General features: G+C 42.1%; 45 protein-coding genes and 3 pseudogenes. 22 read left to right on the top strand and 26 right to left on the bottom strand.

From position 1 onward, the window contains the following. Nucleotides 1-12: 12 nt before the first annotated feature. Both V7K41_RS06560 and V7K41_RS06555 read left to right on the top strand, forming a co-directional pair. The gene (locus V7K41_RS06560) at nt 13-1050 is read left to right on the top strand and encodes a threonine aldolase family protein (RefSeq protein ID WP_334846595.1); all 1038 of its coding nucleotides are present in this window, start codon (nt 13-15) and stop codon (nt 1048-1050) included. Nucleotides 1051-1761: 711 nt separating this feature from the next. Then, the gene (locus V7K41_RS06555) at nt 1762-3987 is read left to right on the top strand and encodes an ATP-binding protein (RefSeq protein ID WP_334846593.1); all 2226 of its coding nucleotides are present in this window, start codon (nt 1762-1764) and stop codon (nt 3985-3987) included. Nucleotides 3988-4310: 323 nt separating this feature from the next. Here V7K41_RS06555 and V7K41_RS06550 read toward each other — a convergent pair whose 3' ends face one another. The 4 genes from V7K41_RS06550 to V7K41_RS06535 are packed head-to-tail and all read right to left on the bottom strand — an operon-like array spanning nt 4311 to nt 9261. Further along, nucleotides 4311-5039 (bottom strand): hypothetical protein, encoded by a 729-nt coding sequence (locus V7K41_RS06550; RefSeq protein WP_334846591.1) that lies wholly within the window; start codon nt 5037-5039, stop codon nt 4311-4313. Nucleotides 5040-5081: 42 nt separating this feature from the next. Then, a complete protein-coding gene (locus V7K41_RS06545; RefSeq protein ID WP_334846589.1) occupies nt 5082-6569 on the bottom strand; it encodes a nickel/cobalt transporter in 1488 nt (495 codons plus the stop codon). Continuing rightward, nucleotides 6566-7981, bottom strand: coding sequence for a tetratricopeptide repeat protein (locus V7K41_RS06540; RefSeq protein ID WP_334846587.1), 1416 nt, complete (start codon nt 7979-7981; stop codon nt 6566-6568). The genes V7K41_RS06545 and V7K41_RS06540 overlap by 4 nt, the downstream gene beginning before the upstream one ends. Before the next feature lie 5 nt (nt 7982-7986). Beyond that, the gene (locus V7K41_RS06535) at nt 7987-9261 is read right to left on the bottom strand and encodes a DUF4331 domain-containing protein (RefSeq protein WP_334846585.1); all 1275 of its coding nucleotides are present in this window, start codon (nt 9259-9261) and stop codon (nt 7987-7989) included. Nucleotides 9262-9853: 592 nt separating this feature from the next. Here V7K41_RS06535 and recJ point away from each other — a divergent pair. After that, nucleotides 9854-12256 carry a single-stranded-DNA-specific exonuclease RecJ gene (gene recJ / locus V7K41_RS06530; protein ID WP_334846583.1) on the top strand — a complete coding sequence of 801 codons (2403 nt, stop codon included), beginning with the start codon at nt 9854-9856 and terminating at the stop codon, nt 12254-12256. Nucleotides 12257-12411: 155 nt separating this feature from the next. Here the strand turns inward: recJ and V7K41_RS06525 are convergent, their stop codons facing one another. The 3 genes from V7K41_RS06525 to V7K41_RS06515 form a co-directional block, all read right to left on the bottom strand. Next, nucleotides 12412-13758 carry an NAD(P)/FAD-dependent oxidoreductase gene (locus tag V7K41_RS06525; RefSeq protein WP_334846581.1) on the bottom strand — a complete coding sequence of 449 codons (1347 nt, stop codon included), beginning with the start codon at nt 13756-13758 and terminating at the stop codon, nt 12412-12414. 338 nt (nt 13759-14096) lie between these two features. Beyond that, entirely contained in the window at nt 14097-14885 is a 789-nt protein-coding gene (locus tag V7K41_RS06520; protein ID WP_334846579.1) for an SDR family oxidoreductase, read from the bottom strand. A gap of 19 nt (nt 14886-14904) precedes the next feature. After that, a complete protein-coding gene (locus V7K41_RS06515; protein WP_334846578.1) occupies nt 14905-15726 on the bottom strand; it encodes an NADPH-dependent oxidoreductase in 822 nt (273 codons plus the stop codon). Between the two features lie 536 nt (nt 15727-16262). On the opposite strand from V7K41_RS06515, the gene V7K41_RS06510 reads away from it, so the two are divergent. Then, nucleotides 16263-17834 (top strand): adenosine deaminase, encoded by a 1572-nt coding sequence (locus V7K41_RS06510; RefSeq protein WP_334846576.1) that lies wholly within the window; start codon nt 16263-16265, stop codon nt 17832-17834. 484 nt (nt 17835-18318) lie between these two features. Here V7K41_RS06510 and V7K41_RS06505 read toward each other — a convergent pair whose 3' ends face one another. The 6 genes from V7K41_RS06505 to fdhD all read right to left on the bottom strand — a co-directional run bounded on the left by V7K41_RS06505 (nt 18319) and on the right by fdhD (nt 25207). Next, complete coding sequence (locus V7K41_RS06505) at nt 18319-19080, bottom strand: class II aldolase/adducin family protein (protein ID WP_334846574.1); 762 nt, start codon at nt 19078-19080, stop codon at nt 18319-18321. Next, nucleotides 19064-19753: a cysteine dioxygenase family protein gene (locus V7K41_RS06500; protein ID WP_334846596.1), complete on the bottom strand. Its 690-nt coding sequence runs from the start codon at nt 19751-19753 to the stop codon at nt 19064-19066. The genes V7K41_RS06505 and V7K41_RS06500 overlap by 17 nt, the downstream gene beginning before the upstream one ends. Nucleotides 19754-19862: 109 nt before the next feature. Further along, on the bottom strand, nt 19863-20012 hold the full coding sequence (locus tag V7K41_RS06495) for an RRXRR domain-containing protein (RefSeq protein ID WP_334846572.1): 150 nt from the start codon (nt 20010-20012) through the stop codon (nt 19863-19865). 854 nt (nt 20013-20866) lie between these two features. Continuing rightward, nucleotides 20867-22570 carry an RluA family pseudouridine synthase gene (locus V7K41_RS06490; RefSeq protein ID WP_334846570.1) on the bottom strand — a complete coding sequence of 568 codons (1704 nt, stop codon included), beginning with the start codon at nt 22568-22570 and terminating at the stop codon, nt 20867-20869. Between the two features lie 125 nt (nt 22571-22695). Beyond that, nucleotides 22696-24012, bottom strand: coding sequence for a hypothetical protein (locus V7K41_RS06485; RefSeq protein ID WP_334846568.1), 1317 nt, complete (start codon nt 24010-24012; stop codon nt 22696-22698). Nucleotides 24013-24379: 367 nt separating this feature from the next. Further along, on the bottom strand, nt 24380-25207 hold the full coding sequence (gene fdhD, locus V7K41_RS06480; protein WP_334846566.1) for a formate dehydrogenase accessory sulfurtransferase FdhD: 828 nt from the start codon (nt 25205-25207) through the stop codon (nt 24380-24382). Nucleotides 25208-25350: 143 nt separating this feature from the next. Here fdhD and V7K41_RS06475 point away from each other — a divergent pair, with 143 nt between their 5' ends. Beyond that, nucleotides 25351-26532, top strand: a complete 1182-nt coding sequence (locus tag V7K41_RS06475) for a serine hydrolase domain-containing protein (RefSeq protein ID WP_334846564.1) — start codon at nt 25351-25353, stop codon at nt 26530-26532. A 192-nt stretch (nt 26533-26724) separates the two neighbouring features. Here V7K41_RS06475 and V7K41_RS06470 read toward each other — a convergent pair whose 3' ends face one another. From V7K41_RS06470 to V7K41_RS06460, 3 genes are read right to left on the bottom strand one after another with little or no spacing between them, the layout of a single operon-like run. Further along, nucleotides 26725-27417, bottom strand: a complete 693-nt coding sequence (locus V7K41_RS06470; protein WP_334846563.1) for a Uma2 family endonuclease — start codon at nt 27415-27417, stop codon at nt 26725-26727. 59 nt (nt 27418-27476) lie between these two features. Next, the gene (locus V7K41_RS06465) at nt 27477-27647 is read right to left on the bottom strand and encodes a hypothetical protein (RefSeq protein WP_334846561.1); all 171 of its coding nucleotides are present in this window, start codon (nt 27645-27647) and stop codon (nt 27477-27479) included. Nucleotides 27648-27672: 25 nt separating this feature from the next. Then, the gene (locus tag V7K41_RS06460) at nt 27673-28392 is read right to left on the bottom strand and encodes a Uma2 family endonuclease (RefSeq protein ID WP_334846559.1); all 720 of its coding nucleotides are present in this window, start codon (nt 28390-28392) and stop codon (nt 27673-27675) included. 361 nt (nt 28393-28753) lie between these two features. Between V7K41_RS06460 and V7K41_RS06455 the strand changes: the two genes are divergently transcribed. Next, nucleotides 28754-29203, top strand: coding sequence for an orange carotenoid protein N-terminal domain-containing protein (locus V7K41_RS06455; protein ID WP_334846558.1), 450 nt, complete (start codon nt 28754-28756; stop codon nt 29201-29203). Between the two features lie 525 nt (nt 29204-29728). On the opposite strand, the gene V7K41_RS06450 is transcribed toward V7K41_RS06455, so the two are convergent. The 5 genes and pseudogenes from V7K41_RS06450 to V7K41_RS06430 all read right to left on the bottom strand — a co-directional run bounded on the left by V7K41_RS06450 (nt 29729) and on the right by V7K41_RS06430 (nt 35354). Next, nucleotides 29729-31960 (bottom strand): FdhF/YdeP family oxidoreductase, encoded by a 2232-nt coding sequence (locus tag V7K41_RS06450; protein ID WP_334846556.1) that lies wholly within the window; start codon nt 31958-31960, stop codon nt 29729-29731. Between the two features lie 1168 nt (nt 31961-33128). Continuing rightward, nucleotides 33129-33434, bottom strand: a complete 306-nt coding sequence (locus V7K41_RS06445) for a hypothetical protein (protein WP_334846554.1) — start codon at nt 33432-33434, stop codon at nt 33129-33131. A 319-nt stretch (nt 33435-33753) separates the two neighbouring features. Then, nucleotides 33754-34197, bottom strand: a pseudogene (locus V7K41_RS06440) (adenylate/guanylate cyclase domain-containing protein); the annotation flags it as partial. Nucleotides 34198-34354: 157 nt separating this feature from the next. Further along, a pseudogene (locus V7K41_RS06435) lies at nt 34355-34594 on the bottom strand (hypothetical protein); the annotation flags it as partial. Nucleotides 34595-34676: 82 nt separating this feature from the next. Further along, on the bottom strand, nt 34677-35354 hold the full coding sequence (locus V7K41_RS06430; RefSeq protein ID WP_334846552.1) for a Mo-dependent nitrogenase C-terminal domain-containing protein: 678 nt from the start codon (nt 35352-35354) through the stop codon (nt 34677-34679). A 504-nt stretch (nt 35355-35858) separates the two neighbouring features. Between V7K41_RS06430 and V7K41_RS06425 the strand changes: the two genes are divergently transcribed. From V7K41_RS06425 to V7K41_RS06400, 6 genes and pseudogenes are all read left to right on the top strand, one after another. Next, nucleotides 35859-36959, top strand: coding sequence for a glutamate--cysteine ligase (locus V7K41_RS06425; RefSeq protein WP_334846550.1), 1101 nt, complete (start codon nt 35859-35861; stop codon nt 36957-36959). Nucleotides 36960-37495: 536 nt separating this feature from the next. Further along, nucleotides 37496-37852: a hypothetical protein gene (locus tag V7K41_RS06420; RefSeq protein WP_334846548.1), complete on the top strand. Its 357-nt coding sequence runs from the start codon at nt 37496-37498 to the stop codon at nt 37850-37852. A 251-nt stretch (nt 37853-38103) separates the two neighbouring features. Further along, nucleotides 38104-38643 (top strand): Dps family protein, encoded by a 540-nt coding sequence (locus tag V7K41_RS06415; protein WP_334846547.1) that lies wholly within the window; start codon nt 38104-38106, stop codon nt 38641-38643. A 345-nt stretch (nt 38644-38988) separates the two neighbouring features. Continuing rightward, nucleotides 38989-39756: pseudogene (locus V7K41_RS06410) on the top strand (ChaB family protein). 531 nt (nt 39757-40287) lie between these two features. Continuing rightward, nucleotides 40288-40521, top strand: a complete 234-nt coding sequence (locus V7K41_RS06405; protein WP_094352841.1) for a hypothetical protein — start codon at nt 40288-40290, stop codon at nt 40519-40521. Further along, complete coding sequence (locus V7K41_RS06400) at nt 40514-40795, top strand: hypothetical protein (RefSeq protein WP_334846546.1); 282 nt, start codon at nt 40514-40516, stop codon at nt 40793-40795. Before V7K41_RS06405 ends, V7K41_RS06400 begins: the two co-directional genes overlap by 8 nt. 151 nt (nt 40796-40946) lie before the next feature. Here the strand turns inward: V7K41_RS06400 and V7K41_RS06395 are convergent, their stop codons facing one another. The 3 genes from V7K41_RS06395 to V7K41_RS06385 all read right to left on the bottom strand — a co-directional run bounded on the left by V7K41_RS06395 (nt 40947) and on the right by V7K41_RS06385 (nt 44152). Continuing rightward, nucleotides 40947-42164 carry a glycosyltransferase family 4 protein gene (locus V7K41_RS06395; RefSeq protein WP_334846545.1) on the bottom strand — a complete coding sequence of 406 codons (1218 nt, stop codon included), beginning with the start codon at nt 42162-42164 and terminating at the stop codon, nt 40947-40949. 501 nt (nt 42165-42665) lie between these two features. Then, on the bottom strand, nt 42666-43298 hold the full coding sequence (locus tag V7K41_RS06390) for a response regulator transcription factor (protein WP_334846544.1): 633 nt from the start codon (nt 43296-43298) through the stop codon (nt 42666-42668). Next, a complete protein-coding gene (locus V7K41_RS06385) occupies nt 43295-44152 on the bottom strand; it encodes a S1C family serine protease (protein WP_334846543.1) in 858 nt (285 codons plus the stop codon). The genes V7K41_RS06390 and V7K41_RS06385 overlap by 4 nt, the downstream gene beginning before the upstream one ends. Before the next feature lie 112 nt (nt 44153-44264). Here V7K41_RS06385 and V7K41_RS06380 point away from each other — a divergent pair, with 112 nt between their 5' ends. Next, nucleotides 44265-44549, top strand: coding sequence for a hypothetical protein (locus V7K41_RS06380; RefSeq protein ID WP_334846541.1), 285 nt, complete (start codon nt 44265-44267; stop codon nt 44547-44549). Between the two features lie 37 nt (nt 44550-44586). On the opposite strand, the gene V7K41_RS06375 is transcribed toward V7K41_RS06380, so the two are convergent. Next, the gene (locus V7K41_RS06375) at nt 44587-45498 is read right to left on the bottom strand and encodes a S1C family serine protease (protein ID WP_334846539.1); all 912 of its coding nucleotides are present in this window, start codon (nt 45496-45498) and stop codon (nt 44587-44589) included. A 508-nt stretch (nt 45499-46006) separates the two neighbouring features. Continuing rightward, nucleotides 46007-47251, bottom strand: a complete 1245-nt coding sequence (locus V7K41_RS06370) for a cytochrome P450 (RefSeq protein ID WP_334846537.1) — start codon at nt 47249-47251, stop codon at nt 46007-46009. A 150-nt stretch (nt 47252-47401) separates the two neighbouring features. On the opposite strand from V7K41_RS06370, the gene V7K41_RS06365 reads away from it, so the two are divergent. The 9 genes from V7K41_RS06365 (at nt 47402) to V7K41_RS06325 (ending at nt 55036) form a co-directional block, all read left to right on the top strand. Beyond that, nucleotides 47402-47584, top strand: a complete 183-nt coding sequence (locus V7K41_RS06365) for a hypothetical protein (protein ID WP_334846536.1) — start codon at nt 47402-47404, stop codon at nt 47582-47584. A 343-nt stretch (nt 47585-47927) separates the two neighbouring features. Further along, nucleotides 47928-48776, top strand: coding sequence for a uroporphyrinogen-III synthase (locus V7K41_RS06360; RefSeq protein WP_334846534.1), 849 nt, complete (start codon nt 47928-47930; stop codon nt 48774-48776). A gap of 109 nt (nt 48777-48885) precedes the next feature. Next, a complete protein-coding gene (locus V7K41_RS06355; RefSeq protein WP_334846532.1) occupies nt 48886-49185 on the top strand; it encodes a 2Fe-2S iron-sulfur cluster-binding protein in 300 nt (99 codons plus the stop codon). A 385-nt stretch (nt 49186-49570) separates the two neighbouring features. After that, nucleotides 49571-50092: an endonuclease domain-containing protein gene (locus tag V7K41_RS06350; protein ID WP_334846530.1), complete on the top strand. Its 522-nt coding sequence runs from the start codon at nt 49571-49573 to the stop codon at nt 50090-50092. 313 nt (nt 50093-50405) lie between these two features. Beyond that, entirely contained in the window at nt 50406-51095 is a 690-nt protein-coding gene (locus tag V7K41_RS06345; RefSeq protein ID WP_334846528.1) for an SDR family NAD(P)-dependent oxidoreductase, read from the top strand. 34 nt (nt 51096-51129) lie between these two features. Then, a complete protein-coding gene (locus tag V7K41_RS06340) occupies nt 51130-51906 on the top strand; it encodes a class I SAM-dependent methyltransferase (RefSeq protein WP_334846526.1) in 777 nt (258 codons plus the stop codon). Nucleotides 51907-51978: 72 nt separating this feature from the next. Then, nucleotides 51979-52677, top strand: coding sequence for a glutathione binding-like protein (locus V7K41_RS06335; RefSeq protein WP_334846524.1), 699 nt, complete (start codon nt 51979-51981; stop codon nt 52675-52677). 168 nt (nt 52678-52845) lie between these two features. Then, complete coding sequence (locus tag V7K41_RS06330; RefSeq protein ID WP_334846522.1) at nt 52846-53412, top strand: GNAT family N-acetyltransferase; 567 nt, start codon at nt 52846-52848, stop codon at nt 53410-53412. 514 nt (nt 53413-53926) lie between these two features. Next, a complete protein-coding gene (locus V7K41_RS06325) occupies nt 53927-55036 on the top strand; it encodes an O-acetylhomoserine aminocarboxypropyltransferase/cysteine synthase family protein (RefSeq protein WP_334846520.1) in 1110 nt (369 codons plus the stop codon). Nucleotides 55037-55093: the final 57 nt, after the last annotated feature.

Below are 55093 nucleotides of genomic sequence, written 5' to 3'. Positions count from 1 at the left end.
AAAATCTAAATTATGAGTAGCCAATTAGAACAGTTTGCAAGTGATAATTCCTCTGGTATTTGTCCTGAAGCACTGGAATATATGATTAGGGCAAATCAAGGTAGTGTTCCAGCTTATGGAAATGATGAATGGACTCAAAAAGCAACAGATTATTTTCGTGAACTCTTTGAAATTGATTGTGAAGTATTTTTTACCTTTAACGGTACGGCCGCAAATTCTTTATCTTTAGCTGCTCTTTGTCAGTCATATCACAGCGTCATTTGCCATGAGACATCTCACATAGAAACGGATGAATGTGGCGCACCTGAATTTGCATCTAATGGCTCGAAACTGCTACTTGCTCAAGGTAAAAATGGAAAATTAACATCAAAAGCTATAGAGGCAATTGTTACTAAACGTACTGATATTCATTATCCAAAACCTAAAGTTATTAGCATTACACAATCAACTGAATTAGGCACTTTATATTCTATTGAAGAACTTTTAAGTATTAAAGAAGTTGCAAACAAATATAACTTAAAGATTCACATGGATGGCGCTCGTTTTGCAAATGCAGTTGCTGCTATGAATAAAAGCCCTGCTGAAATTACTTGGAAAACTGGAGTGGATGTATTGTGCTTTTGTGGTACTAAGAATGGAATGGCATTAGGTGAAGCCATTCTTTTCTTCAATAAAGCGCTAGCAGAGGATTTTGATTATCGATGTAAGCAAGCAGGCCAGCTAGCTTCAAAAATGCGGTTTATTTCTGCTCCCTGGTTGGGTTTATTAGAAACTGGTGCTTGGCTAAAAAATGCCAGACACGCTAATCAATGTGCTGAATACTTAGAAAATCAACTATTAAATATAGAAGGCGTTGACTTGATGTTTCCTAGAGAAGCAAACGCCGTATTTGTAAAATTACCTGAAGAAGTTATTCACAGCTTAAAAGCAAAGAACTGGCAGTTTTATACATTTATTGGTGTGGGAGGAGTACGTTTTATGTGTTCTTGGAACACTACTCAATCAAGGATTGATGAATTAGTTGGTGATATTAAAAACGCAAAAAAGTAAGCGACTTAGCCTACTTGTATCATGTCCGCATAAGTTAGTTATGATTCCCATAGTCATTGCACCCCACCATTAAATCTGACTTTTCACGAGATGTGGAAAAGTCATATCAAATGTTGTTTTGGGATTAGAGAAAAATTCGTAACTGCGTTTGCGATCACAGGACAAGCACAAATTTTTTTCCCACCAGTCCAACAAACAGCTTGGCACTTTTAGCACTGAATTTAAATTACTGTATTGTATATACTGTGTTTTGTCCATAATCCTTTATGAGCAAGCTTTTTGAGACTTAATGGCAAAAGTCAGGTCTAAGAGAAAAAGGTAAGAAATCTATAAAATGTAAAGTATTGTTGCACAAGCGTTTCTTTTAGGTATGACCTTGCCTTTTGCTGGGTTATACCAGTCGCAATTGAGGGAGCCAAACCAATGCTACAAAGAAGGTTATCTAATACTGGTTCGTTAGTAAATAGGTAGGTACAATTAAACCGAACTGTATAAACTTATAGAAAGCACCATAAACGCTTTGAATATAAGCTCTTAAGCAATTTATATCTATTAATATATTTGTATTTTTTTTTAGCGTCCACCTACTTATTACGCCTTTAAGCTTGGATGTAAAATTTATAAATTTTGTCAAAGTAGATTTTATAAATCAACAATATCCTTCATACTTTAAAACAGTAATCCTACGTAAAATTTGAGGAAGGGATGCCAATGACATCTCTATTACAGCGACTAAGTGCAGAACGAAATCGCAGATTTATAGGACGTGGGCGGGAAGTGGAGCTATTTATTGATGCGATCGCATCAACAGAATTACCTTTTCACATTTTGCACGTCTTTGGCCCTGGTGGTGTGGGCAAAACAACCCTCATGCAGCAGTTTTTACGGTTTTGTGAACGGTCAAAAATATCAACTATCTACGTAGAAGGACGTAATATAGAAGCTGCACCAGAATCTTTTCTTAGCACGTTGCGATCGTTGATGGGATTGAATGAATCAGATTCTCCTTTGGATGTGCTAGCCCAAAGACAAGAACGTAATGTAATTTTAATTGATACCTATGAAGCTATTACCCAGCTAGATGAATGGTTCCGGGAAGTATTTTTACCCCATTTGTCTGTTAATACCTTAATTGTGATTGCTGGACGCAATTCCCCCTCATCTGGTTGGTGTAGCGATCCAGGTTGGCAAGCTTTGATGCACACCTTGCCCCTACGCAACCTGACCCCAGAAGAAAGTCAAACTTATCTCACCACACGAGATATTCCCACCACACAACACCAGGCGATTCTAGAATTTACTCACGGACATCCTCTAGCATTATCTTTGGTTGCTGAGGTGTTTGCTCAGGGAAAAGAAATCTCTTTTCAAGTAGAATCTGCTCCCAATGTTGTTAAAACACTGTTGTCAAGATTCATAAAAGAAGTACCAACGCCCGCACACCGGATGGCTTTAGAAGCTTGTGCGACGATCCGGCTGACTACCGAAGCCGCACTAAATCAAATATTGGCTCTGCCTCAAAATACTTTGGCTGGTGAGGCTCACTCTTTAGGGGAAATATTTGATGTTCACGATTTATTTGAGTGGTTGCGCGAATTGTCGTTTATCGAATCAGGACAATTGGGTTTATTTCCCCACGATTTAGCACGCGAAGTTTTAATTGCTGACTTGCGTTGGCGTAATTCGGAATTTTACACGGAATTACACCACCGAGCGCGTCAATATTATACTAAACGACTAGGACAAACCCAAGGGCAAGAAAAGCATCGAGTGCTACTGGATTATATTTTTTTGCATCGGGATAACTCGGCGATTCGATCCTGTTTCACCTGGGGTGAGCAAAGTAGTTTATTGACGGACTCACTACGGGAAACTGACAAAACCGCACTGCTAGGGATGGTGGCAGAATATGAAGGTGAAGAATCAGCAAAAATAGCAGCTCATTGGTTGAAGCGCCAACCGCAGAATGTAATAGTATTTCGTGACTTGCACTCCGAACCTGCGGGATTTGCAATGATGGTGGCATTGCAGACAGCAACTATTGAAGATTTGAGTGCAGATCCGGGCGCTCTTGCATCTTGGCAATATCTCCAAACCCATGCACCATTACGCCCTAGTGAAGGTGCAACTATTTTCCGCTTCTGGATGGCGCGGGACACCTATCAAGCTGTTTCCCCCACCCAAAGTCTAATTTTCATTAATTTTGTGCAGTATTTTCAGAATACACCGGGGTTAGCATACACCTTCCTACCTTGTGCCCAAGCAGATAGTTGGACAGCAATGTTGAACTACTTCGACTTAACACGACTTTCTGAAACTGATTTTACAGTTGGGGGAAGAGACTATGGTGTTTATGGGCATGACTGGCGAATTGTCTCACCTGCCGCATGGAAGGAAATTTTGGCCCGAAAAGAGGTTACAACTGCGGGAGAATCTGTAGATAATACTCCAGTCGGTGAACCTCTGTTAGTTCTTAGTCAGCCAGAATTTATGGAGGCGGTGCAGAATGCGTTACGTAACTTTAGTTGTCCCGATGTATTACAGAATAATCCATTAGTGCGATCGCGAAGCGTACAGGAAGTGATCTCACGCTTAGTGTCAGAACAAGTTGCCACAAAAGCAAGTATGAGCAAGAGTCCAAAGGAGACGCAACTCTTTGAGCAGCTGGATTCTGGGCATCTACGCGATCCCTGGGTTAGGCAAAGCCAACGCGTTAAGGTTTTACAAAATCTGGTGAAACAAGCAGTTGAATCCTTACAATCATCCCCGCGTGATGAAAAACTCTATCGCGCTGTTTATCGAACTTATTTAAACCCCGCCCCCACGCAAGAACAAGCAGCTGAGTTACTAGATTTGCCTTTCAGTACCTATCGCCGTCATCTGAAAGCTGGGATGACAAGAGTTACAGATATTTTATGGCAAAGAGAAATTACCTAACAGCGAAAATTTCGAGTGCGGAGTGCGAAATGACTTTGTGAGGGAGGATTTCAAAGACTCAAATTCAGCCAAAAAAGCTTTTCAGCCTGTGACAAACTAATTTCAAAGTAGCCTATTATACACAAAGCAGTTATTAAAAAAATGAAGATATATCGTTTCATATTTTCCTCAAAATAAGATTTTCTGATCGACTCATCACATATAACTAAATACAATTCAGTTAAGGATAATTGTAGGTTGGTTTCGCTATCGCTCTACCCAACAAAGCCGCGAGAGTGTTGGGTTTCATTCCTCAATCCAACCTACGCACAACCTACGCAAAATCAGGTTTTTAGCTTTTTTAGTTTGCGCTTTAGTATTAAGGTACTTCCAAAAATACCAAAGATTACTGTGCTGGCGATTGAAGAAGGTTCGGGGACAAGTGTAATATTGCCAGGGCCTGTGATGGTATTGGTAAAAGTACCAAAACTGTTATTGCTATTGTCAAATCCAGTAGTGACTAAAAAGTATTGATTATTGGCAGTTAAGCTCAAGCCACTAAAACCAGATTTGCCTTCATCTGGAAAAGGATCGTTCCCACTGAGTAAATTAACTAATGGGTTAGCTGGGTTGAAGCTGTTTTGGTACAAGAACTGGATACCCAGGAAAGCTTGAGAACCTACAATATTATATGAGCCTGTAGTATCAACAAAGAAAGGCTGGCTGTAATAAGGGACGGCAGTGCCATTACTAAAAAGTGATGTGGGTGGGTTTGTACCACTTTCAAACCCTTCCGTTTGCGGACGGTTAAAAGTTGGTGCATTTGTTGTGTCACCAGAATATGAAATGGTGGATGCCTGAGATGGCAGGATAGCACTTACAGATAGAGCGATCGCTACGCCCGCCGCAGGCATCGCAGCAGCGGCAATAGGAATTGAACGTCTTAGCAATTTTTGCCAAAAATTAAATGAACACTCACTCAAACTCTTAAGCTTGGCTGTTTGTGAAAACTTGTTAGAGTGATGAGATATATTATTTTCTCTGACGATGGATTCTTTAATTGCTAATGACATATAGTTGTTCAAGGTTGTTTTTACAAAACTGAGTGCTTTTGTCTAGTTCCAGGGATGAGCAAGTAAAGCCTGTGAAGTAATACCTAAGCCAATTAGGGTAATACATAAGGCGCTTGCCACAGGTAACATCTCGATCCTGGGTATCTGGAGTGGCAAATGCTCAAACCGATTTTTAGCGTAGACGAGCATTAAGCCGATTCCAGTTAGTACCGCTGCTAGACCTAAGCTAAAGGCAGACACCAGCGCTAATCCAAAGCCAATTCGTCCCATTGCGATCGCACTTAGCAACACTACTAAGGCTGAAGGACAAGGTAACAAGCCGCCTGAAATTCCCAGCGCTAGGAGGCTAGACCACTTCATGGAACTTACATCGCTGTGAGGCGGTAAATGTGAATGCTCATGGTTGTGGTGATGGTGATGATGCAAGTCGTGGCTGTGTTCATGACTATGTACATGGTCGTGTGCATGAGAGACTTGAGTCCCTTGCAATCGACTAATAAACAAATTCAGACCAATTACAGTTACCAGTACACCAGAGAGTATGCTTAACCAAGGGTACAATTGCTCTGTCAAAATAAACTGGGATGTGCCAAGAGCGACCAGCCCCAGAGCAAATATGCCAGCAGTATGGGTAATCGTCATAATCAGCCCCAGGAATAGGGCGTGTTGGGCATTACTGCGGGAACCCACCAAATAAGCACCGACTATCGTTTTTCCATGACCAGGGGACAGAGCGTGTAAACCACCCCATAAAAAGGCGATCACTAGAGCTATTAGAATAGTCAGGAAATTATGATTTTCCTGGGTAATCAGGCTAGTAAAAACATCGTTGCTTCTTCCTGTCAAAGCATTATCTAAACGGCTGGATGATTTCACAGACGGCAAAGGCGCTTGTTCACTCAATGTCAGAGACGGATTGAGTTTAAAGTCAATCCGACGCTGGTCGAGAGGACTGCTAAGTAACTCAGTAGGGTAATCTCTCAAGCGGTTGGTGATACTCAAAGAGGTGAAATCACCTTGAATCGGAACGCCATTTGCAGCCACAGTAATCTCACGCCAGCCTAAGCGCTGTGGATAAGACTGATCTTCAAACTCGATTAACTGATTTGCGCCTACTAACTCCCTTGTTCCCTGAAAATTGCAACTCAGCCGCAGTGTAGATAATCCTCCTACACCTGGAGGAAATTCGACTGTTGATTCGATCAAAGACAGTGCTAAAGGCTGTTTATCGATCAACAGTTCCAAATGTGAATTGACTTCCTGACATTTCTGGTCAGGGTATTGAACCGTCTCTATAGGTTCAGCTTGGCGATCGCGATTAGTATCTAAATGATTAATCTCCTGAAAAGCCGGAATCTCTGCCATGTCTAGAACATAATCAATCCCCACACCATCCGGCGCTACCTGCACTCCTGCGTAGTGATTGATGGTGAAATTGCCTAAAGGATGGGCATCCGCCCTCGGCATCCAAAATAAACATATTGCGATAATTGCAGTACTCCAAGCCAAGTAATGTAGCAGCTTTTTCATAAAGAACTCCCTATAGCGGCGTTAGCAGTGGGAAAAGAGACAGAGGGTACTAAGTTAGCCAAGACTTGACGAGCTTCATCAGCATACTTGTGATGAAATTGAGGATTGAGGCTAACAGCTTGAGTCAGTCGTTTTATTGCTGACTCACGATTACCTAAGTGAAACGCAATCATCCCAGCATGAAATTGCAGCAAAGCATCCTCTGTCCCCAAGCGAGTTGCCCGTTGTGCTGCCTTTTGTGCTTCTTGCCATTCCCCATTAGCCGCAGCTGCCCAAGCCAAAGTATCCTCTGCATATACATCGTCTCGCACTGCCACTTCACTACGGGCAATCTCTAACGCCTCTGTTAAATGAATTCCGTGTTCGGTGTAGTAGACTGCCAAAGCGCGATCGTAGATTCCTTTAACCTTGCTCAGGTAAGCTACCACTCCGATTAAATCTTCAGTTTCAGCTGCGCCTTCCTGGTCTCCCAGAGCTAGTTGGGCATCAGCCTTATACCCCAGCGTTTCTACTAACGGCATCAGTTCTATACCCTGGTTGGCGATATTTAGAACATCCTGCCAGCGATGCTGTGCCGCATAGAGGCGGGCCAATCCTGTAAACGCAGCTATATGCCGTGGGAAGAGGTCAAGAGCTTCCCGATATCGCTGCTCAGACAGGGCAAAATCTCCGGCTGCAAAAGCCAGATCCCCAGTCCGCAGATGAAACCAAGCACGGGTTTCGGCGCTCGTCGTGTAGAAAGAGTCCATCTCCTGCATAGCTTCATCTAGCAGTTGCCGTGCCGAGGCGAGATTGCCAGTTAACTCTAAGTAACGGGCGACAACTGCGTTATGACCGGAGTTTGATTCTTCCTTAGCAAGGTTCTGCAAGAGTTGATGAGTTGTTTCATAATCACCCAACTCCATCTGAATCGATGCCCTCAGCGAGACAATATTGGGATTATCAACAGATGAATTATTTAACACATCTAAAGCTGATCGAAACTGATGTTGAGATAGTAAAGCTGATGCTAGGAGCATGGAAGAAACCTGATTATGGCGCGGCTGTAGTCCCAGGGATCTACGTGCCGCTTGTTCTGCTCGTAACACATCGTCTATATCTCCAATTTCTCGAAAGCGCCTCAAATATTGATCGGCTAACAGACGTAAAAATATTGAGGAATCAGGAGATTGGGCAACTTTCTCCTCATAGACGCTGATGATATGCGATCGCTGTAAATAATCAGGGAAGACTAAATCTGACTGCTGAACTGGTAATATCTGCCTAGAATTAACAGTCAGCAGTTGCACAGCAGAGGAATATGTGTCTAACTTACCATTGGTGTAGCCTAAACTTAGCGCTTGTGTATCACAGGGTCTTAGTAAAACCAGTAGGCTAGTCAGCACTAACACCCATAGTATTCGTAGATGCATAAACCTTACAAAGGATTGCCTAAATAAGGGAAGGTAGGAAGAAAGTTGGCATTATTAGGCCCAACATTATCGCTAGTTAGTCCCGGAATTTTACCTGTAGAAATGCCTGTAACTGCATCACCAAAGACAACAGATGCTGTTACATCGATTACGTCATCTTTTGGTCTTCTACCACCAAAATTTTTGCCTAACTGAGTACCAAAATAACTACCACTAGGTTTAGAAAGGTCAGCTTGAATCACATCAGGAATCGCCACTGAGATCACTGCATCGGCTATGCCTTTAGGTCTGCCAACTGCTTTCACAAAGGCTTGAATGAATTGCGATTGATTGCTAGCGTCTTTGGTTGGTGTCTGAAGATTACTATTATTATGAGCTTTAAAGTCCATAAAAAGTTCATTCAGGGCTGGAACTGCTAACCGCTCAATCTGAGCAAAATGCCCGTTTCTGAGTCTAGGAGTTTTAACACTAGTTGTCATCCAAGCACCAATCTTGCCTTTACCAAGCAGTTTCCTGGGTAGCTCGACAATAATTGAGTGGACATTAAATGGGGCTAGGGTGTCTTGTGCTTGTCCAGGTGGTCTAAAGGTAAGAACTGTGAAGGGAGGACTGGGATTAGGCTGAAGGCTATAGTTCCGATCCGGGATGATTTTAAAGAACTGTTCCAAATCGAAAAAGAACGGGTCTTTGCGTGTGCCAACAAAGAACTTCATACCGTTATATGCGGCAAATGTTTGGTTGAGTTGCCCTGTCCAACTGACTGGAAGCAAAGCTGACTCTGTTCCTACTGTGGTTGGACGACATGGGCCGCGGACTGTGACAGTTTGCTGTGAGCCTTTGCCATTTATGTTGAACTGAAGTACGACATCTTCGATACTGTCGCCAGTGTTATCAATCTTGAATTGATAAAGAACATTTGGATCGAATGGTCTTTTTTCACCAGAAACAATCAGAGGGTCGAAATCCATGACTAAGACAACATTTTTGGGGTCTTTTGGACTCTCAAACACAAACAAATCTGTGAGATCCGCAGCAGTAAGCTTAGTGGCTAGAAAAGTTGTATCTTGGTGGTCTGAAGCCAAAGCTTTAGGGGTTGCATAGGTTAGGACTACCAGCAAAATAGCGACAAATGCCACTAGGGGACGAAAAAAACGAGTAGCTTTAGTCCAATATAGCGATCGCTTGATGGAAAGAAATACCATATTTTGGACTGCTTTATCTATGAGTAACCTGCCTTCAGTTGCTATAAAAGAGGTGATACTCCGAGCATTTATTCTCATAGTTGCCCTTTTTGAGGTGTTTAGCCTCTACTGTTGGTGTGGAAATAGGAAGTTGATTTGGATTTCAAAAAAGACTGCGGATATTACCGAAGCGCTTCACAGCTTATTTGCTCTTACTACTCACTTTCCAGACCAAAACTTGCTCATTTTTTGCTCACTCTTGTCTATATTGATTTTCTGCTAAGGAATAAAAATTCCATTCTGACTTTTTGATTACTTGTGCTGATTTACATCAATAAAGCCCTTATAAAATCTCTGAGGGCATTGATTAATATCTATGTCAATTACCTAGTGTTAATCCCGTAGACATGGAAAAATTTTTGACTGCTGCTTCAAAATATGGTCTTGAAATTATTCCGCCGTCTGCTGAATCTTTACAGGTATTGTAATTCGATTTGATTCGGTGAATCTATTTGTGAAGGAAATAGGGAATAAAAAAGAAGGAATCCTATAGTACGATGAGATTTAAGTCGGATGATTTTAGTTACTTGACTTTCTGGAGATATTCTTAATTCTGTATTAGCCATCTTCAATGTTTTAACCCAGCCTTGTATTTTAAGACTTTTCACTCCTAACTTCTAACTTTATTTATATGCCAGAACAACAGTGGACTATAACAGCAACTGAGCAACCACCAGAGTGGTTTATCCAAGCAGTAAAACAGTATACACCTGCATCAAGTGGACTATATGCAGCGCAGTTGTTGTGGCAACGGGGTATTAAAGATTGTCAACAATTAACAGCTTTTATCAATCATAAAGCTTATCAACCAGCAAGTCCCTTTGAATTTGGGCAAGAAATGCATCTGGCGATCGCACGCTTGCGACAAGCATATAATACTAAAGAAAAAATTGCCATTTGGGGAGATTTCGATGCCGATGGGATTACCGCTACATCGGTACTTTGGGATGGATTGGGGCAGTTTTTCACTCAAAATACCCAGTTAATTTACTACATTCCCAATCGCCTGAAAGAATCCCACGGACTTAATAATCAAGGCATTGATAACTTAGCAAAACAAGGTTGCAAATTAATAGTTACTTGCGATACGGGTAGCACAAACATTGAAGAAATTATCTATGCTAAACAACTAGGTATAGATGTAATCGTTACAGACCATCACACCTTACCTGCCGAACGTCCACCCGTCGCAGCAATTATTAATCCTCGTTATTTGCCCAGAGAACATCATCTGTTCAATCTGTCTGGGGTGGCGGTAGCTTATAAGTTAGTGGAAGCATTATATCAAAGTCTGCCTAATATTGCAAAAAATCCGTTAGAGGATTTATTAGATTTAGTAGCAGTAGGCTTAATTGCCGACTTAGTGCAGTTAAGTGGAGATTGTCGCTATTTAGCACAGATGGGAATTCAACGACTGCAAGCAGATTTTCAACAGCCAGCAGCAGCGCGTCGGCGTCCGGGGGTAGGGCGATTATTAGAATTGTGCCAAAAAAGTGGCGATCGCCCCACAGATATCTCCTTTGGTTTGGGGCCAAGAATTAACGCCGTTAGTCGCATCCAAGGCGATGCTAGTTTTTGCGTTGAATTATTAACTAGTCGGGATGCCAAACGTTGTAACGAACTAGCCGAAGTTACAGAACTTGCAAACACCCGCCGCAAATCTTTACAAAAAGATGTGCAAGCGCAAGTAGCACAAAAACTTACTCAATTAGACTTATCAACCACCAGCGTCATCGTTCTAGAAGATGCCCAATGGCCTGCGGGTGTCTTGGGCTTAGTTGCTGGACAAGTAGCACAAGAAACAGGTCGCCCGACTATTTTGTTAAGTACAGAAGGGAGTGGGGAATCGGGAGTAGGGAGTGGGGAAGAAGATTCCGCCCCTACTCCCTTAGCAAGGGGTTCCGCCCGTTCGGTGAATTCTGTCGATTTATACCAACTGGTAAAAGACCAAGCACATTTGTTACATCGCTTTGGCGGACATCCCTTTGCAGCAGGTTTGAGTTTGTTGGTGGAGAACATTCCTTTATTTACAGCGGCGATTAATCAGCAGTTGCGGCAATCTTTAGGTAGTACAACTCTAACGCCAACCGTGCAAGCAGACTTGACGGTAACAGTTGCAGACTTGGGGAAAGAGTTATTTTTGGAACTGAAACTGCTAGAACCTTGTGGAATGGGTAATCCTGTTCCGAAATTGCTAATTCAAAACTGCTGGTTTGAAAATTCTTGGCATCGCAATCAGCAGGATTGGCAAGGGAAAAAGGTACAGTACATTAAAGCTGAGTTTGATATTCGGGATGATTCTACCAGAAGTGCTTTTCCTGGCTTATGGTGGGGACACTATAAAGATGAATTGCCTATAGGAAGGTGTGATTGCATAGCAGAACTAGACTACAACACCTTCAAAAAACGTTATGAAATCAGATTAATTGCCGTGCGCTCTTCTGCTAACTCAGCACTCAACACTCAGCAGTGGCTCAACGCCCCGCTATCGCTAACACCCTTCATCCTAGACTTACGGAATCAGGAACACTCAGCACTTAGCACTCAGCATTCAGCACTGATTATTGAAGATTGTCCCACAAATTGGGATGATTTACGTATATGGTTGCGGCGATGTTTGGCGATAAGCCGCTCTACGTCTGGGCTTGAGAATCAGCAACAATTAGCGATCGCTTGGTCTAAACCCAACCACCAACCACCCAATCAAATTTGGCTGACTCTTGTCGGAATTGCCAAATATCTCAGTCGCACAAATCAACTAGTTACCCGCGGACAACTTTTAGAGAAAATCGGCATCAGTGACCAAACCTTAATTGTGGGAATCAAAGCTTTAAAATACTTAGGGTTCACAGTTCAACGACAAGACCGTTCTTTACAAATTACCTGGCATCCAAGCGATAGTGCCGAAAACCTTGCTGATGAAGCAGTTGCAAGATTTTTAGCTGCTGTCCGCGAAGAACAATTTCAGCAACAGTATTTTGCGGAAGTGCCTTTATCTACGATTGTGGCGATCGCTAGCTACGACAGTAAATAATTTAAAGGGTTTATAGCGTTCGCTATATGAACAAAATAGGGATTTTCAACCAAGTCCCTTCTTGTATAGTGCGATCGCGATCGCACTAAATTACAGCAGTTTACAAGTATAGAAATTACCTAGCTTGTGAGTCCTATCGGGTGCGATCCCTGAAGTTAAAGAGGTGTCCCAGAAGGTTGTTGCACCCTATTGTTAATAGTTTTTGCTTCTACAAAACTTTCTCGACCTGTAATCAATCTAGAGCGACGATTACGAGTGATATAATTCCATCCCCACTGAATTGCTACTACTACTTTAGTGTCAAACTCGATTAAGAAGTAGATGTGAATTACTAGCCAAAAGGCCCAAGCAATGAAACCTTTGAGTTTGATTAAGCCTAAATCTACAACAGCTAAATTTTGCCCAATCATCGCCAAAGTGCCCACGTCATTGTAACGAAATTGTGGCAAAGTCTCACCTTGAAGCCTGCGTTTAATGAGTTTAGCTACATACTCTCCTTGTTGTTTGGCTACAGGTGCAACACCAGGTAAGGGCTTACCATTTTGATGGGAAAAGTTGCCTAAATCTCCCACTACAAAAATGTTTTTATAACCCTTGATAGACAAGTCTGGTTCTACAATCACCCGTCCGTCGCGATCGCACTCTACACCTGTGCTTTTTGCTAGGGCTTTCCCCATAGGCGAACCTTGAACACCTGCTGCCCACAATATAGTTTTTGCGGTAATTTCTGTCAATTCATCGCCTTGCTTGAAAGTAACGGTGTTATTTTCAATATTTGTGACTCTGGTGTTAGTGTAGACAGCCACACCCAACTTTTGCAAAGATTCTGCTCCTACTTTCGATAATTCTGGCGCAATGTGTGGGAGGATGCGATCGGCCCCTTGCAATAGTAAAATTCTCGCTTCTGAAGTGTTGATGCTGCGGAAATCTTCTGTGAGAGTTTGGTATGCCAATTCCGCGATCGCTCCCGATAATTCTACACCGGTGGGGCCACCCCCCACAATCACAAAAGTCAACAAAGCACGGCGAATTTCTGGATTGGTTTCTTTTTCTGCCGCTTCAAATGCCGAAAATATCTGACGACGCATTTCTATGGCATCTTCAACAGTTTTCAAGCCAGGAGCAAATTCTTTCCAGTTATCCTTACCAAAATAGGAATGGTTAACACCTGTGGCGACAATCAATGTATCATAAGGTACTACTTCATCACCCAGAATAACTTCTTGTGCTTTTGGATCGATATCATTTACCTCTCCCAACAGCACTTTTGTATTCTTGCTTTTGCTGAATACAGATCGCAATGGTGCAGAAATATCAGCAGGTGATAGCGTACCTGTGGCAACTTGATATAAAAGCGGCTGAAATAGGTGAAAGTTACGTTTATCAATGAGAGTAACATTTACATTTGCTGTCTTCAAAGCTTTTGCTGTATACAGTCCACCAAAGCCACCACCAACAACTACAACCCGATGTGGTGCATTTTTTTCAAGTGAGACTACCATAATAAAAATTTCCTTGTGTTAAGAACGTGTAACTATTCTTAACAAATATGTAACAGCATTATGATACTGGTTGCTGTTTATTTAGAACAATTGAAAAAATGATGAAAGTAGTCAAAGTTATACCAATTCTCTAAAATAAGGCAACAGATGTAAGCAAGGATTGCCTTGCTGCATCTAAATTTCTCAATTGCGAATTAAGAACAAGCGAATTGCGGATTGGTATAATTCCTGAATTTGTGTAGAAAGCCCAAAAGCCCCTCTCCTCTACACCCCTGCGGACATGATATAACGAATCACAATATTGATTGCCCCTCATTATTTTTTATTAATCAAGCCGCTCAAAATGTGCTTTGAATAATTCCGCCATCTACTTGCAGCATGACTCCATTCACAAATGAGGCTGCTGGTGAACTCAGAAATACTGCAACATTGGCAAACTCTTCTGGTGTCCCCATACGACCCAAAGGAATAGTCCCATTGATTCTAGCAATTTCTGCTTCTTTGGTTTCACCACTTTTAGTAATGCGGGCATCGATCAATTCTTCTACCCGTTCTGTATATGTCCAGCCTGGTAGAATGCTGTTGACGCGAATTTTATCGCTACCCAGTTCTTGGCTGAGAGTTTTCGTTAAACCAATCACTGCTAATCGAATGGAATTAGATAAAACCAGATTTTGAACTGGTTGTTTAGTTGAGGTTGAGGTGATGGTCAGAATTGCTGGTGCGATAGATTGGCGTAAGTGAGGTAAGGTGTACTTTATTAGACGTACCGCACTCAGCAAAGTCAAGTCGATCGAAGTTTCCCAAGTTGCCAAATCGATATCGTCAAAAGTACCAGCAGGTGGGCCTTTGGCGTTAGTAACGAGAACATCCAACCCGCCGAATTTTTCGACTGTGGCGTTAATTACCCGTTCGATATCTTCTTTATTAGTAACATCCGCACGCAGAGATAGCACTTCTGTACCTGTTTCGCCTGCAATTTCCGCAGCGGTTTTGTCAATTAACTTACTGCGGGCGCAGATGGCAACTTTTGCACCCTCACGAGCAAATTGCCTCGCTGTAGCTTTGCCCAAACCTTTACTAGCAGCTGTCACTAAGGCGATTTTGCCACGGAGTTGCAAATCCATAATCTTGATTATTCTTAATTTACAGCAATTTGAAGCCAAGGTTATTGAGAGCTTCACGCAAGCGATCGCGTCCTCTCAATGACTCTACAGTTGCAATCCGTTGGGCTGAGTGTTCTGACCAATCACCAGGAACATTCATCTTTTGTTCAGTATAGAATTCTTTGATGATGTCGTTGTAATGAGCGATCGCTTCTTCTTGCTCTGCCAATTTATAAGTTTCACGATGCAGTATCGCTGACTGGGGCAACCTTGGCTTAATCGCCGCTTCTACTTCAGGATTCGGATAACCCACACACAATCCAAATACAGCATACACAGAGGAGGGCAAATTCAATATCTGTGCTACCTCTTGTGGGTGGTTGCGAATTCCGCCAATATATACTGTTCCTAAACCAAGTGACTCAGCTGCAACTGCGGCGTTTTGTGCCGCCAACGTTGCATCGATTGTTGCCATCACAAACATCTCCAAATATTCCAGTGCATCATGAGATATGCCGCGACTGTCAGCAACGTGACTTAGACGCGCCAAATCTGCTAACCAAACTAAAAATAAAGGCACTTGCTTAATATGTGCTTGGTTTCCCGCTAGCTTGGATAACTCATCTTTGCGCTGTCGATCTTCGACTGCTACCACACTCCAGGTTTGCAAATTAGAGGAAGTAGATGCAGATTGGGCGGCTGCAATTAGCAATTCCAGAGTTCCTGGTGGTAAAGGATCGGATAGATAAGACCGAATTGAACGGTGAGATAATAGTGCTGTTAAAGAATCATTCCATTCAATTTCGGGGTTGAAGGGAATTTCACCGTAGCGCGATCGTAGTAATTCTGTAGGATTAGTCATAATCAATTTTAAGATTTACATTTCAAAAATTGTCAGTTTTGCTACTAATACCAATTTCATCTGTAGGTGCATATATCTCTATCTACCGGGACTTAAACATTTTTTGGGTAGAAACAAGCCTCAAACCCATACAAGGCAAGGAAAATACACCAGAGGCTCAAAAATGCTTGAAACCCAGATATATCAAAAAACTAGGCAAATCGATGTCAAAGTTTCTCTGTATATACATTTGAGGCTTTTTTCTAGCTACTTTTTGTCTAAGTCCCACTAAGCATCCTGTTGTCAAAATCAACACTTAATAAACAAAACGCAGCGTAAATTTTCTTAGGCTTAAGGCGTTTAACTCCGTTTCATTCAGTTTGAAAAATAACTGGGGGAATTTATGAAGCCTAAGTTTTGGTTCGCGTAAATTATCCGCAAACTTCCCTTTTTGTCCAAAGTTCAATAACCTTAAATTGCTGTAAAAATTAAATGACCTTTCTCTTTGGAGTAGTAAGGTTTTGTATATCTTCATCTGACAAAAAAAATACATCTATATGTATAGACGAGCGCGCTTATCTTTGTTTTTAGGAGTATTAACGAGTTCTAGCTGTTTCATCTTCAGTGTAGCAGCTCAAGTCTCATCTACTTCGCAACAGTCCTCGACTCGGAGTGAAGCTCAAGCTGCTAGTTGGTTTGAAGCCCATCGCGCTCAACCAGCCGCTTTACGAGCATTTGTACAGCGAATGCCGAAGGGCGGAGATATCCACAGTCATCTCAGCGGGGCTGTATATGCAGAACACTATCTGGAGTGGGCTGCCACCGATGGGTATTGTGTGGATTCAAAAGCGGGGGCTTTAGTTGAACCTAAAGCTTGCAGTCAGGACAGTAGCTATTTTCCAGCCTCAGAATTGTTGAACCGAACATCTGTTTATGATTCCCTGATAAATCGTTGGTCTACTCGCAACCTCCAATTTGCTGGAAAATCCGGCCACGACCAATTTTTTGATGCCTTTACTGGTTTTGGGGCAATATCAGACTCTATGAGTCGTCGGGATGATATGGTCGCGGAAGTAGCAAATCGGGCAGCTTCGCAGCATATTAGCTATCTAGAGTTAATGCTTACCGTTCAGGGCAGTGAGGTTCGACAGCTAGGGCGTGAAGTCGGTTGGAATAAAGATTTGCAAGAGATGCACCGTCAATTGCTTAAACGAGGATTAACCGAGCTAGTGACACTCGGCAGTCAGCAATTAGCACAGTTGGAGCGCGAAGTCTCGAAAACACTCGGTTGCGGCACTCCATTAGCACAGCCCGGATGTGCAGTGACAGTGCGCTATTTGCAGCAAACGACAAGAACAAAGTCGCCTGTCGAAGTGTTTGCTCAGTTAGCTTATGCCTTTGCACTAGCTTCATCGGAAGAGCGGGTGGTTGGCATCAATCTCGTCGCCCCAGAAGATAACCCGATTGCACTGCGCGACTACACCCTGCAAATGCAAATGCTGCAATTTTTCAAACGCCAATTTCCCGATGTCAAGGTTGCGCTCCATGCCGGAGAGTTAACTCTGGGGTTAGTTCCGACCGAGGATTTACGTTTCCATATTCGGCAAGCTGTTGAAGTGGCACAGGCATCTCGCATCGGACATGGCGTGGATATTCTTTTTGAGGAGCGTCCCTTCGAGTTGATGGAGCAAATGCGGCGACGCGGCGTGTTGGTCGAAATCTGCCTGACCAGTAATGAGGTCATTTTGAATGTCCAGGGAAATCAGCATCCTTTTAGGGAGTATTGGAAGGCTGGAGTACCAATGACCCTTGCTTCCGATGATGAAGGCATTTCCCGCATCGATTTGAGTCATGAGTATCTGTTAGCGGCAACGAGATATGGGCTGGGATATAAAGACCTCAAGCGACTGGCTCGCAATAGCTTAGAATATAGTTTCGCTCCGGGAAATAGTCTCTGGAAGTCGCCTGAGTTTAAGGCAATGGTTTCAACTTGTGCAAGCGATACCCCTGGTGAGACTTCTGTTTCTCAAGGGTGCAGTGCTTTTTTGCACAAGAGCCAGCACGCGCGGATTCAATGGCAGCTAGAGTCGGAATTTGCTCGGTTTGAGTCATTGCGGAACTGGCTTTGATTGACTTTTAAGAAAAATGTAGAGCGATGAATTATTTGACCGCAGCGACTTTCTTAGAAATCAAGTTTTTCATACCTGTAAGCTTTACTGGAAAGGCATCTAATTTTTAGAATTTCTGACATGAAGTTATAGAAATTACTGAAACAGTCAATCTAGAAGGATTTAGATTGATGACAAACAATCTGCCGTTCTGGTCAAATAATTCGTCGTTCTACAGCCGTGCCCCTACGGGTGTATCTCACTATATCGGGAAACACCATAAGTAAATCGGTGTGAATAAACCAAATTATGTTAGGAAACGTAAATAAGCTTAAAACCCTTACCAATGACTAATGACAAAGGACAAATGACAGCCCTTGCCAGTTAGCTTTAATTGCACTGACCTACTTATAAATAAATTCAGGTTCAATTGACATAAAAATAGCGGGAAGTGGGTTAACTTGATACTTTCCCGCCTATTATCCCAGTGCCAAAAAACACAGCACTAATTTAAAAAATCAGGTTCTTCACGCACAATCCGGTCGTAAAGGGGCTGGAAACTGAACCACCCACTTAGATGTGACCCCACTTGAGTTTGTGTTAAACGGGCTGTTTCGTGTTTGATCGTAGTCGGTCTACCCGCAGCTTCAGCTAGTAGTTGGGCTTGGCACGATCGCTCTAAGCTAATGTACCAAAAAGCAGCTTCATCTACCGTATGTCCCACAGTTAAAATGCTGTGGTTACGCAGAATTACGGCTTTATTTGACCCCAAGGCTTGCGCCAGTCGCAGACCTTCAGAGGTTTCTAAAACCACACCTGTAAAATCGTCAAATAGCGCATGGTCTTCGTAAAAAGCACAGGAATCTTGAGTCAAGGGGTCAAGGAGACGACCTAAACTAGACCAGGCTTTACCATACAGTGAATGGGCGTGAGCTGCGGCGATGACATCAGGTCTAGCTTCATGAATCTGAGAATGGATGGCGAAAGCAGCTTGATTTATCTCAGCATCGCCTTTAACGACCTCACCTTCTGTGTTAACTAAAACCAGGTCAGAAACTCGGATATGACCAAAGTATGCCCCGAATGGATTGACCCAGAAATGGTCTGTAAACTCAGGATCGCGAGCCGTAATATGGCCTGCGATTCCCTCGCTGAACCCAAACTTACCAAACAGGCGAAAGGCGGCGGCGAGACGTTGCTTGCGGTGGAGGCGTTCGTCTTCAACTCGCTCGAATACAGGGGGCTGTGGTCTAATGTAACTGGACATATTTTTTTTCTTCTTTACAGGGAGCGTTGGAATATCCAGAGCGAAAAGATTTGACGCTGTGAGATTCTGGGATGAACTGGTGGCGCAAAATACAACCAGTATCATTACCCAGGATATGGATGGATACAGATGCACTCTGGGATGTGGTTTTGACGGCGTGGATATCACCATCTGGGGGTAAGAGGCAGTAGATATCCCCTGGTTGAAGCGATGCCTGCGGCGGGCTAAGCCTACGCACTTCAGTTACTTGTAATTGTGCGTGTCCTTCGGCATCACCGCTATCTACACGGCGATAGAGTGTTTCTTCTTGATTACCTTTGTATAAACCAATCAATCCCCAGGCTAAATGGTCGTGGACGGGAGTTGTGGAACCTGGGGGAATCACCAAACTAAATACTGACAGGGAACGGTCTTTGGCACGATAAAGCAGCCATTGACCAATACCACCACCCATCGGGCTTTCAGGATTGACTTGGGCAAACTTTTGTGGTAGCCATTGCTGTTGGGCAAGGAGTTCTTGAAAATAGGGTTTTAGTCTAGCGAGAGTTTGTGTGCGATCGTCAACAGTGCTAGCGCTAATTTCTTGCACTGTTGCTACAAAGGATCGTAGTTCCTGGCTCTCAATAAACCATTGGTCTTCTGGTAACGGTTCTAAAATAGTGTGGTTCGTCATCATATTCCTCTGTTTAGGAGGCGACTAAGATAAACTAATTCGTAATTAAGAATTCAATTACGATTTATTTTAATACCAGGATGAATTTTAAAGCCAAGTTGCTCAAATTTTAGATGGAAAGGGACTCCTTCAGAATGATAGTAAAAGGATATTGCTGGAATACAGTAGCTTTATCTTGTGACAATAGCAGCCTAGCATGGCTGATACGTACTGGATATAACGGTTGTTTGTTGGCATCGAGAATGAATACTTTAGTCATGTAATTTTGAATTTTAGATTTGCGATCGTCAGATTGGGTAGTGGGGATTGGGAGAATTCCCTGACTCAGCTAGGGAACAAAAAAATCATTCTCCTCTGCCTCCTGCTTGCGTTCGGCTACACTCACAGAAACAGTGCTGAGTGCTGAGTAACGAGTGCTGAGTAAAAAAGTAATAATTGCACTCAGCACTTTATGTCTGAAGCCACGGCTTTTAAGCCAGGAAAAAGAAATAAATATTTATTTCGCTAGGAGCGTAGCGCATATTTAATACGTCCAAGATCAATCCCCTAGATTTATCTATGGGGTTACTCTAAGCCGAGGCACTCAGCACTCCTGAAGGCAAGCCTGCCCCTCTGCCCCTACTTAGCCCTGGGGCAAATAGTCTTATTAAAGAAAAGATAAGAATGAGAGTCTAGATACCAACTCCAGCACTCTCGTCTTTACTGCTATTTAGAAATTTCCAAAGAATAAATCCAGGACTTACGCACAGGTCACGGAAAATCAAACCACAGAGAACGCAGAGAACACAGAGGAATAAGAGTTAGAGAGGTTTTTTGCGTAAGTCCTAAAATCATCCAATTTTGTGGGGTGTCTCACAATCATTTGTAGTTGAATATTTTTATTGGGAAGTTTCTTAACTGTGATGTTAGCTCCCTTAAATACGGTAAATCGGTCGAATAAACGTTGAATTTCTACAAGCAGAAATTATCACATCCAAATTTAAAAAGCAAGTCGATTGTCATAGTTATCGGTGGGAGCAATGTGAATATGACATGATGACCCCGATCGCATACCTGCATCAAAAGAAGGGACGTTCTTAAGAACGTCCCTGTAGTAAAATTCACAAACAATTGTCAAAAGGGCGTAATTGCTTGTAAATGCAAGGTTTTTTCTAACTGCGGATGCTCGAAGCGAAGTTCTCTGGCGTGCAGATGTAAACGACTGGTAACTGCACGGCATCCATAAAGGCGATCGCCTAAAATAGTTATCCCAAGTCCTCGCGCATCAGCTGCATGAACCCTCAACTGATGAGTGCGTCCTGTTAGTGGCGTAAATTCTACGCGGGTATAGTCTCCTTCTCTCGCTATAACCTGGAAGTGTGTCAAGCTAGGTTTACCATACTGCCAATCAACTTTTTGATCGGGGCGATTTTCGGGATCTCCCCACAGTGGCAGTTCAATTTTACCTTGCTCAACTGTCACAGCACCGGAAAGTATGGCTTCATAAACTTTGTAAACCTGGCGTTGCTGAAACTGCTGGCTGAGTTCCCGATGGGTTTGACGATCGCGTGCCAATAACAAAATCCCGGAAGTTTCTCGATCTAGGCGATGCACAGATATAAGTGCCATGCCATCAGATAACAAATGACGTAAGCGACTCAAGACACTATCTTGGCGATCGCGATAACGACCGGGTACTGAAAGTAATCCAGCAGGTTTGTTTACAGCAATCAGCCATTCGTCTTCATAAATAATCGGGATTTCTGCGTTGGTAGGGAAAAGTAGGCTAGTTGTGTGATAATTCGTATTAGAGATTGAAATAGGTATTAACCCTGAGAGCAAAAACCCCATCAATGGCTGACATCGCTCGGCACACGCTCCATAAAACTCTCCCGGAATTTTATCCTGATTTGCGGAAGACCTACCCCACCAAAATTCTGCCATTGCTAGGGGTTTGAGATTATGTGTTGCCGCATAATGAAGCAGCTTTGGGGCACAACAGTCTCCTGTGCCAGTGGGCGAACCTCCTGGCATCAATTCTTGCAATGATTGCGATCGCCCGGAAAAATTAGTCAGGCTGTAGCTAGCGTGCATCTGAGCTTGCATTTGACAAGAAAGTGCTTTACGCTGTTGTTTCAGTTCGCTAATTCGCGCATCCGTCGCTGTAATTACCTGCTGGAGGGGCTGTAATACGGCATTTTGCTGGCGTTTAAGTTGTCGTCGCTCAATTCCCTGCTGACGACTCTCTTCGTCGAGTTGTTCAAGGGCAATCGTGAGTGCTTCGGGAGTGAGTGTATTGCAGATTTGCTGACGTTTTTCCTGTCGTTGATGTTTGTAATAGCGATGGCGATCGCTCATTGCTTGTAACTGCTGCTCAAAGTCATTAAACAGGATTTCATACTGCTGGCGTTCGGTCAGTTGCTTCAAAGTAATAATTTCTTGCTTAATCGCATCCAACTGTGCCAAAGTGCGGGCTTCCTCGAAAGCAACCTCATCTCGTCCGGGAATTGGCGGCACCCAGCCCTCAACCACACTGCAACCATTCAAAAGACCGGAAAAGGCTTTTAGTACGCGGTGTTCGCCATTAGGCAGTTCAACCAATAGTATTCCATACATCTTCCCTTCACGAGAATAACAGTCATTGTTGGCAAGATATTGCATTAGTCCGTGGGCGATCGCTTCAGACATTGAAGTGCGGGGTAATTTTAGGCGATGTCTACGACGGGCTACGCCTACGCCATTTTGCGGACAACAACCTTCGTACCAATAGCTACAAGATGAGTCGCCGATCGCAAAATCGCAGTCGATGAAATCTGAAAGTGCGTGCAGAACTACCATACAAAGTATGATTGCAAATCTAGCTAATCTTAATATTTTAAATTATTGCCCATATTAACAAGTTCGTAGTAAGAACTTTAGTCCTTATTTTTAAGCACTAAAGTCCTAACCACAAACCTTCAAAACTAGCTTGACAAAGTATTAGTTGGAGTGCGATCGTCTTCTGGTGTAGGCAATTGTTGAGATAAGTTAGCTTCTCCAGATGCAGGTTCTGGATCTTTTGTCATACCATGCTGCTCTTGCCCTCTCAATCCAAGATATGTTGCAGCACTGATTCCTTGTAGCGTCAGAAGTGTGTCATCAAATTCTGGCATAGCTAGATTTTTAATCACCTCCCAAACAAAAAACAGTCCGATGGCAACTGTCCAAATAAATGTTTGGAATCGATGAAAGTTGACTCCATTAATATCCGATAAGATATCGTTAAAAAAACCTTGAGAAACGCTTTGACTACCTTTTCTATTTTTCTCATTCCCCTGCCCATCAATTAACGAAGTACCGAATGCAGTTACAGAGTTAATTCCTAATAAAACTAGTGTTTGTCCAGTTAAAATATTGGTGTAATCTCCTGTTATGCCGTAGATAATCAAGTAAGCAGAAAAAATTAGAAATGTCCAGAAAGCAAGTTGAGATATCGATAAGCTGAAGGGATTTCTATACTCTTCATCTGAACCAATAAAAAACTTAGCAATTCCTGAACGAGCTTCCTTTTTAGGTATAAACTCTTTTGTAATCGACCTTTCTTGACCATTGATTACTTCTTTTTTAGAGTACATTCCTTCTATTCCAGGGCTACGTAGACTGTCTCGACCATATCTGATAAATATCAAGATAATAGCTATAACTAGAAGCAGACACAGCCAAAATCGCCATGATAACAGAACTATTTTTAATTGAGGAGGTGACAAAGGATCGCTCACCAAAATCGCAACTTTGCCGGGACAGCCTACCCCAACTATCGTATCAATACTATATTTGGGCCTGCCACCAAGCAGCGAATTCCATGCAGTTTCAGATACATCAGTACGTTCAAGCTGAAAGGCTAACCAATCATTATTAAGAGTTTTCTTTTGATCTTCACCCTCCTCAATGACGCTGACTGGTTCTCCGTGGACATTCTCTAGCTGATAGCCATTCAGATATAACACTAATTGGCGAGGATCGAATGAATTGCCTTTAGGCGTTGCACTTGTGGCTGCTGCTGACAATCCTTTAACTTTTACCCTGATGCGATCGCCCATCTTAACAACTTGGCTGCGATCGTTATCAGCAATGACTCGTTCAGTTGTGAGATTTGCAGGAACATAACAAGCGCGAGACGATGCAAAATTCACAGAAGGGATACCTGAACTATCTTGAGCGATCGCAGAAAAGTTGATAGAAACAACCAGAAAAAACACCAATAGAAAAATAGCAGTAAATCTTTTAGTCTTTCTATACATTGCTCAGTATTACCAAGTAAACTATGTCGTAGTTTACTCCTACTTGAGCCATTCGGAATATTAAAAAACTTTTTTAGGGCGATAAACAATACCTCCGCAAAAGAGCGAAGGGGCAATGCCAACAGCAGGCTTTCTCCTTTTGGCTAATTGTAAAGCGGCAGTCATGGAGCAACAATAGGTATCTATGGAAAGTCAAAATTATGACTGGGAAATGCGGACTCACACTAGGTAAATACGCGCCTCTTCACAAAGGGCATCAATTGGTGATTGAAACAGTTACGTAGGGTGCGTTATGCCCTTGGCTAACGCACCATCCCAATACTTGCGGTGCGTTACGCTTCGCGGTAACACACCTACGAAAGTGTTCTTAAGCAGCGTTTATTCTTTGCAAACCAGTGTAAATATTGAACCGTTCTCCGCGCAGGAATCCAATTAAGGTAATCCCGAATTCCTTGGCGACAGAAACCGCCAAACTACTGGGAGCTGAAACAGAACAGACAATGGGAACTCCAGCAGTTGTAGACTTTTGCAAAATCTCAAAACTAGAGCGTCCGCTAACTAGGACAATACAATTATTTAAAGGTAATTCATCACTGAGCAAAGCTGTACCAATCAATTTATCCAAAGCATTGTGTCGCCCAACATCCTCCCACAGGTTTAACAGTTGTCCTTGAGCATCAAAGATAGCCGCAGCGTGCAAACCCCCTGTTGCAGTGAAAATACCTTGAGCAGCCCGGAGTTTGTCTGGTAGGCTGTATACGATCTCAGGTGTTATCGTTGGTCCAGAAGAAATTACTGGACATCCCCGCAGACGCAAAGCCTCAAGGCTAGCTTTACCACACACCCCACAGGCGCTACTTGTGTAGAAATGGCGCTCCAAAGGCTGTAAATCTGGAATCAACCCATCCCGCAGTTCCACATTTACAATATTATGGCGCTGCTCACCATCTACGCAGTAGCTGATACGTCGGATATCTTCTCTGCGGCTAACGACTCCTTCACTGTAAAGGAAACCAGCTGCTAGTTCAAAATCTGCCCCTGGTGTCCGCATTGTTACAGCTACCGTCTTCTGGAAAGGAACAAGACGAATTTCCAAAGGTTCCTCAGTAGTGAGATGATCTAAACGAGGCCGTACTTGACCTTTTTCCACTACCCAAACAGTGGCTTTGGTTTTGCTTTTAGTTGGCATTCTCATATTTGTAAAAGTTGGTGAATTGAAATTTTGATACTAATCTGGAAACAAAGTAATGCTATTTATATGTCAGATGTCAGGTTGATGCTTACCAATTACTTTGTGCAGTTGAGCTAGATCGGCTATGTTTCTGTTTAGGAATTAAAATGAACCTAAGATTTTTGGCTTTCAGTAAAATTTTATTTGCAATAGTCTTTGTAATTTTCCTTGGTTTTACAGGATATTTAGTGGCTAATAACATTAGTCGGAGAGTAATTGAAAAATCTCTTGCTAAACAAGTCATATCTACGTCTACCGTAGGAAAAAGTTCTCAACTACAGAAACTTTTAAATGAGATAATTGTAGAACAGAAAATACCTGGTGCAGTAATGTATATTACTACACCTAAAGGTTCTTGGCTGGGAGCATCTGGTGTTAGGAACTTGTCAACTAAAACCCGGATTAAACCCACAGATGGCTTTTCTATTGCCAGTATGAGTAAAACTTTTATGGCGGTGGTTGTGCTGAAATTAGTGGAACAAGGGAAGATAGAATTAGACCGAGCGATCGCAACCTACTTACCAAGAGACATCACTCCTCATATTGTCAACAGCGATAAAATTACAGTTCGTCAACTGCTTAACCACACTAGTGGTGTCGCTGAATACCTAGAAACAAAAGAGTTTATTCAAGCTACGGCGAAAAGAAGTCGCTCACAGCCTTGGACAGCCAGAGAAGCTATTCGGTATATGTATCAAGAAGAACCGCAGGCAAATCCTGGAGAAAAATTTATTTATACTGATTGCAACTACATTCTTTTGGAACTGATTGTTGAAAATATCACTAGGGGAACTCTCGCCCAAGCAATCCGCAGTCAGATTTTAAAACCATTAGGATTAAAACATACCTTTACGGAATTGCGCGAACCAACAATTGGAGAAGTCGCTACAGGTTATGGCGATCGCAATAAGGATGGTAAGCTAGATAGCTACGCCGAAGTCAATGATGGTAATGGTTTGGGAGATGGTGGATTGGTTTCAACAGCAGAGGATTTAGCCAAGTTCGCCAAAGCGTTATTTGTCAAAAAAACCTTACTTTCCTCAAAAATGATGAAAGAAATGCTGAAATTTAAAGATAATAGCGCAGACTATAGCTATGGGTTGGGTGTAGAAAGGTTTTCATCTCCTTTGGCAAAAGCAATTGGGCATAGTGGTATAGCTTATGGCTTCGCAACATTGCTTGCATATTTACCCAATGAAAAAACCATTATAGTAGTGCTGCTAAACAATCAGAATGTTGATATTAAATCAGTAGCTAGGACAGGTCTGGAAGTTGTCGAGAATAAATGATCCTAATTTGTAATTATGCTTGTAGGGCTGGCATTTTAATAATTTAAAATGACGCTCGCGGACTCGCTAACGCTGCGCTAACAAAATTCACACATTAAAGACATTTTCAGACTCTTATTTAAACCCTAACTGAAACTGATCGGAGGCGGAGTGGCTCTGACTTTGCAAGAGAGGGGTCTTAAACCCTTTAATTTACGATAAATTTTCTGGGTCAATGTTCAGTTCTCGCAATTTGGCTGCTAGGCGTTCAGCGCGTTGTCGTTCTTGTTCAGCGCGTTGTCGTTCTTGTTCAGCGGCTTCTTCAGGTGTGGGAATTAGATTTCCTTCCGCAGTGAAATAGCGCAATTTATGTTCATAAACACCCAAGTACAAATTTAATTGCTGACTCCACAGCCATCCTTGAGGATTAGGTTCTATCGGTTCATAAGTCCCGCCAATCAAGATAAAGCCAGCAAATTCTAAATTATTGGGATCGAACCAAAAATATTCTGGTGTGCGAAAGATATCTTGAAAAATTTGTTTTTTCAAACCCTTGTCAGTTGCCGCTGTAGAATCCGAGAGGAACTCTACAATTATGTTAGGATATTTCCCGTCTTCTTCCCAAACAACCCAACTTTTACGAACTTTGCGTTCACATCCCAGCACTACAAAAAAATCGGGACCCCGGAATTCTTCTGACCGCCGCTGGCGTTGACTGTAGTAAATTGTTAGATTACCCGCAGCGTAAAAGTCATTGCGATTTCGCCACCACAATTCCAAAGATTGTAATAGCAGAATTATTTGGCGTAGATGTAATTCACTTTCCAAAGGTGGTTCGTCACTATATAAATCCCCTAGAGGAAATATTACATCATTTGGGAATTCAAAATCTTTGGTGGCGGACATGGCTGAAAGTTTTAGGGTGATATGGGTGATAAAAACTTACCGTAGCAGTAGTTTGAGTTTTAACATCTAGGTTTGTTTTTCCAGACGCACGATCGCATTATAATCACGAACTCCTTCAAGCGATCGGCTAAAGGAGATTTCATATCTCGCAAAGAGTCAAACCACTCAAATAAAGGATTTATACCGTTATATGTTAAGTAATTCTTGATTTCCTTTGCTTGAGCTTCCATAATTTTTAAAGCAAGTCTACATACTTTAAATCGTATCTGGGTCAACACCCAATTCTCGCAGTTTTGCTGCTAGGCGTTCAGCACGTTGCTTTTCTTGTTCAGCACGTTGTCTTTCTTGTTGGGCGTGTTCCGCTTCCCACTGGGCAATTTCTTCAGGTGTGGGCATTAACTGTCCTTCCGCATTGAAATAGCGTAATTGATTTTCATGAACGCCCAAGTACAAACTTAGCTGCTGACTCCACAACAATCCTTGTGGGTTGGGTTCTATAGGTTGATACGTACCACCCACCAAAATAAACCCAGCAAATTCTAGATTCTTGGGGTCAAACCAGAAATATTCAGGAGTGCGAAAGATATCTTGATAAATTTGTTTTTTTAAGCCCTTGTCGGTCGCTGCGGTTGACTTTGAAAGCAGTTCTATAATCAAATTCGGATATTTGCCATCTTCTTCCCAAACAACCCAACTATCACGGGGTTTGCGTTCAGTATTTAAAACGACAAAGAAATCTGGCCCCCGAAAGTCTTCGGATTTACGCTGGCGTGGACTGTAATGAATGCTAAGATTCCCCGCAGCAAAGTAGTCATTAAAGCGATTGCGATCTCGCCACCACCAATCAAGACATTTTATTAATAGCAGCATTTGCTGCAAATGTAAGTATGTTTCCAATGGTGGTTCGTTACTTTCTAAATCCCCTGGTGGAAATATAACATCTTCTGGGGTTTCAAAATCTTTGGCGACAGACATGGCTGCAAGTTTTGGAGTGATGTTAATTTGAACGTCGCAATCGGAAAGCGTTAATATTAGGTTTGCTTTTCTAAGCGTACTATTGCATTATAATCAGGAACCTTTTCAAGCGATCGCTTACTGTCACAGACGCTACTTTAAGTTTTAACATTTATCTTTGCTTTTCATACATCGAAGCAGACATTTTTGTAACTAGCAATTTCAGTTATCTATATCTGTCTTATGTAATAAGTTCTATACCTACCCTAAGTAGGGTTATCTATCTGTATTTGTTCGTTAAGTTGTATGAAGCACTGAAAGCAAATTTGCTCAGTAAGTAACTGAGGAAATCAGAATACCCTTAACTTAGTTGGAGTTTTTTATGACTTACACAGTTGATGAAGCAACAAAACCGGCTTTAGAAAATTTTAAACGCTTTGATGTAGACACTCAGCTAGGCTTACTTTGGTTCGGTTATTTGGATCTTAAAGAGCAGCTACAGCCTGCACCTCCTGAAAGGATAGAAGTCCCTGCTAAAGCAGTGTTTGACAAATTCCTGGAGTTGTCTCCTGAACAGCAACTACAAGGGCAACGCGACATTATTAATGGTGCAGCTAACGAGATCAGCCAAGCCTATAATGCTCTAAGTGCCAATGCCAGATTAGACGTTTGGCTGCTGCTGGCAGAAGGTATGGAGGATGGAAGCATTATTCAAGTTCCGTCTGACTATCAACTACCTGGTGAAACGGATGAATTTGTTGCATCGATCAAAAATCTAGAATTTGAGCAGCGGATTAATTTCATGCTGACTGTGGTGCAAGCAATGGGTTAGTCAAGTCCAATAACTTTCAATAGCTTTCTAGAATTGGGGATAACTCAAAATATGCTAGTTAAGCTAGACCTGGTTGTTTTTGCTCTACTTTAATAGTGGTTAACTTAGAACTACCGCAGAGATACTCATCTTTGCGGTAGTCTTGATGCGAGTTATATCATGTCCGCTAGATTAGACATCTCCGAAAAAGAAGATAAAAGCCTTGTGCAGTCAGGGTCAATACATCATTTCTGGAGATGTCTATTAGTTATTATTCCAGGCATCTATGCAAAAATCTTAAAACCCTCTTTCCCCCTGCTCCCTGCCCCCTGCCCCCTGCGCTTTTAATGATAAGTTTTTTACCGAATATCATATTATATCATGTCCGCTTGATTATACCAATTCAATTAATGATTGCAATAGACATCTCCGAAAAAGAAGATAAAAGCCTTGTGCAGTCAGGGTCAATACATCATTTCTGGAGATGTCTAATACATCCTTGGGTAAAGTAAAGACGCGATGAATCGCGTCTCTACAAATGGTCTATTATTTGTCGCATTCTTTTTCCAACCGCACGATCGCATTATAATCGGGTACACCTTCGAGCGATCGCTTACTTTTATCTAGTAGCACATTCCCTTCTGGCCAATGTACTTGCAAGTTTCCTGACTGAATTGGCGCAATGTAGACTTGACAGCATAACTCGCCTAAATCATTCTTAAGAATGACGCGATCGCAATCTTTTAAACCTAACTGTGCAGCATCAGCAGCATTCATTAACACCGCCTCTCGCATCGCCCCAGTAATTGCATCCTTGCGTTCCTGCACCATACTATTAAATTGTTTGCCTCGGCGCGTTGCTAATAAAAAATAACCTTCTGGTAATTCTCTTTGGCGTGGCAATAATACCCCAAAGTGTGCCTTCCCATCGGCTGTCGGGAAATTCCAACCAAAGCACAAATGTGAGCCACCATATTGAAACTGATCGCCAGCTTGCTGTAAGTGTTGAATACCAGCATATTGCGGGACGACTTGAGCAATTTCTTGACGGATAGCAGCTGTGTCAGCAAAAGTCAGCTTATCTGCCAAATCTGGTTTTACCCGCCTTGCCAATTCTAAAAATACTTCCCACTCAGGACGCGCTTCTCCAATCCGCGGCCCCGGAATTTCTGGACTGAAAATTACCCGGCGTTCGGTGTTAGTTTCTGTAACTCCTCCTGGGATTTCGTAGCGAGTTGTCGCAGGTAATAGCACCACAGTATCAGCAGGTTCCACCAACATTTGGCTGGAGAGAACAATATCTATATGTACCCGTAGAGGTATTTGCTTCAGCGCTGCTTCTACATAATCTGGTTCTGGCAGCACTTCTAAAAAATTCCCACCCACAGAAAACAACACATCTAAATTCCCCTGATGTGCAGCGTGAATCATTTCTGGAGCAATTAAACCTTTACTTGTCGGCACTTCAAAGCCCCAATGTTGACTCAATTGGACAGCATTTTCTGGAGTGATGGGTTTACCACCAGGAAATACTGTGGCGTAACATCCCATCTCTGCACCACCCTGCACCCCAGAGTGACCGCGAATTGGCATTAAACCGCAGCCTTCCCGACCGACAAAACCTTTGGTAAGAGCTAGATTAATGATACTTCGCACGTTATCTTCGCCGCATTCATGCTGAGTAATGCCCATACTCCAAACAAATACGGCTTTATTAGCTTCTTTGACCATTTTGGCAAAGGCGTACATTGACTCGCGGGATGTACCAGAAAGCCGTTCTAATTCTTCCCAAGATTGATTTTCTAACGATGCTTTGAGTTCAGCAAAGCCAACTGTGTATTCATTTATAAATGACTGGTCTACCCAATTGTTAGCAATTATATGTTTAATAGTGCCATTTAAAAATGCTATATCCCCGCCCATATTAATTAAGAAGAAGTCTTCGGCAAACTTTGTACCGAAAACAGCACTTTCTACAATTGAGGGCACCCAGTAGCGCTCCATTCCTGGCTCCCGGTAAGTATTAATAACTACAATCTTAGTGCCAGCTTTCTTGGCATAATGGAGATACTTAACAGTAACAGGCTGATTATTGGCAACATTGGAGCCAATGAAGACTAATAAATCAGTGCCAATCCAGTCTTTATAAGAACAGGTGGTAGCCCCAGCACCCAAAGCAGCTTTCAATCCTGCTGTACTGGGAGAATGGCAAATGCGGGCAGCATTATCAATATTATTGCTTCCCATTGCTCGTACAGCTTTTTGGGTGGTATAATAAGTTTCGTTGACAGTACCACGACTGGTAACATAGAAACTGAGACGGTCTGGTGTAGTAGTGCGGATGCGATCGCTAATTACTTCTAAAGCTTCATCCCAGCTCGCACGGCGAAAGCCTTTTTCCCCGCGTTGACGAATCATTGGGTAAGGAAGCCGTCCCAAGTCTCGTAATTGGGCACTTTTTTGCTTTTGCAACTGCGAAACATCCTCCAATAGCACAGGGTCAAAAGCTGGCATCGTATTCATCCGCAACAACCGCAACCGGACATTGCAAAGATGAATACCATCTAAAGTCCAATCCTTCATCCCGGTTGTTCCGAGAGCACAACCATCGCAGACACCTTTATTTAAGATATTCCACGTGTATGGTAGTTTGTCACGAGACAGCCAAATTGCCCGAAATACCTCCCAATAGTTGTTAGGGTACTGTTCGCCAATCCCGAAAGGCTTCCAAGTTGCCCAATTTGAAGGTGTCCAGTGCTTTTTGGGTTTAGGTAACATGATGCAATGTATGTAAGTGGCTGGATTCTCTTAGGCTAGCGTTTTAAGTAGCATTTAAGTAGCAGGCGGTTAAAAATCTATGAAAGGAGATGAAGACTGAGAAGATTAACTTCTTGTCTCTTAATGACAATTTGAACGTTTATAAGTACAACTTCAACTGTAATAATAACAGCTTAAGCGTTACTTATAGCACTTGGAAGTCCCTTAACCACAGCTTGAGAATCGATAATAACAGCTTAAGCTGTAGTAACAACAACTTAAGCCTTACTTATCGCACTGTGCTTATTGATAAATATGGTTTAATTTGTAATAATAAAAGCTTAAACCTTACTTGTCACAATAGGAACGTTATTAACTACAACTTCTTCTGTAGTTATAGCAAAGTGCTGAGTGCTGAGTGCTGAGTGCTGAGTGCTGAGTGCTGAGTAAAAACCCAGTTGCTTTAAAGCTTTGAGCAATCAACACTGTCCTAACCTATGTGGCTACAGCTATACTACAGCTTTAATTTTTTAACTTACAGCGTTTAGTATAGTGATAACTGATGAGCCGTCAACAGAGAATAGTTTCTAAATTTTAAAGCAATAATTCAAATAAAAATCCCTGCCACAGGGGACAAGGATAGCAGTTTTTAGCTATAGCTTATCTCTTATACTAATTCTCTGTGAAGTTGCACATTATTTTGACCCCTCCCAACCTCCCCAAGACATCGGGGAGATGCCGTAGGCGGTGGGGTTCTTTCTATGCGTCTTCATAAAGAATTGGTATTAGCCCTCTTCTATCACCTTGGAGAAAGAAAAATAAATGTAGGTTGGGTTGAACAAAGTGAAACCCAACTTTTCTAAGGTCTTTGGGTGTTGGGTTTTGTTCCTCAACCCAACCTACGTCTAAATTGTTGAAGGAGGCAGGAGGCAGGAGGCAGCTATGCGAAGGAACAATTGGGAGAGGATTCAGACCCCTCCCTTTTTGTTTGCGCCGTATAAACGGTGAGGTCTTAAACCCCTGCTCCCAAGGCGTCGCGGCAGGAGGTAGATAGCGCAGCGTTAGCGAGTCCGCGAGCGTCGGGCAGTTTTCCCCCTGCCTCCTGCCCTCTGCCTCCTGCCTTCTTTGATAAAAGTCATGAGAAATAAGGGTTTTAAATTTTTCTCTACCGATAGTGATTAAAGAGGGATTAGCTAACAAAATCTTTGTGGGCAGCGACAAGCATCTGAGCTTGTCTTAAAACGTTTCCGAATAAATAAAAAGGAATCTGCCAAGCTGCAACGGTAACTTCTTTGACTATATCTTGTACGCTAATTGCAATTAATTCATGCTCTGGTGGCTCTCCCTCAATAGTACTAGACCAAGTAAAAGCTAATAAGAAATCATCGTCTCCAGGCAAGGTTGCAATCAAGCATTCTTCTGGTGTTGGCTGGCAAATAATTCCATGATCGTTTGCAAGTTCTACTAGTCTTTGAAATCTGCTTACGTTTTTCATTTGTCTTTGGGATGTAATTGAATTTCAGTTGTAGAAAAAATCATATTTTTATCTCCATAACTCAACTTAGTTGCTTGATACCATAAATTATGAATTACGAATTATTAAGGAGTTATTGGAGTTAGATCGGGCTTAAGTCCAAAATCTTATCGCGATCGCCTGGTTGTATCAGCAACAATTGTTACTGTTTTAGAAAAAGCTAGACTACCTACTTTTTCGGTTTACCCTATTTAAATACACCTCCCTTTATTACCATTTCAATATTGATGCCTTAATCTCACCCAAGCTGACGCAGTGCATTGAGAATTGCGTAGACGCAAATTAAAATCTGTCTTCCGACGGTATAAGACTCAATTCGAGCAGCCAAATTAACATGGCTGCCAACAACTGTATATTGAGCGCGTTTTTGCGAACCAACATTCCCCGCCACAGCCTCGCCTGTATTAATCCCAATTCCCATTTCCAGAATTGGGAAATTCATTTGCTCCATTGCCAATTGCATGGCAATAGCACAGGCGAACGCTCGTTGAGAATCATCTTTGCGACTAATTGGCGCACCAAATACCACAAAAATTCCATCACCCATAAACTCATTAATCGTGCCTTTATACTGGTTAATCACATCTGTCATTATTCCCAAATAAAGATTCAAAATCTTTACTACTTCTTCAAATGGCAATTCTTCAGAAAAAGCTGAGAATCCTCTTAAATCAGATACGAGAACCGTAAATTTTCGGTATTCTCTCCCTAGCTTTAACCCAGAAGCAGGGTGGTTTCATACGAAAAAAGAAAAATACATAAGTCTTGATTTCTCGTGAAAGTGGCATGGCTTTTTCCCTCACTTCCATTCCTCTCCCCCCGTGGGGGAGAGGCTTTGAAACCCAGTTTTAATTTTTCTTTGCTTGTATGAAACCACCCTGCCCTAGCTTTAACCCAGAAGGAGTTTCGAGGATATTGGCGACGATTTCATTAGTTAGATAGCGACCGAGGGTTTTTCGCATCTCGGTAGCACTTTGGGCAATATACTGAGTGAGTGCGATACCTTCAGTGAGCTTCGCTAACGCAGAACCTGCAAAAGCCAACAATGAAGGGATAACGGGAATCCACCAACCAGCCAAAAACGCCAGAAAACTGCCAGCCGCAAGACTTACACTAACAACGATCGCATAATATTTAGAGACGCAATTAATCCCGTCTGTACAAGAGTTAGGAGTTGGGAATTCTCCCTCAGCCTATCCCTACTCAAATATATGGTGAAACATCTTCACCGCATTTATCTGCTAAATAGGAGAGGGCACGGAAACGTAAGCCTACCAGTTGCTCATATAACGGGTTAATTTTACACATCGGTGGAATATGCACAATCTTGCGTCCAAATAAGGTGATATCTCGTTCAAAGGGACACTGGGCGGGAATCATTTTACACAAAAAGCGGGCTACCCTTGGGTCTTGGATATCTAGCCCATCAAGCCAGTCTTGCAGGGAGTGTAGGGCATTGATTTGACGCTTTGTCAGCCCAGTGCTGGCGATAGTGGGGATAATTTGCTGTGGGTATTCCAGAGTGTGGCGAAGGGCTTCTAGTAAATTCTCTGGCTGTTCCAAAGCTTGACAGAACTGTTGCAGAACCTCATCTTCGCTGGGAGAATAAGTACCATCTGCGATCGCTACCATCACCGCTGTCCTTAAGAAATTTTCCGCGGCTGGTGTACCTTTACCCAAGGCTGCGGCTAATTCCTCTGGGGTAATTATCTCTAGAGAGTCGCATTTAATCTTAGGAGCTAATTCATTTTTGGTGATGCTGGCAATTAATTCCTGTTCTTGATCGTCAAAATTACCATCAGCCCAAGCAATAGTAAGCAGTCCACGCAACCAAGCGGCAATCTGTTCGCTGCTGTAGGGGGATTGAACAATACTTGTCATAAACTCACGTCTTAAGCTTTCCTCAGTCACTACTACGCTACCCTAAGCAGTGACTATGAAGATAGTAGAAGCAGCACAGAAAAATAAATCAGAGAAGTTTTCAAATCGTAATAGTCGGTCTTAAGGTAAAATCCACTTGTAAGATTGTTGAGAAGTTTTCTACTTACTTAAAGTGAATTTGATTGGAGTATCTCAAATATTCATAAGGTTCAAGACTGTAATTTGCGCCACAGAATGATGGAGTTTTCTAAGTATGCGAACCTGCCAGCTAAATATCGCTGAAGCTTTTCTCTAATGAATCGTTTACTGATGTTATATCATGTCCGCTTGATTAGTTATTATTCCGGGCATCTATGCAAAAATCTTAAAACCCTCTTTCCCCCAGATCACTGCGCTCTTAATGATAAGTCTTTTACCGAACATGATATTACTTGCTTCTCTATAAGATTGCGATCGCTTGGCATTAGTGAAATTAGTTAACTCTAAAAAATTAAGGTATATATAATGTTTTTCTTTGGCATTGAACATGAAGTCGCTTTCTTGAATAATGAGGGAAAGTTTGCTGATTTTTCCCACACAAAATTTGCTGATTTCAATCAAATTATTGAAAGGCTACCTACATACCCCAGTGACTATCCTCAACTCCGTGTTGGCGATGCGGGTATTAAGATGAAGAGATGGTACATTGAGGGATTTGAAAGATTTGCAGATTCTGATGAAGTGATAGACTGTCATGTTAAAGGTATTGAAATTAGAACAACTATCCATTCTAATATTCAAGGCGCTATTACTGAATTATCAGAAAGTTTTGACTTGCTACGTGAGGTTGCCGCTGACTTTAGCTTATCACCAGTTTTGGTTAGTTTCAATCCCTACAATCCAGCTTTTGAGCCTCAACCCCCATTAAACAATTATGAAATCAAACAGTTAGAAGCTTATCCTGACGAACAAACTGCTAATATTCACATGGTATCTTATGGGCCAGATTTAAATATTTCAGTGGCAGATTTGTCAACTAAAGATGTGATTGATATTGGCAGAAAGTTAACTTATTACAGTCCCTATATCGTTCCTTTTAGTTATAGTTCTCCCTTTTATAATGGAGGTTTATGGGATGGACTATCGGTACGAACATTTATCAGAACTGGAAAAAGACCAGCTACTCTAGTTTTTGTTCAAAAAGAAGAACAACTGATTAATAGCATACCTGCCTTAACAAAAATTGCCCGGATTCCGGCTGAAGTGGGACGCATTGAATTTAAGGCTTGTGATAGTTGTGATGATTTTTTAATCTATGCAGCTTTGCTGATATTATTGAAAGGTTTGGTGTTAGATAAAACCTTGCAAGGTAGAGCAACTGTACCCGATGCAGCATTACACCAACTTTCTGCAAAAAAAGCGTTTGAAAACGAAGATATTTTTGAGAATGCGACAAAAGTCTTACAAGCAGCCGAAGTTGCTTTAGAAGATGACCCAGATGTTCATTATTTAACGCCGTTAAAAGTGCTGCTGGCAAAGCGAAAAACAAGATCCCATGAATTAATAGAAATGTTCCATCGCCTAAGTTCAATAGAAGAGGTAATAAGGAACACTTATCAAGTTTAAAGAAAAGATTTATTTTTTTCCTTTTATGAAAGGGGATTAAGGAGAATCTTTATATAAATTAATACTTTACAAATATCCTCTCAGGTGCATATTACTTAAATTCTTTTGATTGGATAAAGTCGAGCTAACTGAACATAAATAGTGGAATCATTAACCTGCCAAAACCAGATTAAGTCGATATACCTAGAGACTGATTTTATTACAACTAAAGATGCAGTCAAGTTCATTCTAGAGATTGATGCAGACGTTCGCTTTTTCCAAGTAAAAGTGTAAACAGGGAACCGGAAACGAAGAATTTCAATTATGAAATCTAATGATTTTGCTAAAAAGTTAAGGTGGTATTTGCTTATTATCCTTTACTAACCCAATGCAGAAAGACAAAAGAGATTTCTTCGTCAGGTTCGTTTTTGAAGAACTTTTAAATTGAAGCGGAGCTTGCCAGTTTTATTAGTGCTTAAAAGTGCTTAGTAAAGATATATACTTACGCTCTTTCAGTAAAAGTTCTGCGTTGTAAAAGCTGTTATCGAGGATTTCCAATGAAGACGATCGCTTCTGTTTTATCTATTTTACGTCCAGTACGTTTTATATTAGTGGCTTTTACTTGTGCCCTGGTATTATTCTCTAATGCTTTTCCTGCTTTTGCAATCGATAGCTACCAAAGTAATCCCACCGAAGGTACTACACAACTGCTTGACATTCAGGCCAAAACTGATGAAGCCGCTAAAGAACCACCAGAAGGATTGAAAAAGACTCAAAAGGAGACTAACGAAGGACTTAATGAGGTTCAAGGAGCGGCTGATATTGACAAGCAGAAGCGTCCAGAAAATTCCCAGGGTGCTACCTCTGTAGAAGAAAATATAAAGAATGTGTTGGACAAAGTTACAGGGAAATAACAGATTTAATACCTTAGTAATTTTTTGGTAGTAATGGGTGATTGCATCAAAGCAGTGACCCATTGCTACTTTTTAATGTGGCGATCGCAATTTACAATTAAATATAAAAATATGTTCATCCCTATTAAGGTGTAAGTATAGCTATGGAATGTGATGATTAATCTCAACTCATGAATGTTTCCTTTGGTTGATGTGGAGCGTGTGGAAAATTTGGCAAATTAATAGATAAGTTTGCTTAGGGATGGAAAACAATGCGTGCGATAAACATTGGTTTGACAGACGAACAGCGTCAAGGTGTAATTAATCTGTTAAATCAAGATTTGGCAGATGCCTATTTACTGCTGGTAAAAACCAAAAAGTACCACTGGGATGTCGTAGGTCCTCAGTTCCGCTCTTTGCACCAGCTTTGGGAAGAACACTACCAAAAACTGACTCTAAATATCGATGCTTTGGCAGAGCGGGTTCGTGCTTTGGGCGGTTATCCAGTTGGCTCATTGGAGGGATTTCTCAAGATTGCTACCCTCAAGGAACATGCTGGTAGTGTACCCACTGCCACAGGAATGGTAGCTAATTTAGTGGACGATCACGAGCAGGTTATTCGTAATTTGAGAGACCATGTGGATCAGTCTGGTGAAAAGTTCCACGATCAGGGAACTGCCGACTTTTTGACTGGACTACTCGAACAGCATGAAGAGATAGCTTGGATGCTGCGTTCATTTATTGAAGGCGAAGCAATAGATGCAGATGGTAGACAGCCAGCAGCAGGGGCTAAGACTCCCGTAGGTGTATAGCTTCACACTCATACATCTGAGTTAAGGATAGCTGCATGTGAAATCAATTGAGGGAGGACCGATTCTTCCCTCAATTGATGTGAAAGGATTAATCTGCCTGCATCTACTCATTCACCCTGCCAGTTTTGGATTTTAGAATTGAAAATTGGTTCATGCGCCAACGCCACTTGACGCCAGTCCTCTCAAGTCGGGAGCTCCAACCATACGGCTGGCTTCTTTATGCCAGGGAATCCCTCTACCGCAGTGGCTCCCCCTGATGAATGCAGTCAATCTAAAATCCAAAATTGATCGATCATATCATCTTCATTGCAAAAAGAAAATAATACTAATACAAGGAGTTTTTAAATGCCAGAAGTATATAAAGCAGAACGTACTATTTCTGCTGTATTCAAAGAGCAGAAGCAAATTGATGATGTAATTCAACGTTTATTAGACAGGGGTGTGCCTAGAGATCGTATTTCGGTCATGGGCAGGAATTTTCAGTCAGAAACCAGAATCGCTGGCTTCATTAGTAAAAAAGATGTGATTCTCGGAGGTTTGAGAACAGGAGCAGTTTTTGGTTCCTAGTTTGGTTCCTTTCTCAGCTTGCTTACGGGTGTAGGCGTATTGTTTATTCCCTTTGTCGGCCCAATCGTGGCAGCAGGTCCTATTGGTGCAGTGCTGTTGGGGGCTGCTAGTGGAGCGATCGCAGGTAGTGCAGGTGCCGGTCTAGTATCAGTTCTAACTACTTTGGGAATGCCAGAAGATAAAGCGGCTATCTACCAAACTCGCTTACAAGCTGGCGAATTTTTCGTAATGGCAGAAGTTCCGAGCGATCGCACCGGTGAGTTCCAATTGCTGCTCGAAAATGCTGGTGGCGAAGAAATTCACACAATTGAGAAAACTCTGGCTCGTTCTTGTTCTGGACAGTGCAACAGTCCCGCAGACTTGTCTCCTGAAGTTCGCGCTCATCTTTCTGATGAAGCCCAGAGTACATTCATTGAGCGCTATAATGCTGTATTCAAAGAAAAAAGTGACGAACTCGCAGCCGAACAAGCTGCTTGGGAGACTATTCACCAGCAATATGATGAAGATGAAAATGGTGTCTGGTCTAAAGTTAAGATCAAAGCATGAAGAAGGCAAGGGGCAGGAGGGATACAATTTAGTAGTGGCTTCTCTACCAGACGCACAAGAGACAGACCCCCACCATATTGCAATCCAACTGTGGCAAAGATATTGGTGTTCTTAACTTAAACACTTGCTGAGGACAGTATTCTTCCTGTAATAACTGCCTTCTCCCAAGGGGAGACGCTAAAAGCGATCTGCCTCCTGCCTCTGTTGTTAAACTACTCTGCAAAACTAGATATCAGGCATTTATAATAGATAAATTATCCAATATTATGGGGTGGGCTTTTTAATCTATCCCACAAAAAGAAAGTATATTGGCAATAAGATTGGAATATATGTACACATTTATACGTATTTAGACAGGCATCGCACGTAGATAGGAATTGCCTAGTGGGCCTAGTTTGCATAACTTTGGGTACATTACCGCAAATGCGCTGATATTTTAATTTCCCTTCTTCATAAATTCCGCAAAAACACCGTTACGCTATTTGCGTTTGCGATCAAAACTTAGAGCATCCAGTTTATTAGGGCGTATTTATGACCAACCCTGTAAAGACGGTTATCCAAGTCAATCTGGAGATGGCTCTAGAAGTAGCTCAAGAATTGGAGCAAGCTCCATACACTCAACTCGGTGCTTATTGTTTAGAAATTTTACGGGAAATCGGATGTGCTGGTACTGAACTCCCTGTTAACTTACAAACTCGCGATCAGCAGCTAAACTTCATTACAGGCTTTGCATCTTATGCTTTTGGGGAGGTACAAAGTGTATAAAGCATTAATTGATGATATATTTTCTGATTCGGAAGGGGCAGAAGAAACTACTTTTCCTGCCACAGATGAAGATTTATTAATCTTAACAGAAAAATTTTTAGGGTTTGAAATTCCTTCAAAGGTTTTCTTGCAAGCGATCGCTATTGCTGATTACGACGGTGCAGCTGCTTTTCGCTACGTTGATAATTATTTGATTACTATCAAAAATAAGAAGAAACGTAAGCAAAAGAAATTACTTGTGTTAGGTTATTCGACTAAGTTTGAAAATAATTGACGTGCTTATTCACCAGCTAACTAAAAACCAATACGATTTAGATAAGATAATTTGCACAACCGATATAGAGACGTTGTAATGCAACGTCTCTACACATATTTGTCCCACAGAGACAAGAAAGTTTTATGTATGTGCTAATGACTAATTAGTATTACTGTGTCCCAAGACAAACTTGTTCATAGCTTTTACCAGCAATATCCCAAGTAAATTCTGTTTCTACCAGTTGTCTGCCGTTGCGAGACAATTCTGAACGCAGATGTGGACGATCGAATAGTTGACTAATAGCGGTGACGTACTCTGCCAGTTTATTGGCTCGTAATGCCCGTAATGGATGACTAGCTGCATCTACAGCTAATCCCTCTAAGCCGCGATCGCTCGCTACTACAGGTATACCAGCTGCCATTGCCTCTAAAGTTTTATTTTTAATACCAAACCCAGTTCGCATCGGTACAACGCAGATGGTGGCTTGATGTAAATATTCTGCCATCGAAGGTACACGCCCAAGCACATTAATTCCTGGTTTTTTATCAAGTGCTAAAACTTCTGCCACCGGATGAGAGCCGACAATATCAAAAGTTGTATCGGGATACAATTTTTGGATTTCTGGCAAAACTTCGTTGCTGAAAAAACAGACAGCATCAATATTTGCTAAATTATCCATTGCACCAATAAAAATTAAGCGATGTCCTCCTGGATCGATGGTACGGTTAGGGAAAGAAACTAAATCTACACCATTAGGAATAACTGTAATTTCACTATTGGGGTTAAATTCTTGTAATTGAATTTTATCTTCTTCTGTTGTCGCGACAATTGCTGAAAATTTAGCGCAGTAGTTTTGCTCATAACGACGCAAAAGTGGCAGATTAATTTTGTCTCTGAGTGAATTTTCGGAAATGCCTGTTGCTAATTGGTTCCGACAGGTAGCGTAAACAGAACTATGAACATTAACGATGGTTTTTAGCTGTTTAGGAAAATGTGGCTGCACATAAATTTCATTGACGCTATGTTCGCAGGTCATTACATCGCATTTTCCCGCTTCCACCCAGTTATCAACCCATGTTTGCATCTCAACTGAGTAGCGGTTGAGTACACTTGGCGGTGTCCCCTGCTGCAAAAATCTACTAAATCGCTGTATTTTCTGCAATATTCCGGTGGTTTGAGAATCTGGCGGACGTTCAAAAATGGCTAGACGATCCACACAATCGCGTAATCCTGCTACTTCTGCGTCTGTAACATCGCCCTCGCGTTGAGTCGCCAGGGTAACAGTATGGCGTTGACTTAGGTATTTAAGTAAATTAAATGTCCTGACTTGGGTTCCTCCGCGCGTTGGTGGGTAGGGAAAGGTGGAAGATAGCATTAAAATGTTCATACAAGTAATGAATCAAATGTGATATATACACCATGCCCTCATGGGAGGCTGTATGTCACCTCACTTTTCTAGAACACCAATTCAGTAATCCTCGAAGAACCTCTCCCCCTACCCCTCTCCTTGTAGGAGAGGGGAGTTTAGCTCCCCCTTTCCTAGAAGGGAAGCAGGGTGGTTTCATACAAGCAAAGAAAAATTAAAACTCGGTTTCAAAGCCTCTCCCCCCGTGGGGGAGAGGAATGGAAGTGAGGGAAAAAGCCATGCCACTTTCACGAGAAATCAAGACTTATGTATTTTTCTTTTTTCGTATGAAACCACCCTGCCCTTTCCTAGAAGGTAAGGGGGCTGGGGAGTTAAATTTTTGATTACTGAATCGATGCTCTAGCAGACGGGCAAAGGGCGCTTTGAGAACAATTGCAAGTTTTTTTTGGCAATGTAGAGCATCTTAGTTATTTGTCCTTTGTAATTGCAAATGACAAAGGACAAATGACCAAGGACGACAGATCAAAGCATAATCAAACCCAGTCGCACACCCACAGCAACGGCTTCGGTGCGGCTGGAGACACTGAGCTTTTGAAAAATGGATGAGAGATGAAATTTGACGGTATGCTCAGAAATATGTAAACGTTTAGCGATCGCTTTATTTCCCAACCCTGACCCAAGCATTCCTAAAACCTCTATCTCCCGTGGTGTCAAGCTTTGTACAGGATTTGTTACCACTTTTTCCCGGATAGACAGTAATTCTACAGCATTCGGGTGCAGCACTAGCAAACCGAAAGCGATCGCCTCCACAGCCGCGACAATTTCTGACTCTGTGCTAGTACTGGGCAATATTCCCCGGATACCAGAACGTAACGCCGTCTCTAAGTCGATACTGTCGAGTTCTTCAACAATGACGATTATTCCAAATGGATATTGCTGTTCTTGAATAATCAGCAATTTTTCCCACACCGCTTGTTGAAAATTACCGCTCAAATCTACCAGTACCACATCTGGCTGTAATTGCCCAACTTCACTTGCCAATACATCCAAATCGGATGCACTCCCCACAACCGTCAGTCGAGGATTGGTAGTTACCACAGCTGATAACCCTGCCCGCACAACAGGGGAAGTAGCAACTACCATCACTCGGATCATGTTGCCTCCACAGCAGTTGTCTCAGATTGCACAGCAACATAAATCACGAATTGCTGTCTACCGCGTAGGATTTGTAGCGGCACACATCCTTTACTGTCATGGAGATATTTGGTTAAATCATTCATGGTAGTGAATAATCGCCCCGAAACTCCAATTAAAACATCGCCGATTTGCACACCAGCAGTTTCCGCCGCACTGCCAGGTAAGATTGACAACACCAATAAACCTAAGCTACGCCTACCTAAAAGTATAGGTTGCAGTGTGACTCCCAGTTGCGGACGACTATTTCCCTGTAAAAAACGCTCAACGGTGCTGCTGGGAACTGCCACAGCCAAACCATTAACAATCATGGTGTTAATTCCCACAACTCGACCGAGACAATCGGCAAGTGGCCCTCCAGAATTACCAGGATACAGGCGCAAATCGGCCATAACTGCTCGTGGATTATTTGCATAGATAATTCCAGTTGTTACAGCGCCACTTTCAGCAAAGGGATTACCTACCGCCAAGACTAATTCACCCACTCGTAGCGCCTCAGAATTGCCAATAGTTGCAGCAGTTAAATCAGTAGCAACAATTTTCAGGGCTGCTAAATCCTGCTGTGGATCGAATTGTGTACGCACCGCATCAAATACTTTTCCGTCTGCCAATTCCACAGTTGCGCGGTTGCTGGTTGCCACATGGGCATTAGTAATAATTAGTCCGTCAGGTTGCCAAATGACACCAGAACCGACTCCTAGAGAGCCGCTTTTCACTTTCACAGTGCGTAGGCGTAGCCCGTCGCAGACATCGCGTAGTTTAGCAGCTACTGCTGTCAATTCAGCAGTGATGTTAGTTAATGTTGTGTTTGCCATGTTATACAATTTTTTTGCATATCAAAGTAGAATCAGTGATGTCCTTTGTCATTTGTCCTTTGTCCTTTGTCCTTAGAAACACAAATGACTAATGACTAATGACTAATGACTAATGACTAATGACGATTCGAGCAAAAAGGTGCAACTTCCGAGTTCAGAAGCTCAACGTTCGAGCAAAAAGGTGCAACTTCCGAGTTCAGAAGCTCAACGTTCGAGCAAAAAGGTGCAACTTCCGAGTTCAGAAGCTCAACATTCGAGCAAAAAGGTGCAACTTCCGAGTTCAGAAGCTCAACGTTCGAGCAAAAAGGTGCAACTTCCGAGTTCAGAAGCTCAACGTTCGAGTAAAAAGGTGCAACTTCCAAGTTCAGAAGCTCGAATGAATAGAAAATTTCGATAATTTTGACAAAGCTAGTTAAACCGATCGCAAATTGGCATTATTCTTCCTTAGTAGGTCGTTCGCCAACTGCGATCGCTAACTCAATTAACACTCCACCCCGGACAACTTGCACGTTGACAGATTTACCAATGCGATCGCTATTATTAAGCAGTGCCAACACATCACCTGTATCACCAACAGTTACGCCATCGAACGTTACCAAAACATCGCCAAGCAGTACACCTGCATTATCGGCAGATCCCGAAGGCTCAACATTAACGACAATTACCCCAGTTGCAGAAGTTAAATTCAGAGCAGTTTTCAGATTCTTTGGTAAGCGTACAGGTTGCATTCCCACACCCAAGTAGCCTTTAGAAATACGTCCTTTTGCTACTAATTGGTCAACCACGCGATCGACTGTAGCAGTGGGGATAGTCAGAGCAATGCCACGCCGTCCCGATGTATTCATCCCTACCACAAAACCAGCAGCATCTACCAGCGGCCCACCCGCAAAACCAGAGTAAAGGGTGATGTCTGGGCGGATGAATTGGTCAATATTGCCGCCATTCATACTCCGCCAAGCACCGCTAACTACGCTGACCGCACCCATTGCCGCTCTTAAGTCACCTTCGCTACCTCTTGCCAGTCCTAATACCAAATGACCGACTTTGAGCGTTTTGGCATCGCCAACTTTTGCCACAGGTATTTCGACATTTTCTAGTTTAAAAACAGCTATATCGGTGCTAGAGTCATGACCGACAAGTGTTACTGGTGCAGTGTTACCATTTGATAAGGTAATGGTGATGTCGTCATAGCGCTGAAGAGACTCATCAGAGGTAACAATGATGCCATCACGCCAGTGAATGCCGCTTGGGGAGACACGAGTACCCCCATTCACCGCAACTACAGCACTCCCAGTTTGTTCTACGGTGTCAGCTAAACTGTTGGACAGGTCTAGTAATGAAGACATAAGATTTTTGTGCAAACGTTCTTAGATGTTCATATCGTGCCGTTTTCTACACACAGATGACATCAGAAAAATGGGGAGAATTCACCCTAGAAAAATGGCTAGGAGTAAAAGAGATTGGGGATTGGGTTATCAAACGAAATAATTATGGAATTCTGCTTTAACCCCCAACATATTTTGTCACAATTTCCCAATACCCAGTACCCAGTCCCCAGTCCCTTTTACATGTGGGATGGAGTTCTGTATTTTTGATTTATGCAAGAGGTCTAATATTCCAATGTCATCAGCAATTGGTCTTCTAAGCAGAGCTTACCTGGCCGTCCTATTTTTTGTTTTGGTAGGCTGTGCGGTAAGCGAAGCCATCCCGTTAGGCTTATCGCACTACCTCTAACGTCTGATTAAGGCGTTGCATAAATGCGGGATGATTTGGCGGTTGAAACCATTGAAAATTCGTTCCAGATTGGGCGAAATCATCCCATAATTCTGCAACGCCTAAAGATTAAATAACCACTCATACTACCTTGTCGAATTCAATATAGAGGTACTTCAGTCCCCGCATGAGTATATTCGGTAAGTACTGATAACCGGATTGTCCCAAGCGGATGTTCTTAAGCCGTAGCAACAATCGCTGATATGCAATCTGCATTTCCTTACGAGCAAGCATAGCACCTAAACAAAAATGAATCCCATGACCAAAAGATAGGTGATTGCTGGCATTATGGCGGCGCACATCGAAACGCTCACCCTGAATAAATTTCATGGGGTCGCGGTTAGCAGCATCGAAGCGGATCATGACCAAAGACCCAGCTTGGAGAGCAACGTCTCCTAGTTTTGTATCTTCCGTCACAACTCGCCACATTCCCGCTGTTGGACTTTCCATGCGTAGAACTTCTTCAACAAAGTTCTCTACCTGCGAAATATCTGTTTGTAGCAACTTTGTTTGCTCTTTATTGTTTGCCAGCAACAACATCCCACCTGCGAGCGCACTGGTGACAGTTTCATTGCCAGCCACTAATATCTGCTGAATTATACTCAGCAGTTCAGCAGTATCAAGCGATCGCTCTCCAGCTACCTTTGCCTGTACCAAGTCAGCGATCAAATCATCTTGAGGCTGTTTTTGGCGCGAGTCTATGACATCCTTAAAATAATGCTGGAAAGCAACAACATCTTTAGCACACTCGATCTCCTGCTCTCTAGAGAGTGTGTGGCCTAGACGTGCAATAAACGCATCAGACCATTGCTTGAACTTTGGTATATCTGCTTGCGGTACACCTAACTGTTGAGCAATAACTTTGACCGGTAAAGCTACGGCAAACTCACTGACGAATTCACACTTGCTGCGATCGATGAAACTGTCAATCAGTTCATCAACAATCTGCTCAATCAACTCAGACATTTTGTTGACACGCTCAGAGGTGAATGCTTTATTCACCAGCGCTCGAAATCGCTCGTGTTCTGGCGGATCTGCTGTGAGCAGGGTGTTCATCTGAGGCCAGCCTTGAGCAGAAATTTTCTGCAACTCATCATCCTGTTCTTCTTTTCCAACCAGTAAAGTAGAGAAATTGCTAGAGAATACTTTTGTATCTTTAAGAATTTCTCTCACCAAGTCATAGCTGGTAACAAGAAAGAGTTTTGCTCCTGTTCTGGAACTAGGTAGCTCCATAATTGGTGCTTGCTCCTGTGCCAGCTTGTAGAATTCATAAGGACACACAAGCACTTCCGGGTCAAAGAAGTTGTAGTCCGACAGATGCTTCATGCTTTTAATGGTGGTCAGTGATGGTTTACTTTGAGTCATTGTGCAGTCAAAATCATCTTAACAAGTTACCTACCGTTAGCTCATTTTTGAGGTAACGGTGAATAACTGCCCGATTGAGTGCAGTGGATGGGGTAAAGTAAGTTATTAGATTTGTCTGATGTGCTACGCCCCGCCTTAAGAGCGATTGTTGGCTGTGAAGGAAGCGCTGTCAGAGTGACGTTATGGGAATGCTACGCAGTTGTTTATCAATCTGACTTTTCCCGTTATCTCCTTAATGGAGCGATGTCTATGACGGGCTACGCCTACCCTAAAGCCCTATTCTCTGGTAATTAATTATCATTAGAATTAATTTTTTGATAATAAATATAGTGTAAAATTCTTGCTATTTCGTTGTTTCACGACTTAATGGGAAAAGTCAGTTCGATAGTCGAGTTATGACAATCAACTCTCTTAAGGATTGGAGAAATTGGCAAACTTGGAGAATAGATTATTAGGTACATTCAGGGGGTAAGCAATCTCAGATTCTTCCCAAATGTTCCATATTCCTTAAATGCTCCTTTAATGGGGTTTTCTACAGACCAATTATTCAATAAAGTCTTTCTCCCCAGCAGCATAGCGCTGGAGCAACTCTTCAGCATCCATAACTCAACCCCTACATCAATCATTCGATAAACAAATGTACACCGAATCAAGAGAAATCAATCTGCTGACTCCATCTAGAAACTTACCTCTATATGGCAAGAGAATTTTAGTAACAGCACCGAGAAATTATGCTTATAGGTTATCCGAACAAATCATCAAGAAAGGTGGTTTACCTGTTTTCATGCCTACTATCGAAACCTGCTATTTATCAAACTACACCCTCTTAGATGCCGCTTTAGCCCATATAAACGACTTTGATTGGATTCTTTTCACAAGTAGAAACGGAATCGCTGCATTTTTTCACCGCATAAATGATTTGAATATTCCTATATCTGTAGTGCAAAAATGTCAATTATGTGCTTTAGGAAAAGATGCAGAAAGCTTATTATCTTTTTGTGGCAAAGTGGATTTAATTCCAACAGAATCTAGCCCAGCCGGAATTGTGGCTGAATTAGCGAAACTTCCGCAAATTCACGAGAAAAAAGTGCTGATACCTGCTCCAGAAGTTGTGGGTTTGCCTGAACCTGATGTTGTACCCAATTTGATTACGGATTTGCAACAATTGGGCATAGAAGTAATTCGCGTACCCACATATATTACGCAGAGTTTAGACACAAGTATCTACGGTATTGAATTAAACCTGATGCGTCAAGGAATTATTGATGTAATTGCCTTTAGTAGCACAGCGGAAGTAGAAAGCTTTTTGACAATGGTTAACTCGCAAAGCGATTACGAACATTGTGTTGTTGCATGTTTTGGGCCTTATACAACTGCTAATGCCCAAAAGTTGGGTATGACTGTCTCTATTGTGTCTAGAGATTACAGTTCATTTGAGGGATTTGCTGAAGCGATCGCAGCATTTTTTACTCTTACTTCCGATTAAAACTAAGCGCCTCAAGAGATAAAACAATCAACCACATTTAACTCTAGACTCGCAGCACATAAACCCGTAGGATCAACAATGTAGTTCACATTTAGCTAAGGATTGTTACATGGCAACTTATAAAGTCACATTAAAGACTCCAGATGCAGAAAAAACAATTGAAGTTTCTGAAGATGATTACATCCTAGAGATTGCTAACGAAGAAAATGAGATGGATTTGCCCTACTCCTGTAACGCTGGTTCTTGCTCAACCTGCACTGGTAAGCTGATTTCAGGTACAGTTGATCAATCAGATCAGAACTTCTTAGACGACGATCAAATAGATGAGGGATGGGTTCTTACCTGCGTTGCCAAGCCCACTTCTGACTGTGTAATCCAAACCCATCAAGAAGATGCGCTTAACGGTTAAAAGCGGGTGAGGGTTGAAGGTATTGGTATTAACTTAAACCCAAACCCTTTTTAAATCTCGTTTTTCTAGCTGAAAATGCTGCTCATTAGGCTGCTGTCGCCAGCAAGGAAGGCGGCAGTAGCCCCTATTGTATATTTACCCTAAACAAGGTGTGAAAATTAAGCTGCGATCGCAAGTGGGTGTAGATGTGCAGCAACGTTTTGATAATTTGCATTCTCTGAAGAATTAGCCAAAACTTACAACTGCTTCCACAACCTCGCCACCGAAATTCAATAATTGCACGCATGATAAAGGCAAAAAAAGGCGAAGAGTTCTAAGTGTGGGGTAAAAAAGGGGAAAGATAAGCATAATGAAGCACAAATGAGTTCGTTTTAGGTGCAGAATTATGGAATATAAGCCCTCACCCCAACCCTCTCCCCAAGGGAGAGGGAGTAAAGAAAAAGAAGAAGAAGAAGAGAATAAATATCAACAAGATAAGAATAAAGATAAATCTTGTTCCGCTCTCCCAGAGGGAGAGGGGCTAGGGGTGAGGGCGGAAATTGCTAAATTAGCTGGTAGAAACCGACAAATTCCTAAACTTTTCTTAGAACGTGCCCACAAGTTAAGAACACAACAAACACCAGCAGAGCAAATATTATGGGAATGTTTAAGAAATAGACGTTTATTAAATACAAAATTTCGTAAACAACATAATATTGGTAGATATATCACTGATTTTTATTGTCACGAAAAATTACTAATTATTGAGTTGGATGGTAGTATTCATGCAAATCAGCAAGCTCAATATTTTCTCAGACAAAACTGGTTACAATCTAATCACTTCACTGTGATTCGCTTTAGTAATGAGCAAATATTTAATGATATCGAGTTAGTTTTACATACAATTGCTCAAGCCCTTATCCCCTAACCCCTTCTCCCCAAGGAAGAAGGGGAACTTCTTTTTTGGTGAGAGGCTAGCACTAAGGGAGAAGGCAGCAGGGAAGGAGGTTTTAGCCTCGTTTATCTTTCTTAACATGGTTATGTTTTTTCCCACCGATTTACTTAGTAGAATTTTAATATGAAACAAATAGCCTTTAGTTAGTGCGAAAAATTAGATCGAGATCCAGAGTAATTTTTGATACAATTTTTAAGACTATTTTATATTTGTAATTAATAATTTTGCATAACAATTACTGAAGAACCATTATTAATCGTTTATCCTAATAAAGAGAATTGAATTTATGGCAACAACAGCTTTAATTGTCGGTGCAGGTAATGGACTGAGCGCTTCTTTAGCTCGCTTATTTGCCAAAGAAGGATTTACCGTAGCTTTAGCGGCTCGCCAAATTGAAAAACTCACTCAATTGAGCAGTGAAATTGGGGCGGTTAGTTTCGCTGCTGATGTCTCAAAGCCAGATGAAGTAGAACAGTTATTTATTGATGTTGATAATAAACTCGGTTCCCCGAATATTGTCATTTACAATCCCAGTTTCCGGGTGCGGGGGCCTCTTGTTGATCTAGACCCTGGTGAAGTGGCAAAAACCTTGGATATCACTGCTTATGGTGGCTTTCTTGTGGCCCAAGCTGCTACCAAAAGGTTTTTGCAACTTGGCGGTGGTGCTATATTTTTTACTGGAGCCTCAGCGAGTATTAAGGGTTATGCTCTGTCTGCTCCCTTTGCAATGGGTAAATTTGCACTGCGCGGTTTGGCTCAGAGTATTGCTAGAGAATTAGCACCAAAGAATATCCATGTGGCGCATTTTGTGATTGATGGTGGAATCCGCTCTACAAGCAACCAAGATCCAGTAGATAATCCTGATAGTACTCTTGACCCGGATGCGATCGCTCAAACTTATCTCAGCATTCTCCGCCAACCCCGCAGTGCTTGGACTTATGAAGTAGAACTACGTCCGTGGGTAGAGAACTTCTAGCCTAGACAATTGTTACAAAAATAGTTTTGTATGTATGAAAATTGATTTTGGTGCAACTGCTACTGATTATGCAAAACACCGCGCTGGCTTTCCCAGTTCATTATTTAATAAACTGTCTGAATATGGTATAGGTTTACCAGGGCAAAATATTGTTGATCTCGGTACAGGAACAGGAACACTGGCGCGTGGCTTTGCCGATAGAGGTGCTTATGTAATTGCCATAGATCCATCAGCCTCACTTTTAGAACAAGCGAGACTGTTAAACGAATCTGCCCAACTGAAAGTAGATTATCGAGTCGCAACTGCCGAGAATACTGAGTTACCAGACGCTAGTGCGGATATAGTGACAGCTGGACAGTGTTGGCATTGGTTTGACCGTCCGCGTGCTGTCCAAGAAATTACTCGGATATTGAGAAGAAATGGCTCGATCGCGATCGCACATTTTGATTGGATACCCTTAAGAGGTAATGTAGTTGAAGCAACGGAACAACTGATCGAGGCTCATAATCCCGCATGGAATTTAGGCGGCGGTAATGGATTATATCCCCAGTGGTTACAAGATATTGGCGAAGGAGGATTCCGAGAAATTCGCACATTTTCTTATGATGTATTTGTGTCTTATACACACGAAGATTGGCGAGGACGAGTTCGGGCGAGTGCTGGTGTGGGAGGCAGCTTGACACCAGAAAAAGTAGAAGTATTTGACCAGGAATTGGCAACATTGCTCGAAACAAAATATCCTACACTAATTCTTCAGATTCATCATCGAGTTTGGGCTGCGATCGCAAAATCACCGCAATCTAATTCGTAATTCGTAATTAAGAAATGTCTGTAACACACTATTAACCTACAAAAGAACTGCACAATTTTAGGATAAATAACCATGATTGAACTTTACTATTGGGCAACTCCAAATGGTCATAAAATCACAATTTTTTTGGAAGAAGTCGGCTTACCATACACCATAATTCCTGTGAATATTGGGGCTGGGGATCAATTTAAGCCGGAATTTCTGAAGATTTCTCCTAACAATCGTATGCCTGCGATCGTTGACCACGAGCCAGTAGATGGAGGTGCGCCAATTTCGGTATTTGAGTCTGGTGCAATCTTACTATATTTGGCAGAAAAAACCGGGAAATTAATCCCCCAAGATTTACGCCAACGCACTCAAGTTTTACAATGGTTGTTTTGGCAAATGGGAGGACTGGGCCCAATGGCGGGACAAAATCATCACTTTAGCGTCTATGCTCCCGAAAAGATTGAATATGCCATTAACCGCTATGTGAATGAAACGGGACGCTTGTATGCAATACTGAATAAGCAACTAGCAGATAGAGAATTTGTAGCTGGCGATTATTCCATTGCTGATATTGCTGCTTATCCCTGGATAGTGCCCCATGAACTCCAAAATCAAGACCTAGAGGATTTTCCTCACCTCAAGCGCTGGTTTGAGACAATTAAAGCGCGTCCAGCAACAATTCGCGCCTACGAAAAAGCAGAAGCATTCAAAACTGAAGCGCTCGATCCAGATAAGTTACGAAATTTGTTATTTAACCAGTCGGCGAAAACTATTCAGCCTTGAGCCTTTTGAATTTAGGACTTACGCAAAAAAACCTCAAACTCTTATTCCTCCGTGTCCTCTGCGTCCTCTGTGGTTTGATTTTTCGTTACCTGTGCGTAAGTCCTGGAATTGTCTTGTCACTGTGGCGATCGCTAAGTTAGCTCTAACCCCAGATCATCGGTTGCAACTATGAGCAACGATTTCTCACCATCTTCCTTTCCTCAATTAGAAACACAAAGGCTCCTTCTTCGTGAGACAAGCTTGCAGGATGCTAAAGCTACCTTTGCTGTATTCTCCGATCCAAGGGTGACTCAGTTTCACGATCTTGATACCTTTACTTCTATTAAAGAAGCGATGTCTACGACGGGCTACGCCTACGCTGTCATTGAACGTAGAGCCAAGCGGTTTGAGCGAGGAGATGGAATTCGCTGGGGAATTATCCGTAAGCAAGACAACGTGTTGATTGGTTCTTGTGGGTTTACCTGGAACCCACAAGAACACTCAGCCGAAGTCGGTTATGAGCTTGCCAGTACTTTTTGGAGACAAGGTATCATGACTGAGGCGGTGAGTACTATCTTGCAATTTGGGTTTGAGAAAATGGATTTGCGTTTCGTTATTGCCCAAGTCATGCTGGAAAATATCGCTTCTAAAAAGTTGCTAGAAAAGTTAGGTTTTCACAGTCAGGGTATACAGAAACAGTATGCCTTCTTCAAAGGGCAATATCACGATCTGGAGCAATTTGTGCTTACCAAATAAAAAACCTGAGTGAGTAAGTTAGCAATAAATACAGCCTGATACTGAGATAGTTTGACTGGCGATGATAGGCAAAATAAAAACCATTGCAACCTGCAACTGGGCTGGAAATAATTAAAGGTTTGGGAAGAAATTGTATTAGTTTGTCTAAGTATGTAGGCAGAATAAAACCAAACTGTGTGTTAAAAAAGGAACGAGGCTAAAACCCTCTTTTCTTCTGCCTCCTGCCTCCTGCCTTATCCCAACGACAAATATTTACGCCCACCTATTTAGTTGGGCAGCATTAATTCTAAAAGGCTGGTCTATTTGCATGACGACTCACACGCTTTTTTTCTAAATATAAATTAAGAGGTGTTAATTCCCATTTTCTATTTTCTAACTTGTTGTGCTAGAGATGAGGAATCCTGGGTGCAAACAGTTAAAATACGGTAAGCCTTCCAAATTAACGTTGATTTCTCCAAAACAAGGCTTAATTATTGTTAATTGTTTGTATAATTGGAAACTCAAATAACTGCTTATGTCAGAACAATATCGTTTTGAAACCCTGCAAGTTCATGCTGGACAAGAGCCGGCTCCTGGAACTAATGCTCGTGCTGTACCGATTTACCAAACGACTTCCTACGTTTTTGACGACGCCGACCACGGAGCACGGTTATTTGCTCTCCAGGAATTTGGCAACATTTACACCCGAATCTCAAACCCAACGACGGATGTATTTGAAAAGCGGATTGCTGCCTTAGAAGGGGGTGTAGCAGCATTAGCAACCGCTAGTGGTCAGGCGGCACAATTCTTGGCAATCAGTACCATCGCTCAGGCTGGGGATAATATTGTTTCCACTAGTTTTTTGTATGGTGGGACATATAACCAGTTTAAAGTATCTTTACCACGGTTAGGTATTAAAGTCAAGTTTGTTGAGGGAGATGAGCCGGAAAGTTTTCGTCAGGCGATCGACGATCGCACGAAAGCGTTATACGTTGAAACCATTGGTAATCCTCAATTCAACATTCCCGACTTTGCCGCTTTAGCTCACATTGCCCACGAAAACGGCATACCTTTAATTGTGGATAATACCTTCGGTGCTGGTGGGTATTTAGCTCGACCCATTGAACATGGTGCAGATATCGTAGTGGAATCTGCAACTAAATGGATTGGTGGACATGGTACTTCCATCGGTGGCGTAATTGTCGATTCGGGTAAATTTGATTGGGGTAATGGCAAATTTCCTCTATTTACTGAGCCAGCACCGGGCTATCATGGGTTGAATTTCCAAGAAGTATTTGGCCCCGATGGTTCCTTTGGTAACATTGCCTTTATTATTCGCGCTAGAGTTGAAGGGTTACGAGATTTTGGCCCGTCCTTGAGTCCATTTAACGCCTTTCTGTTACTGCAAGGATTAGAAACTCTCTCTCTACGTGTAGATCGTCATGCGAGCAATGCCCTAGAATTAGCTCGGTGGTTAGAGCAGCAACAAGTATCATGGGTTAATTATCCAGGGCTTCCCAATCACCCATATCATGAACGAGCGAAAAAATATCTTCGGCATGGCTTCGGGGGAGTTTTAAACTTTGGTATCAAAGGTGGACTAGAGGCAGGGGAAACGCATCTAATTTGTTTTGACAAAATGTAACTTATATGTGTGCAGGAAAAGGGAAGTATCATTAGGCTAATATCAATGTAATAGATG

This window comes from Nostoc sp., assembly GCF_036917415.1.
Taxonomy (GTDB): domain Bacteria; phylum Cyanobacteriota; class Cyanobacteriia; order Cyanobacteriales; family Nostocaceae; genus Nostoc.
This window is presented reverse-complemented; position numbering and strand designations above follow the sequence as displayed.

Bases quoted from the DNA above. Each gene is read 5' to 3' on its own strand.
- V7K41_RS06560 (WP_334846595.1), top strand. From the start codon at position 13: ATGAGTAGCCAATTAGAACAGTTTGCAAGTGATAATTCCTCTGGTATT.
- V7K41_RS06555 (WP_334846593.1), top strand. From the start codon at position 1,762: ATGACATCTCTATTACAGCGACTAAGTGCAGAACGAAATCGCAGATTT.
- V7K41_RS06550 (WP_334846591.1), bottom strand. From the start codon at position 5,039: ATGTCATTAGCAATTAAAGAATCCATCGTCAGAGAAAATAATATATCT.
- V7K41_RS06545 (WP_334846589.1), bottom strand. From the start codon at position 6,569: ATGAAAAAGCTGCTACATTACTTGGCTTGGAGTACTGCAATTATCGCA.
- V7K41_RS06540 (WP_334846587.1), bottom strand. From the start codon at position 7,981: ATGCATCTACGAATACTATGGGTGTTAGTGCTGACTAGCCTACTGGTT.
- V7K41_RS06535 (WP_334846585.1), bottom strand. From the start codon at position 9,261: ATGAGAATAAATGCTCGGAGTATCACCTCTTTTATAGCAACTGAAGGC.
- recJ (WP_334846583.1), top strand. From the start codon at position 9,854: ATGCCAGAACAACAGTGGACTATAACAGCAACTGAGCAACCACCAGAG.
- V7K41_RS06525 (WP_334846581.1), bottom strand. From the start codon at position 13,758: ATGGTAGTCTCACTTGAAAAAAATGCACCACATCGGGTTGTAGTTGTT.
- V7K41_RS06520 (WP_334846579.1), bottom strand. From the start codon at position 14,885: ATGGATTTGCAACTCCGTGGCAAAATCGCCTTAGTGACAGCTGCTAGT.
- V7K41_RS06515 (WP_334846578.1), bottom strand. From the start codon at position 15,726: ATGACTAATCCTACAGAATTACTACGATCGCGCTACGGTGAAATTCCC.
- V7K41_RS06510 (WP_334846576.1), top strand. From the start codon at position 16,263: ATGTATAGACGAGCGCGCTTATCTTTGTTTTTAGGAGTATTAACGAGT.
- V7K41_RS06505 (WP_334846574.1), bottom strand. From the start codon at position 19,080: ATGTCCAGTTACATTAGACCACAGCCCCCTGTATTCGAGCGAGTTGAA.
- V7K41_RS06500 (WP_334846596.1), bottom strand. From the start codon at position 19,753: ATGACGAACCACACTATTTTAGAACCGTTACCAGAAGACCAATGGTTT.
- V7K41_RS06495 (WP_334846572.1), bottom strand. From the start codon at position 20,012: ATGACTAAAGTATTCATTCTCGATGCCAACAAACAACCGTTATATCCA.
- V7K41_RS06490 (WP_334846570.1), bottom strand. From the start codon at position 22,570: ATGGTAGTTCTGCACGCACTTTCAGATTTCATCGACTGCGATTTTGCG.
- V7K41_RS06485 (WP_334846568.1), bottom strand. From the start codon at position 24,012: ATGTATAGAAAGACTAAAAGATTTACTGCTATTTTTCTATTGGTGTTT.
- fdhD (WP_334846566.1), bottom strand. From the start codon at position 25,207: ATGAGAATGCCAACTAAAAGCAAAACCAAAGCCACTGTTTGGGTAGTG.
- V7K41_RS06475 (WP_334846564.1), top strand. From the start codon at position 25,351: ATGAACCTAAGATTTTTGGCTTTCAGTAAAATTTTATTTGCAATAGTC.
- V7K41_RS06470 (WP_334846563.1), bottom strand. From the start codon at position 27,417: ATGTCCGCCACCAAAGATTTTGAATTCCCAAATGATGTAATATTTCCT.
- V7K41_RS06465 (WP_334846561.1), bottom strand. From the start codon at position 27,647: ATGGAAGCTCAAGCAAAGGAAATCAAGAATTACTTAACATATAACGGT.
- V7K41_RS06460 (WP_334846559.1), bottom strand. From the start codon at position 28,392: ATGTCTGTCGCCAAAGATTTTGAAACCCCAGAAGATGTTATATTTCCA.
- V7K41_RS06455 (WP_334846558.1), top strand. From the start codon at position 28,754: ATGACTTACACAGTTGATGAAGCAACAAAACCGGCTTTAGAAAATTTT.
- V7K41_RS06450 (WP_334846556.1), bottom strand. From the start codon at position 31,960: ATGTTACCTAAACCCAAAAAGCACTGGACACCTTCAAATTGGGCAACT.
- V7K41_RS06445 (WP_334846554.1), bottom strand. From the start codon at position 33,434: ATGAAAAACGTAAGCAGATTTCAAAGACTAGTAGAACTTGCAAACGAT.
- V7K41_RS06430 (WP_334846552.1), bottom strand. From the start codon at position 35,354: ATGACAAGTATTGTTCAATCCCCCTACAGCAGCGAACAGATTGCCGCT.
- V7K41_RS06425 (WP_334846550.1), top strand. From the start codon at position 35,859: ATGTTTTTCTTTGGCATTGAACATGAAGTCGCTTTCTTGAATAATGAG.
- V7K41_RS06420 (WP_334846548.1), top strand. From the start codon at position 37,496: ATGAAGACGATCGCTTCTGTTTTATCTATTTTACGTCCAGTACGTTTT.
- V7K41_RS06415 (WP_334846547.1), top strand. From the start codon at position 38,104: ATGCGTGCGATAAACATTGGTTTGACAGACGAACAGCGTCAAGGTGTA.
- V7K41_RS06405 (WP_094352841.1), top strand. From the start codon at position 40,288: ATGACCAACCCTGTAAAGACGGTTATCCAAGTCAATCTGGAGATGGCT.
- V7K41_RS06395 (WP_334846545.1), bottom strand. From the start codon at position 42,164: ATGAACATTTTAATGCTATCTTCCACCTTTCCCTACCCACCAACGCGC.
- V7K41_RS06390 (WP_334846544.1), bottom strand. From the start codon at position 43,298: ATGATCCGAGTGATGGTAGTTGCTACTTCCCCTGTTGTGCGGGCAGGG.
- V7K41_RS06385 (WP_334846543.1), bottom strand. From the start codon at position 44,152: ATGGCAAACACAACATTAACTAACATCACTGCTGAATTGACAGCAGTA.
- V7K41_RS06380 (WP_334846541.1), top strand. From the start codon at position 44,265: ATGACTAATGACGATTCGAGCAAAAAGGTGCAACTTCCGAGTTCAGAA.
- V7K41_RS06375 (WP_334846539.1), bottom strand. From the start codon at position 45,498: ATGTCTTCATTACTAGACCTGTCCAACAGTTTAGCTGACACCGTAGAA.
- V7K41_RS06370 (WP_334846537.1), bottom strand. From the start codon at position 47,251: ATGAAGCATCTGTCGGACTACAACTTCTTTGACCCGGAAGTGCTTGTG.
- V7K41_RS06360 (WP_334846534.1), top strand. From the start codon at position 47,928: ATGTACACCGAATCAAGAGAAATCAATCTGCTGACTCCATCTAGAAAC.
- V7K41_RS06355 (WP_334846532.1), top strand. From the start codon at position 48,886: ATGGCAACTTATAAAGTCACATTAAAGACTCCAGATGCAGAAAAAACA.
- V7K41_RS06350 (WP_334846530.1), top strand. From the start codon at position 49,571: ATGGAATATAAGCCCTCACCCCAACCCTCTCCCCAAGGGAGAGGGAGT.
- V7K41_RS06345 (WP_334846528.1), top strand. From the start codon at position 50,406: ATGGCAACAACAGCTTTAATTGTCGGTGCAGGTAATGGACTGAGCGCT.
- V7K41_RS06340 (WP_334846526.1), top strand. From the start codon at position 51,130: ATGAAAATTGATTTTGGTGCAACTGCTACTGATTATGCAAAACACCGC.
- V7K41_RS06335 (WP_334846524.1), top strand. From the start codon at position 51,979: ATGATTGAACTTTACTATTGGGCAACTCCAAATGGTCATAAAATCACA.
- V7K41_RS06330 (WP_334846522.1), top strand. From the start codon at position 52,846: ATGAGCAACGATTTCTCACCATCTTCCTTTCCTCAATTAGAAACACAA.
- V7K41_RS06325 (WP_334846520.1), top strand. From the start codon at position 53,927: ATGTCAGAACAATATCGTTTTGAAACCCTGCAAGTTCATGCTGGACAA.